Genomic DNA, 40,993 nt, shown 5'->3' with positions numbered 1-40,993 from the left:
GCCGTGACGTTCACGGCAGACAGCAGCAGCGGCGGCATCGGCAGCGGCGACTTGACGGTCGATAAAACCACGGTCGTCGCCAACAATACCGATGCAGCGACCTTCGCAGCCATCGTCAAGGATGCCAACGGCAACGTCGTGCCGAACATCAGCGTCAGCTGGGCCACCGACCGCGGCAACCTGTCCGCAGCCAGCAGCCCTACCGACGCCAACGGCCGCGCCACGGTCAGCCTCACCGGTGCTGCGCTTGGCGCCGCGCAAGTGACAGCGCAAGTCAATGCCGGCACAGCAGTGAATGCGCCTGTCGTCAACTTCATCGCCGACACAGCTACGGCAACTGTCACGGCGATTGTCTCGGCAAAAACCAAGATCACCGGAAACGGCGCTGAAACCAATACCGTGACGGCGACTGTAGCAGACGCTTTAGGTCATCCTGTTGCCGGCGCCACCGTCAACTGGACAACGACCCTGGGCAATTTGAGCGGAGCAACGTCGGTGACAGACGCCACCGGCAACGCAACAATCCAACTGACAGCCACGTCGACAGCAACAGCGAATCCAACCGCCAATGTCACCGCGGCCATCAACAGCAGCACCCGCAGCAGCTCGACTCAGGTGCGTGCGGTGATCCTGGCTGGCGGCCGTCATTATTGGACCATGCAGAGCGATCACAACACCGATGTGGAAGCGACCGCGGGGGCGAATTGCAGCATGTATGGCAACGGCGCTGTCGCGACACAGGCAAATCTGGCAGCATTCGCTACTGCGGGCGGCGACTTTGCCAGCATGGCAGTTGCTGGAGAGTATGCGAATATCTGGTGGAAGCTTGGCGGCACATGGGGAACACTCTCAGGCGATTTCAATTCTGTAGGAAGTCCGATCGGAACTACATTCGCTACTGCTGGAGTTGGTTATGTCTGCGTGAGGTAAGCCGCCACTCGCCTGGCTGATCTATCTTGCAAATCCCCCCGCCGCTTGTTCCGGCGAGGGGATTTTTTCATGCCAGATTGAAAACGCTCTTTAGCCCTCGCCCTCAAAGAATGATGGGCCGCTTCACGCGTGGGCACGCTGTGCCCATCCTACTGGCTTGTTCAAGGCTCGCCATCCCAATAATCCAGATCGTTTTCAGCGCGCTGGATCACATCGAAGACCCGTTCGCCGCCGGCGGACGCGGTCGCCAGGAACTTGCCGGAATCGGGGTATTCGCATACCTCGGGCTGTTCCCTGGTGCTCACCGAGAGATACTTCAAAGGCTGGTCCGAGGTATTCACGATCTGGTGCGGATATTCCGGGCCGGGCGGAATGAAGATGATGTCGCCGCTGACCAGCGGCAGCATTTCTCCCGCCACCCTGAGCGAACCGCTGCCTTCCAGGATGATGAACATTTCCTCTTGCGCGTAATGGAAGTGATACGGGCAGGAGATTTTTCCGGGCGCGACCGTATCTATGCTGGCGCCCAGCTTCTGCGCCGCCGTGCCGGTCGCCAGGCGCGCGCAGAGCGAATCGTATAAAGGTTCGCGCAGGTCGTGCACGGTAGGGACGGTATTGAAGTTGCGGATCAGGCGCTGACGCAAGCTTTCTACGTTTTCACTCATTCTCTTCTCCGAAATAAGGTGCGCTTAATGTGTACTTAATGTGCGCTCAACGTGCCCTATGAGGCATGTGGCAAGAAGAATACACGCAAGCAACCATCTCTGCGCTGTCATCGCCATGCCGCCCGCCAGCTGTCAACATTGCCTCTTTTCTTCTGCCGTTTCAAGGCGCACCATGACAGACAGGCGCGAGGCAAAAATGGTGCAAAGCCGCATTCCTGCAACACCCGCGAGCCGTCCCTGCACCACATGCGCACAGATTCGATGCCACAAAATACACATCTTAAAAAAGAAAATAAATTTCCTTTACTTGCATGGAAAATGAAAATATATTTACACAAATTATAAAAATCATTTACCGGGGATGGCTCATGCAACACGCCGCAGTCACAGCATGGCAACGCGAAAGCGCGGTTGCCGCACGTATAGGCAAAGCCTATCCGGAGCTCTCGAAAGCGCATCGCAAGGCGGCTGACTACGTCCTTGCGAACGTGTTTCGCGCCGCCACCATGACCATCGACGAACTGGCCGACGTGGTCGGCATTTCGCTGGCGACCGCCAACCGTTTCGCCCATGCGCTCTCGTTCGACGGCTACCCGGCATTTCGCGCCGCGCTGGTGCTGGACTTTGCTTCTTCGCTGGCGCCGGTGGAAAAACTGCGCGACCAGGTGCAGCGTGCCGCCAGCAGCGCCGAAATCATGGCCGCCGCGCTCAGCGGCGACATGCAAAACCTGGAAGCCACCCGCCGCGCCCTGGCGCCGGCCCAGTGCGACCAGGCAGTCAGCATGATCCTGAATGCCGAACGGATTTTCATACTGGGCTTCGGCGCCAGCGCTTTCCTGGCCGGCATCATGGCGCACGCGCTGGAACCGTATTGCCGCACGGTGCAGTCGGTGGCCGGCCCCGGCGGCCCTTCGCAAGCCAGCCGCCAGTTCTTCAAGCTGGACCAGCGCGACCTGGTGATCGCGCTGGCTTATCCGCGCTATGTCACCGATACCGTGACGCTGACCGCGCGCGCCAAGGAGCGCGCCGCGCAAGTGCTGGCATTTACCGACAGCCCGACCTCGCCGCTGGTGCCGCTGGCGGACGTCACGCTATATGCACAGACCGAACGCCAGCTGTCGCCGACCTCCGACGCCGCTGCCTTGTCCTTGATCCAGGCCGTGTGCGACGCGGTCGCGCATCGCGCCAACCGGTCAGTGCATGCCGCCTCGAAAATGACCGAGGCGGTGCTGCCCTGGCTCTATCACGCGGACGGCGTCAACGCAGCGAAGACAAAGAACAGCAAAACCGCAACCACCAAATCAGCAGCGAAAGCGAAATAACGTGACCACCTCAAACAACATCGCCACCATCGCCATCCACGGCGGCGCCGGCACCATTCTGCGCAGCGCCATGAACAGCGGACAGGAACAGGCTTATCACGACGCCCTGGCAGAAATCCTGAGCGCCGGCCAGAGCATCCTGGCGGCCGGCGGCAGTGCGCTGGACGCAGTCGCCAAGGCCGTCAGCATGCTGGAAGACTGTCCGCTGTTCAACGCCGGCAAGGGCGCGGTCTACACCCATGCCGGCACGCACGAACTGGACGCCGCGATCATGGACGGCGCCACGCTCGGCGCCGGCGCGATCGCCAATGTCGCCCACGTGCGCAACCCGATACTGGCCGCGCGCGCGGTGATGGAACACAGCGAACACATCCTGCTGGTCGGCGCCGGCGCCGAAGAGTTTGTCGCCCAGCATGGCGCCGAGCTGGTGGCGCCCGAATACTTTCATACCGAAGCGCGCCACGCCCAATGGCTGCGCGCGCGCAAGCAGGAAGGCATGCTGCTGCTCGACCACGACGCCGCCAGCCAGGCGGCCACCGAGATCGCCCCCATCGATCCGGACGACAAGTTCGGCACGGTCGGCGCGGTCGCCCTCGACATGCACGGCAACCTGGCCGCCGCCACCTCCACCGGCGGCATCACCAACAAGCGCGTAGGCCGCGTCGGCGATTCGCCGCTGATCGGCGCCGGCTGCTACGCCAACAACCGCACCGCCGCGATTTCGGCGACCGGCACCGGCGAGGCATTCATGCGCACGGTGGCGGCCTACGACATTTCGGCAAGAATGGAATACGCCGGCGCCTCGTTGCAGGATGCGGCGCAACAGGTAGTGATGGAACTGCTGCCGCGCTACCAGGGCCGCGGCGGCCTGATCGCCATCGACGCCAAGGGCAATGTGGCGCTGCCGTTCAATACCGAAGGCATGTACCGCGGCTACGCCAAGGTCGGCGCCGCCCCGGTGACGGCGATTTACAAATAACCATTCAAGAAATATGGCAACCCCAGGAAGCGATCATATGAATATGCAAACAGGCCGCCGGGTGCTGACGGTAGAGCAGATGAGCGTCGGCTTCACCACCTCCGAACGCAAGGTGGAGGCAGTGCGCAACCTGTCCTTCCATATCGATGCCGGTGAGACGCTGGCCATCGTCGGCGAATCGGGTTCCGGCAAGTCGGTGTCGTCGCAGGCCATCATGCGTCTGATCGACTACGGCGGCGGCCGGATCAGCGGCGCCGGCATGAACTTCCAGCGGCGCGACGGCAGCGTCATCGACCTCGCCACGGCCAGCCAGGGCACCATGCGGCACATCCGCGGTTCGGAAATCGCCATGATTTTCCAGGAGCCGATGACCTCGCTCAATCCCGTCTTCACGGTCGGCGAACAGATCGCCGAATCGATCCGCCTGCATCAAGGCAAGAGCATGGCCGAGGCGCGCGCCGAAGCCCTGCGCATGCTGGAAATCGTCCGCATCCCGGAAGCGCGCCGGCTGCTGGACCGCCATCCGCACCAGCTGTCCGGCGGCATGCGCCAGCGCGTGATGATCGCCATGGCGCTGTCCTGCAAGCCGTCGCTGCTGATCGCCGACGAACCGACCACCGCCCTCGATGTGACGATACAGGCACAGATCCTGCAGCTGATACGCGCGCTGCAGGATGAAATGCAGATGGCGGTGATCTTCATCACCCACGACATGGGCGTGGTGGCCGAGATCGCCGATCGCGTGGTGGTCATGTGCCGTGGCGAAAAGGTTGAAGAAAATAACGTCCACGCCATCTTCGAAGCACCGCAGCATCCTTACACCCAGACCTTGCTGGCGGCGGTGCCGCGGCTGGGCGCCATGCACGGCACCGACCAGCCGGAACGGATCGCCATCGCCGGCGCCGTCGTCACGCCGGAAATGGCGGCAGAAGCAAAAATCATCCGCAGCATCCCGGGCGCCGATCCGCAGCAGCAGCCCTTGCTGAAAGTGCGCAAGCTGACCACCCGCTTCGACGTCAAGAGCGGCGTCTTCAGCCGCGTCAAGCAACGCGTGCATGCGGTCGAGCAAATCAGTTTCGATCTCTATCCGGGCGAAACGCTGGCGCTGGTGGGCGAATCCGGCTGCGGCAAATCGACCACCGGCCGTTCGCTGCTGCGGCTGGTCGACATCACCAGCGGCAGCGTCGAGTTCGGCGGGCGCGACCTGGCCAAGCTGCCGCGTTCGGAGCTGCGCTCGCTGCGGCGCGAGATCCAGTTCATTTTCCAGGATCCGTTCGCTTCGCTGGATCCGCGCCTGACGGTCGGCTACTCCATCATGGAACCGCTGCTGGTGCACGGCATGGCCGAAGGCGCCCAGGAAAAAGTCGCCTCCTTGCTGGAACGGGTCGGCCTGCTGCCGGAACATGCGCAACGCTACCCGCACGAATTCTCCGGCGGCCAGCGCCAGCGCATCTGCATCGCCCGCGCGCTGGCATTGAATCCGAAGATCGTGATCGCAGATGAATCGGTATCGGCGCTGGACGTCTCGATCCAGGCGCAGATCGTCAACCTGATGCTGGACCTGCAGCGCGAGCTGGGGATTTCCTTCATCTTCATTTCACACGACATGGCGGTGGTGGAACGCATCAGCCACCGGGTCGCGGTCATGTACCTGGGACAGATCGTCGAGATCGGTCCGCGCCGCGCCATCTTTGAAAATCCGCAGCATCCGTACACCAGGAAGCTGATGGCGGCGGTGCCGGTGGCCGATCCCAACCAGCGCCATCGCCAGCGCGAGGTGCTGGCGGGTGAGATTCCGAGCCCGATCCGCGATGTCGGCGACCTGCCGGTCGTGGAGCCGCTGAAACAGGTCGGACCGGGGCATTTCGTGGCGACGCACCGGATTTCCAGCGCTTTCTGAACGGCTTTTTTGTTTTTCCGCTTTATCTGTTTGTTTGTCTTCAATGACTTTTTGATCCAGGGGAGTAACACATGCGCACTACTCAACACTTCGGCAATCACTTCAGCAAGATCGTCGCCAGCACCGCGGTGGCACTGACGGCCCAATTCGCCGCCGGTCACGCTTTCGCCGCCAAGGACGTCACGCTGGCGGTCGCTTCGACCTTCACTACGCTCGATCCTTACGACAGCAACGACACCTTGTCGCAGGCCGCGATCAAGTCGTTCTACCAGGGCTTGTTCGGTTTCGACAAAGACTTGAAACTGGTCAATGTGCTGGCGGACGGCTATGAAGTCAGCAAGGACGGCCTGGCATACACCATCCGCCTGCGCAAGGGCGTCAAATTCCAGGATGGCACCGACTTCAAGGCAGACGCCGTCAAGGTCAACCTGGAACGCGTCATCAATCCGGACAACAAGCTCAAGCGCTTCAATTTGTTCAACCGTATTTCAAAGATCGACGCGGTCAACGACTACGAAGTCAAGATCACCCTGAAAGAGCCGTTCTCGCCATTCATCAATACGCTGGCGCACTCTTCGGCCGCGATGATTTCACCGGCCGCGCTGAAGCAGTACGGCAACAAGGACATCGGCTTTCACCCGGTGGGCACCGGCCCGTTCAAGTTTGTCGAATGGAAGCAGACCGACTACATGAAGGTCGTCAAGTTCGACGGCTACTGGAAAAAAGGCTATCCGAAGGTCGACAGCATCACCTGGAAGCCGGTAGTCGACAACAATACCCGCAGCGCCGTCATGCAAACCGGCGAAGCGCAGTTCGCCTTCCCGCTGCCTTACGAGCAGGCCGAACTGCTGAAAAGCAAGCCCAACCTGGACCTGATCTCATCGCCATCCATCATCCAGCGCTACCTCTCGATGAATATGCTGCAGAAGCCTTTCGACAATCCGAAAGTGCGGCAAGCGATCAACTACGCGATCAACAAGGAAGCGCTGGTCAAGGTCGCCTTCAGCGGCTACGCCATGCCACAGGATGGCGTGCTGCCGCAGGGCGTCGACTACGCACTGAAGACCGGGCCATGGTCTTACGATCCGAAGAAGGCCAAGCAGTTGCTGACCGAGGCTGGCTATCCGAACGGTTTTGAAACTGAATTGTGGTCGGCCTATAACAATACCACCGCGCAGAAAGTCATCCAGTTCGTGCAGCAGCAGCTTGCGCAAGTCGGCATCAAGGCCAAGGTGACGGCGCTGGAAGCAGGCCAACGCGTGGAGAAGGTGGAAAGCGCGCCGGTTCCTGCCAATGCACCTGTACGCATCTACTACACCGGCTGGTCGTCCTCGACCGGTGAAGCCGACTGGGGCCTGCGTCCTCTGCTGGCGTCGGAATCGTTCCCGCCGAAGCTGTTCAACACGGCTTACTACAAGAACGAGAAAGTCGACGCCGACATCGCCAAGGCGCTGACCACGACCGACCGCGCGGAAAAGACCACGCTCTACAAGGATGCGCAGACTGAAATCTGGAAAGACGCGCCTTGGGCTTTCCTGGTCACGGAAAAACTGCTGTATGCGCGCAACAAGAACCTGAAGGGCGTGTATGTGATGCCGGACGGTTCGTTTAACTTCGATGAAATCGAGTTGAAATAATCATCCGTCAGTGCGTCATTCCCGCGTGCGCGGGAATGACGCCGCGGAGATGCCAGCAAACAGATTCTGTCGCCGCAATGTGGCCAACTATCCGAGTACCCCATGTTTCCTTACGTACTAAAACGCCTGACGGGCCTGATACCTACCCTGCTGATTGTCGCGGTAATGGTGTTCTTATTCGTCCATCTGCTGCCGGGCGATCCGGCCCGGCTGGTGGCCGGCCCCGAGGCCGACTCGCAAACGGTGGAACTGATCCGCAAGGACCTGGGCCTGGACCGGCCGCTGCCCGAACAGTTCGTCAACTATTTCAGCAAGGCCCTGCGCGGCGATTTCGGCATCTCCCTGCGCAGCAAGCGCCCGGTCAGCGCTGAAATTGCAGAACGCTTCTGGCCCACCTTCTGGCTCACCGTCACCAGCATGGCGTGGGCGGTGCTGTTCGGCCTGGTCATCGGCATTGCCTCCGCCGTCTGGCGCAACCGGTGGCCTGACCGGCTCGGCATGACGCTGGCGGTGTCCGGCATTTCCTTTCCTTCGTTTGCGCTGGGGATGCTGCTGATGGAACTGTTTTCGGTCCAGCTCGGCTGGCTGCCGACCATCGGCGCCGACAGCTGGCGCCACTACATCCTGCCGTCGCTGGCGCTGGGCGCCGCGGTGGCCGCCGTGATGGCGCGCTTTACCCGTTCTTCCTTCATTGAAATCCTGCATGAAGATTTCGTCCGCACCGCGCGCGCCAAAGGCTTGTCGGAAACCGTGGTGGTGCTCAAGCACTGCCTGCGCAATTCGCTGATCCCGGTGGTGACCATGATGGGCCTGCAGTTCGGCTTCCTGCTGGGCGGTTCCATCCTGGTGGAAAAGGTGTTCAACTGGCCCGGCATGGGCCGCTTGCTGATCGACGCTGTCGAAATGCGCGATTACCCGATCATCCAGGCCGAGATCCTGCTGTTCTCGCTGGAATTCATTTTCATCAACCTGGTGGTTGACGTGCTGTACGCCGTCATCAACCCTAGCATCCGTTACAAGTGAGGCCGCCCGTGTCGACGCCATCCAATCCTGTCGCAGCCACGCCTGCAGCAACCTCGGCCGCACCGCTGCCGAGCAGCGTACGCACTCCCTGGAGCGAATTCTGGCGCAAGTTCAAGAAGCAGCACCTGGCGGTCGCCGCCGGCTGCTTCGTGCTGTTCCTGATCGTGGTGGCGATCGCCGCGCCCTGGATAGTGCCTTACGACGCCGAGAACTATTTCGACTATGACGCCTTGAACGCAGGACCGTCGCTGGCGCACTGGTTCGGCGTCGACTCGCTCGGCCGCGACATTTTCAGCCGCATCCTGATGGGCACGCGGATTTCGCTGACCGCCGGCTTTCTCTCGGTGGCGGTAGGCGCCGTGGTCGGCACCCTGGCCGGCCTGATCGCCGGCTATTATGAAGGCTGGGCCGACCGCATCATCATGCGCATCTGCGATGTGCTGTTCGCCTTCCCCGGCATCTTGCTGGCGATCGGCATCGTGGCGATCCTCGGCAGCGGCATGAGCAACGTGATCTTTGCCGTGGCGATTTTCAGCATCCCGACTTTCGCCCGCCTGGTGCGCGGCAACACGCTGGCGCTGAAGCACCTGACCTTCATCGAAGCGGTGCGCAGCATAGGCGCGAACGATTTCACGATCATCCTGCGCCATATCTTCCCTGGCACGATATCGGGTGTGGTGGTGTATTTCACCATGCGCATCGGCACTTCCATCATCACTGCCGCCGGCCTGTCCTTCCTCGGCATGGGGGCGCAGCCGCCGATGCCGGAATGGGGCGCCATGCTGAATGAAGCAAGGTCCGACATGATGACGGCGCCGCATATCGCGATTTTCCCCAGCCTGGCGATTTTCCTGACGGTGCTGGCTTTCAACCTCCTCGGCGACGGCTTGCGCGACGCCCTGGATCCCAAGATCGACCGCCGCTGATGCTAGCCCTTCCTCACATCGGCAGATTGCCGCCCGGTCCGCTCAACGCCATCAGCGATGTCGCCGGCGTCACTGTCGGCCACGCTACGCTGGCGCAGGGCGCCATCCAGACCGGCGTGACGGTAATCAAGCCGCACGGCGGCGATCTCTTCCGCGACAAGCTGCCAGCCGCAGCGACTGTATTCAACGGCTTCGGCAAAAGCATCGGCCTGCTGCAGGTGCAGGAACTGGGCGTGCTTGAGACGCCGATCGCGCTCACCAACACGCTCTCGGTCGGCACCGTGGCGACAGCGCAGATCCGCTGCGCCATCGGCAGCAATCCCGAGATCGGCCGCAGCGATCCCACCGTTAACCCGCTGGTGTTCGAATGCAACGACGGCTACCTGAACGACATCCAGGCGATGGTCGTCGCACCAGAGCATTACCAGCAGGCGCTGGCCGCCGCCGCTGCCGAATTTGCGCAAGGCGCGGTCGGCGCCGGCCGCGGCATGTCCAGCTTCGATCTCAAAGGCGGCATCGGTTCTGCCTCGCGCTGCGTCAAGATCGGCGGCAGCCAATATTGCGTGGGCGCGCTGGTGCTGTCCAACTTCGGCAAGCTGCCGGCCCTGACCCTGGCCGGCCGACACCTTGGCGCGCAATTGCTGGCGCTGCGCACGGCCACCGGGGACGCGCCGGAAATGGGTTCCATCATCATGATCATCGCCACCGATGCGCCGCTGGACGCGCGCCAGCTGGGGCGGCTGGCGACCCGCTGCGGCATCGGCCTGGGCCGCACCGGCTCGATCTACGGCCATGGCAGCGGCGACCTGGCGCTGGCGTTTTCCACCGCCCAGACCGTGCCTTATCGCCCGCACGACGCCATCCGCGAGAGCGCATGCCTGCACGACAGCTTGCTCGATCCGCTGTTTGAAGCGGTAGCCGACAGCACCGAGCAAGCCATCGTCAATGCCCTGTTTGCCGCAGAAACCGTCAACGGCCGCGACGGCCATCAGCGTATTGCCCTCTCCGACCTGGCAGCCAGGCTGCCGACCTAAATAATGAAAAGACAATGAAGATACTGATTTCCGTTGATATCGAAGGCGTTGCAGGCGTTTTCAACATAGAACAAACCCGCGCCGGCAATCCCGAATACGAACGCGCACGGCACCTGATGACGGCCGAGGCCAACGCCGTGATCGAAGGCGCGCTGGCCGGCGGCGCCAGCGCGATCGTGGTGAACGATTCGCACGGCGGCTTCCGCAACCTGCTGCCCGACCTGCTGCATCCGGCCGCCAGCCAGATCCTCGGCAAGCCGCGCCTGCTGGGCATGATGAGCGGCGTCGACAGCGGCGTCGATGGCGTGATGATGGTCGGCTATCACGGCCGCGCCCAGAGCCGCGGCATCCTGGCGCACACCATCAACGGCTTTTCCTTTGCCCGCATCTGGCTCAACGGCCAGGAACTGGGCGAAGCCGGCATCTACGGCGCACTGGCAGGCGAATTCGGCGTACCGGTGATTTTCGGCAGCGGCGACAATGTCTTCGTGGCCGAAAACCAGCCACTGTTCCCGCAAGCCACCCTGGTCAGCGTGAAGACGGCGGACGGCGCCGGCAGCGGCACATCGCTATCACCGCAAAACGCCCTGGCGCTGCTGGGTGAAGCCGCCAAGGCCGCAGTCAGCAAGCTAGCCGACTGCCGTCCCTTTGTCCTGCAGCCGGCCATCACCTGCAAGTTGCAAACCACCAATCCGGCGCTAGCCGACCTGTTCTGCCTGCTGCCAATCGTGGAAAGAGTCGACGGCGTCAACCTGACATTTTCAGCGCCGTCCGTCCAGTATGCGGTGCGGGTGCTAAACAGCATGTCGGCCATGTCCTTCATGCTGCGCTGACTTTTGAAGTTGCGGTTGCTTTTGACGTTGCAGTTGCAGTTGTTTTTGAAGTTGCCGTTGCCGTTGCTTTTGACGTGCCCCGCATTGAGACGTTGCCAAATCCGGCGCATGTCAGCCGGGAATTGTGGGAGGACATGTTTGAGCCGAAGGCGAGTTGGTCCTCCCACCCGGCTGATACGCGCCGGATTTGGGGACCCGACCGAAGGGAGGGCAACGGCTTTGCGGTCGCCTTCTTTTTGGTTACTTTTTCTTGGCGAAGCAAGAAAAAGTGACTAGCTGCCGGGCTACCCCCGGCAAGCGTCCACGGAGTAGCTACAGTGTTATCAACCCGCAGGCCGTTCTTAGTATGCCAAGACCTGCACTCCGTAGAACGTCAAATGGGGTCAGAGTAATTTTCGCAAAAAACGCGAAAAAAAACTCTGACCCCATTTGACTGCGAATGTAGTTGATCGGGCAGAGATGTTAGGCAGGTTGGTTGGCAGCTCGTGCAACTGCAGTTCGCAACGGCCGGCAAAACCAGGCGCCGGCGGCCAGTTGCACCACCAAGGCAATCATCCACGACGCCCGATGCGCCACCACCGCATAACCCCCGCCATCATGCGGCCAAGCATTCAGCAACAAGCCGAACCCATACTGCACCACAAACGCCCCCGCAAAAATCGCCAAGGTCAAACCAGTACTCACCCGCCCCGCAAGATACCCAGGAAACTCCCGCACCAGCGCCGCATAAGACAACACCCCAGAAGTCCCGAACACCCCATACATCCCCCACAACAGCCAGCCCGGCGCCGGCGCATCAAGCAAAATCAGCAACTGCGCCAGCATGAACAAAAACATCCCCGCCCCCGCAGTGACATGCAAGGAAATCCCCCGCTGCTGCAAACGCCGCGCCAGCCAGCCCGAACCCACCGCCCCCAGCACCATCGCCAGCCCCGTCAGCGCCACGATATTCGCCGCCGCAGCAGCAGCCAAGCCACCCACATCCCGCAGATAAGGCCCCGCCCACAAACCCTGCACCCCAAGAAACACCCCCTGGCTAGCCATCACAAACGGCGCCGTACGCCAGAACACAGCACTGCGGAAAATCCCGCCGATATCGCGCAGCTGCGCACCCAGCGTACTTTCAGGATGCTGCTCATCCTTCTCCGGCACCAGCGTGAACAAGCCCAGCACAATCAGCAAGATCAACCCAGCCACCACCACAAACAGCACGCGCCAGGTAGTCACCCCAAGCGCCCAGGCAATCGGAGTGCCGGTAGCCACCGCCCCCAAGCCGCCAATCGCATAAATGGCGCCGTTCATCAAGGGCAGATGATCATGCGGAAACCACGCCACGATCGCCTTCAGGCCGGCCATCAGGCATGCAGATGTACCGATTCCCAGCAACAGGCGGCCGACCAGCAGACCGCTGAAGCCATGCGCGTCGGCGGACACCAACGCGCCGGTGGCGGCAACCAATAGCAAGCAGGCCAGCACCCGGCGCGGGCCGAAGCGGTCCAGCAACAACCCCAAAGGCAGCTGGCAGGCGGCGAAAGCAAAGAAATACAGGCTGGTCAGCAAGCCCAGCTGCGCAGGCGACAAGCCGAGCTCGCTGCTGAGCAGGGGCGCCAGCGGCAAATTGATGCCGCGCGCCAGGTAAGAGATGAAATAGCCTGAAGAAAATATCAGGAACACGCGGGTTGCAAGTTTCATGGCAGGTCACTCATCAGAACGGAATATGCCGATACTAGTGAGCAAGCCGTGCGAATGCCAACGAAGTGTTTTATCCTTATATGTGAATGAAATTAACCGATCAACCGAAAACCGCCGACCAGCTCCCCCGCCGCCATGTTTGAACGCCTGCCGCCCACCCAGACCCTGCGCGCCTTTGAAGCCGCCGCCCGGCTCGGCAACTACACCCGCGCCGGCGAGGAGCTGAACCTGACCCACAGCGCCATCAGCCACCAGATCCGCGCGCTGGAGCAGCGCACCGGGCGCAAGCTGTTTCAGCGCGCAGGCCGGCAGATGGTGCTGACCGACAGCGGCCGTCTGCTGGCGGGAGAAATACGGCAGGCGCTGACGACGCTTGACCGCGCCCTGCACATAGGCCGGTCTGAAACCGGGCGTGCAGCACAAGTCCTGCGCGTCAGCGTACCACCCTCGTTCGCCAGCGCCTGGCTGGTGCCGCGCCTGGCAGCGTTCCACCGGCAGCACCCGCATATCAACATCAGCCTGCGCAGCAGCCACGAGCTGAGCGAACTGGATTTCAGCGATGCCGACGTCGCCATCTGGTACGGCCGCGCCGGCCACAAGAATCATCGCTACGAGCGCCTGCTCAAGGAAGTGATTTTCCCGGTCTGCAGCCCGGTCTTCGCCGCCAGCCACCCGGACCTCATGCCGCAAGACCTGCCGCGCCATCCCTTGCTGCGCTTTGCTCACCATGGTGGCTGGGAACCCTGGTTTGCCGCCGCCGGCATCGAGCAAGGCGAACCGCAAAGCGGACCGGTCTACGACGATCCCATGCATTTGCTGGACGCCGCCGCGGCCGACCAGGGCATCGCCCTGGCGCGCGGCTGCCTGGTGCACAACCATCTCGCCAGCGGCCGTTTGGTGCGACTGTTCGACATCACGGCGCCGGCGCGCGGCAACTACTTCTCGGTTTCGCCATTCGATACCGTCAAGACAACTACAATTACGGAATTCCAGGACTGGCTCAGCGCCATCCTGGCGGAATCAAGCATAAAGGAATAACAAGCGATGCCAACCATTACCACGCTGACGCTGTACCCGATCAAATCCTGCGCCGGCATTGCCCTGCAGGCGGCGACAATTACCGCTGCCGGCCTTTGCCATCAGCAAGTGCACGACCGCGAATGGATGGTGGTCGACCACGCCGGTCAATTCCTGTCGCAACGCAGCCATCCGCGCATGGCGCTGATCGTGCCAGCCTTGCAGGCCGGCAGCATGACCCTGCAAGCGCCAGGCATGGCGCCGCTGGAGATCCCGACCGCGCCGCTGCCAACCGGGCTGGCGCCAGCCATCACGGTCACCATCTGGGACGAGCAGCTCGGCGCCCACGATTGCGGCGACCAGGCCGGCCGCTGGTTTTCGCAGCTGCTCGGCCAGCCTTGCCGGCTGGTGCGTTTCGACCCTGCCGTCAAACGGCTGGCGAGCGAAAAATGGACTGGCGGTGCGGACGTTCCGACCCACTTCCCCGACGGCTTTCCGATGCTGGTGATTTCACAGGGCTCGCTGGATGACTTGAACCAGAAGCTGCAGGCCCGCGGCCGCGCCGCGGTACCGATGAACCGCTACCGCCCGAACCTCGTGATCGATGGCGTGGAGGCGTTTGAAGAAGATTTTGCCGCGACTATCGAAGCCGGGCCGCTGCGCCTGCAGCTGGTCAAGCCGTGCACACGCTGCCCGATGCCCGCAGTCGACCAGGCTACCGGTGAATTCGGTCCGGATCCCATGGATATCCTGCAGACCTATCGCGGCAATCCGCGCGTCGATGGCGCGCCTACCTTTGGCGTCAACGCCATCGTGCAGGACGGCGCCGGTGAAACCCTGCGTGTCGGCCAGGAGATCGCGCTTGAACTGGATTTCTGAAGCTTATTTACCCAGCTGGCCGTCGCGCCGCTGCCAGATGGCCAGCGGATTGGCGTCCTGCAAAGCCGCCGGCAATAAATCCTGCGCCAGGTTCTGGTAGGACACTGGCCGCAGAAAACGGTAAATCGCGGCACTGCCGACCGAGGTGCTGCGGCTGTCCGAAGTCGCCGGGAACGGGCCGCCATGCACCATTGCATGCGACACCTCGACCCCGGTCGGAAAGCCATTGGCCAGGATGCGGCCAACTTTGCGCTCCAGCACGGGCAACAGACGGCGCGCCAGCGCCTTGTCGTCTTCATCCATCTGCAGGGTAGCGGTCAACTGTCCTTCCAGATGCTCGCTCACTTGCAGCAATTCGTTTTCATCCGCGCAAGCCACCAGCAAGGAGACCGGCCCGAACACTTCCGCGCTCAACAGCGGATTCGACAGAAAGGCCGCCGCGCTGGTGGCGAACAAAGCCGGTACCGCGCGGCAGCCGTCTTCAGCAGCTCCCCGCGCCAGCTGCCTGACATCATCCTGCGCCGCCAGCGTCGCCAGGCCTTGCTCATAAGCCGCATGAATGCCGGTGGTCAGCATGGCCGCAGCGCTGCGCTGCGCCAGTTCCTCGCCGGCACGTTGCGCAAAGCGCTCGAAATCAGCGCCCGCCAGGCCGAGCACCAATCCAGGATTGGTGCAAAATTGACCCGCGCCCAGCGTCACCGAATCGGCAAAACCTGTGGCGATGGCTTCGCCGCGCGCGGCCAGCGCCGCCGGCAGCAGATAAACCGGATTGATGCTGCTCATTTCGGCATACACCGGGATCGGCTGCGGCCGCGCCGCCGCCACTTGCATCAGGGCCAGTCCGCCCTGGCGCGAGCCGGTAAAGCCCACTGCCTGGATGTGCGGGTTCTGCACCAGCGCCGTTCCCAGCGCATTGCCGACGCCGGTCAGCAGCGAAAACACGCCCTCCGGCAAATTGCAGGCCGCAACCGCCTTCTGCACGGCGCGTCCGACCAGTTCCGAAGTGCCCGGATGCGCCGGATGCGCCTTGACCACCACCGGACAGCCCGCCGCCAGCGCGGCAGCGGTATCGCCGCCCGCCACTGAAAACGCCAAGGGGAAATTGCTGGCGCCGAACACCGCCACCGGACCGATGGCAATATTGCGCAAGCGCAGATCGGCACGCGGCAGCGGCGAGCGTTCCGGCAAGGCCGGATCGATGCAGGCATCGTTCCACGAGCCTTCGCGCAGCACTGCGGCAAACAGCCGCAGCTGTCCCACCGTACGGCCGCGTTCGCCTTCCAGGCGCGCGCGCGGCAGGCCGCTTTCCGCCATGGCGCGCAGGATCAGTTCATCGCCGATATCGAGGATCTGCTGGGCGATCGTTTCCAGAAATCCGGCGCGCGCTTCCTGGCCGGTTTCGCGATAGGCATCGAAAGCGGCTTGCGCCAGCGCGCAGGCGCGCTCGACATCCTGCGGCCCGGCGCTATGGAACGCGGGTCCTATCTGTTTGCCCTGCACTGTATCGAAAGCCTGGAATACGGCACCCTGGCTATGGCTCTGGCTGCTGCCGATGATGGATTGTCCGCTGATGGGCATGATTCCTCTTGCGTGATGTTTCTTAGTTGTCTATGACTTTGCGCGCAAACAGTTCCAGGTAGTCGATCAGGGCGCTGGCGCCTTTGACCGCTTCCTGCGGATCGCCGTCAGCCACCGAAACCGCCATCTGCATATGGCATTTGGCGCCTTCGGCGATGTCGCCCTCGTGCTGGAAGGCATACCAGAAACGCCGGCACTTGATGATCAGCGGCGTCACCGCCGCCACTGCCGACGGATTGCGGCAAGCCGCGTGCACCACGTGATCCAGTTCCTGGTCGGCTTGCATGTAGGCGCTCAGGTCGTCCTTCTTGGCCGCCGCCACCATGCGCTTGGCGCAAGCCAGCAAATCCTTGCGCTGCTGCGGCGTCGCCTTGCGCGCAGCGCTCTGCGCGATCAGCTGGTCCAGCACGCGCCGGGTCTCGATCAGGGTCAGGTGCCCGGCCGCTTCGATGTCGCTGACGATCAGGCCGCGCCGCGGCATCTGCTCGATCAGGCCGTTCGAGGTCATGCGCATCAAGGCTTCGCGCAAGGGCGTGCGGCCATGCCCCGTCATCTCCACCAGGTCGGCTTCGACGATGGGCGCGCCAGGCGCGATCTGCAAGGTGACGATCAGGTTTTCCAGCGTGTCGTAGGCGACATCCGCCGCCCGCAATTTGGGCGGCGGCAGGCTGCGTTCATTTTTTTTACTGCTGACCATGGTGTTTTAGCTATCCCTATTCTGCTTACCCCGTATTGCTTCCCTGCACGGGCAAGATCAAATGATAGCAGTCCGGCCGCCACCTGCAGCAGATCGCTGGCTCATCGGTCAAGCTTGAACTGGCTCAGGTCGGGTCGGGTATCGATGGCATGCTGGATAACGGCGGCGACGCGCGCGCGCTCTTCTCCCGCCAGCGGCTGGCGCGGACGGCGCACGTTTTCATTGCCGACGCCGGCCATGGCTTCGATCAGCTTGAGGTTTTGCACCAGCTTGGTCGAGACGTCCAGATGCAGCAGCGGCGTCATCCATTGATACAGCTTGAGCGCTTCTTCATAGCGCTTGGCTTTCATCAGCGTGTACAGCGCCACCGTTTCTTTCGGGAAGGCCACCACCACGCCGGCCAGCAAGCCATCGGCGCCGATGGCCAGCGCTTCGAACGCCAGGTCGTCCACGCCCATGAACAACTGATAGCGGTTGCCGACGGCATTGCGCAGGTCGGTGATGCGGCGGATGTTGTCGGTCGATTCCTTGATCGCCACCAGCCATTTGCAATCCGCCAGCTCGACAAAATCCTGCGGCGTCAGGTCGACCCGGTAGGCCACCGGATTGTTATAGACCATGACCGGCAGCTGCGCGGCGTTGGCGATGGTGCGCAGATTATCCTTGGCTTCGCGGGCGTCGGCCACGTATAGCACGGACGGCATCACCATCAGGCCCTGCACACCCATCTTCGCGGCTTGCTCGGCGAAATGCACGGCGTCCCGGGTGCGCAGCTCGGAGACGTTGGCCAGCACCGGTACGCGGCCGTTGGCCACCGACAAGGCGATTTTCGTGACTTCCAGTTTTTCATCCAGCGACAGCGTGCTGGCTTCGCCCAGCGATCCGCAGGTGACCAGGCCGTGCACGCCGCTGTCGACCTGGAAGGCGTAGTGCTTTTCCATTTCGGCATGGTCGAGGTCTTCGTTTTCCTTGAACTTGGTGGTGACGGCGGGGAATACGCCTTCCCATTTTGCTGACGACATGTGCGGCTCCTTGTAAAAAAAAAGAAACAGTCCGGTGCGGCGACCAGGGTGGAAAAAGATCGATGAAAGCGATACTAATATCTTGCAAATATATTTGCAATATATTTAAATGAAGCACCAGCACATGAAAAAGGGAGTAAAAACACGACTCGCAAAAGCCGGCGCCGGCAGCATCCGCCAGGGCCGCCAATACTGTGCAGAACTCTGCATGGATCTTGCACAGATCAGTACAAATCCAAGAAAACTATTCAGGAGCGAAGAAAATGAGCTTTACCGTCAAAGCAATTTGCCTGGCCTGCAGTGTTGTATTGAGCGCTGCGTCTGCGGCGCAGGAAGTCGTCAAGATCGGCCTGACGAGTCCACTGACCGGACCGCAGGCGCCGGCAGGCAAAGATAATGAAAGCGGCGCCAAGATGGCGATCGAACAACTCAACAAGAACAAGTTCACGGTCGCCGGCAAGGTGCTGAGCTTCCAGCTGCTGACCGAGGACGACCAGGGCGATCCGAAAGCCGGCGTTGCGGTGGCGCAGAAACTGGTGGACAGCAAGGTCAAGGCGGTGCTCGGCCCCTACAACTCGGGCGTGGCGATCCCGGCCTCCAAGGTGTATAACGACGCCGGCGTGGTGATGGCCACCGTCGGCACCAATCCGCGCATCACCCAGCAGGGCTACGAGCATGTGTTCCGGCTCGATCCCAACGACAGCCAGCTGGGCGGCAACATGGCGGTCTATGCAGCCAGGCAGCTGAAACTGAAAAAGGTGGCGGTCATCGATGACCGCACCGCTTACGGCCAGGGCGTCGCCGACGCCTTCCTGAAAGCGGCCAAGGCCAGCCAGATCGAGATCGTCAGCCGTGAATTCACCAACGACAAGGCGAGCGAATTCAGCGCCATCCTGACCTCGATCAAAGGCAAGCAGGTCGACGCCATCTTCTACGGCGGCTACTTCGCCCAGGCCGCCGCCATGAAGCGCCAGATGAAGCAGCTCGGCCTCGATGTGGCGCTGATGGGCGGCGACGCCATCTGCAATGCGGAAACCGGCAAGCTCGGCGGCGAGGCCGTCAACGACAAGGTGTATTGCGTACAGGGCGGCACCGTGCTGGGCGACAAGGCTGGCGAAAAAACCTTCCTGAGCGACTTCCAGAAAACCTACGGCAAGGCGCCGCTCACTTATGCGCCGTATTTCTACGACGGCATGCTGATGATTGCCGAAGCCATGAAAAAGGCCGGCTCCACCGAACCGGCCAGGTTCGGCCCGGTGCTGGCGGCCATGAAGTACGCAGGAGTGGTCGGCGAGTATGAATTCGACGCCAGCCACGACTTGAAGAATGCGCCGGTCACTATCTATCAGTTCAAGGGCGGCGAGCCGGTTGCGGTTCCCGCGCATTGAAGGCTGGTTGAACGTAACAGCCGGCGTCGCAGAGACGGCGCCGGCCACAAGGGTATGATGCAAACAACTTTCACTGCCGCGCAACCAGCATGAGCCACCCAGTCGTCCCGATCGAAACCGCCACCGACCGCAACCTACTGGCGGCGGCGCTGGACAATGTATTTTTCGCCGAAACGCTGTTCGACGCCTTGCCGGACGTGGTGTTTTTCGTCAAGGGCATGCAAGCCGAATACTTGGTGGTCAACCAGACGCTGGCGGCGCGCTGCGGCCTGGCCGACAAGGCCGCCTTGCTGGGGCGCACGGCGAGCGATATCTTCCCGCCCGAATTCGCCGCCAGCTACCGCCAGCAAGACCAGCGCGTGCTCAGCACCGGCGTCGACATCCATGACCAGCTGGAACTGCATCTTTATCCGAACCGCGCGCCGGGCTGGTGCGTCACCCACAAGATCGTGCTGCGCGACCGCGCCGGCGGCATCGCCGGCATGGCCGGCATTTCACGCGACCTGGCGATGCCGGACAAGAATCATCCCGTCTATAAACGCGTCGCCGCGGCGGCGCATTTCATCCATGACCACTACGACCAGCCCTTGCAGATCGCCGAACTGGCCAGGCTCGCCGCGCTGTCGGTGGCGCAGCTGGAACGCTATTTCCAAAGGATTTTTTCCCTGAACCCGCGGCAGATGATTATCAAGACCCGCCTGGATGCGGCGTCGGCGATGCTGGCCGGACAGCACAGCATCACCGAGATCGCCGCCGCCTGCGGCTATCACGACCACAGCGCTTTCACGCGCCAGTTCAAGGCGACAGTCGGCGTTACGCCGCGCGCCTACCGGCAGTTGCTGCACGCGGGATAAGCTATTCCGAGCGGAGATTTTCGTCAGCGGCAGCGTTGGCCAAAGCGATCAGACTGGAAACGCGCGCCGGCGATATCGGCAAGCGCACCGAATCCGGCTGCCAGCCGAACAGGAAGTCGGTGGCGCCGCCGCAGACCCGGCCCTGGCACGGCCCCATGCCGCAGCGCGTATGCAGTTTCGCGCTGCGCCAGCTGGCGTGCCCTTGCAAAGCGCTATAAGCCACATCTTCGCAGCGGCACACCAGGGTTTCCGGCGCGCACAGACGGCGCAATTCAGGACGCAAGGAAAATGCGCTCTCCAGGCGCCTGGCGAAAGCTTGCTGACTGCGCCGCTGCGCCAGCCAGCCGTGCCCGGCAACGCCTGAACCGGCGGCATGCAGGCCGGCGATATGCCCCTCTGCCAGCGCCAGATCGACGCCGCCGACACCAGTGCCCTCGCCGGCACAGTACACGTCTTGCACGCTGCTGCGCTGCTGCGCATCCACCTGCACCGCGCCGTCCGCGATGCGGCAGCCGAGCGCCTGCGCCAGCTCGGTATTGGGCAACAGGCCGTAGCCGCAAGCCAGGTAGTCGCACTCCACGCTCTGAGTCTTTCCGGCCACCATCATCTGCACCGCGCGCAGCTGTCCCTCGCCCTGCGCTTGCAGCACATAGCTGTCAGCGTGATACGGCACGCCGGCCAGCTGGCTGCGCAATTGCCAGGCCTGGCGCAATTTGGCGGGCGTGCGCGCCAGCTGCAGCGCAAACCCGGCCAGCTTGCGCCGGCTGCTTTGTTCCAGTATGTGCAGCACCTGCGCACCGTGCTGCCGCAAGGTCGCCGCCACCGCCAGCAGCAAGGGGCCGGAACCGGCCACGACGATGCGTTTGCCATGCACCGGATAAGCGCCTTTGACCAGCGCCTGCAAGCCGCCGGCGCCGGTCACGCCGGGCAGCGTCCAGCCGGGAAACGGCAGCAGCCGTTCACGCGCGCCGGTTGCCAGTATCAGCTTGCGGTAACTCAGCGTGAAAGTCTGCTGCGGGCTTTCCAGCAGCAATTGCATCGCTCCTGCCTGAGCAAGCACGCGGCTCTGCATGAACCACTGCACGTTCGCCATCTGCTGCAATTGATCCCATAATTCTTTAGCTTGCGGATGCGCGCTGTGCTGCGGGCCGCTGCGCCAGATCTGGCCGCCGGCGCGCGGGTTGTCATCGACCAGCGCTACCGCCGCGCCGGATTGCGCCGCACTTCTGGCCGCGGCCAGTCCGGCCGGCCCGGCGCCGACAATGACAATATCGTGCTTCATGCGACAACCTGCGCAGTAACTATCCGCATGCCGGCGACGCATTCAGTCTGGCAAGCCAGGCGATGTTCGCGGCCGTCTATGCTGACCCGGCATTCCTGGCAGACGCCCATGCCGCACAGCGGCGCCCGCGGCATGCCGCTGACCGAACGGCGCGTGATCGCCGGCACACCGGCCGTGGCCAGTGCGGCTGCCACGCTACAGCCGGCGGCCACCTTGACGCCGCTGCCGTTAATGAATATCTCTATGTTGTTTTCAGCCATGTTGCATTCCCAGTTGCCGGAAGCGTGCCGGCAGATAAGGCGTGATCGGGATCTGTGCCGGCCTGCCGGCAATCTGCGCCGCCAGCAACTGGGCGCTGGCCAGCGAGGTGGTGATGCCAAGGCCTTCATGGCCGGTCGCCAGCCAGACATTCGGCCGTGACGGATGCGGTCCGAGCAGCGGCAAGCCGTCGCTGCTGGCGGCGCGCATGCCGGTCCAGCAGCGCAGGGCATTCAAGCCGGCCAGCGCGGGAACAAAGCTGGCTGCGTGCGCCAGCATGCGCGCCAGGATCGCCGGCTCGACCGCCTTGTCGGCGACATCGAACTGGCGTGAAGAGCCGATCAGCAGTTGTCCGGTCGGACGCGGCTGCAGATTGAAGGCGACCGAATCGCCGCTGGCTGCGTGCGCGCTTTTGATATAGCCGAGTTCAACCAGCTGATGACGGATCAGGCCCGGATAGCGGTCGGTGATGACGATATGGCCTTTCTTCGGCCGGATCGGCAATTCAGGCAGCAGTTGCACCGATGCGCTGCCGTTCGCCACCAGCACGCTGTCGGCATGCAGCTCGCTGCCGTCGGCCAGCAGTACGCCGTGGCCGGTGATCGCCTGCACCTGTCCTGTACGCACTTGCGCGCCGCGGCGCTGCGCCCGCGCCAGCAGCAATGCGGCGCTTTTCGGCGGATAGACGATCGCATCGCCGCCGACGCGCAAGCCGCCGCTCAGGCCGGGCCGCAACTGCGGTTCGTGCGCGTACAAGGCGGCCGCGTCCAGCATCTCGCAGGCAATGCCGTGCGCCTGCAAGGTGGCTTGCTTGCCGCCCGCCGCCGCCATTTCTTCATCGTCGGCGGCGATCCATATCGTGCCGCAGCCGCTGTATTCATGCGCAGCGGGATCGGCGCCGGCGAGCTGCCGCCACAAAGCGAGCGAGTACGACGTCAGCGCCAGTTCCGCCAGATTGTCGTCCATGACCACCAGGTGCCCCATGCCGGCTGCCGTGGCGCCGCTGCCGGTCGCTTCGCGCTCCACCACCATCACCGCCAGACCCTCGGCCGCCAGCGCATCGGCGCAGGCGGCGCCGATGATGCCGGCGCCGACGATCAAGATATCGATGCTCAAACAATGCCCCAGGCGAAGGGATCGTCCTGCTGGAAAATAAAACTGCTCTCGGCGTTGACATGGGCAACGCCGCGGATGGCGGGCAGGATCTGTTCGCCGTGGCGCCGGTAGGACGCTTCGAAAACGCTGCCGATGATGCTTTCCTGGCGCCAGACAGCGCCCTCGGCCAGCTTGCCGTCAGCCGCCAGGCAGGCCAGCTTGGCGCTGGTGCCGGTGCCGCAGGGCGAACGGTCGTAGGCGTTGCCGGGGCACAGCACGAAATTGCGGCTGTGGTTGCCGGCTTGCCGGGCCGGGCCGAACAGTTCGACGTGATCGATCGCGGCCCCGGCGGCGCCCGTGATACCGGCCAGTTCGAGCGCGGCGCGCACTGCCTGGGCGAAAGCGCTGAGGGCGGCGATATTCTCTTGCTGCACATCCAGCCCGTGTTCACCGACCAGGAAAAACCAGTTGCCGCCCCAGGCGATGTCGCCGACCACCCGGCCATAGCCGGGCACTTGCAAGACCACGTCCTTGCACAAGCGATAGGCGGGGATATTGTGCACGGTCACGCTGGCGTCGGCATGCAGTTCGGTCTCGACCACGCCGACCGGCGTTTCGATCCGATGGCGGCCTGTGCCCAAGCGGCCCAGGTAGGCCAGCGAGGCGATCAAACCGATGGTGCCGTGCCCGCACATGCCGAGATAGCCGACGTTATTGAAAAAGATGACGCCGGCGGCGCAGGCCGGGTCTTGCGGCTGACACAGCAGCGCGCCGACCAGCACGTCGGAACCGCGCGGCTCGCACACGGTGGCGATGCGCAGGCGGTCGTGCTGCGCACGCAGCAGCTGCAGCCGTTCGGACAAAGGCCCGTTGCCAAGATCGGGGCCGCCAGCCAGCACCAGGCGGGTGGGTTCACCGCCGGTGTGGGAATCGAGAATCGAGATTTTTTCCATACCGACAGCGTAGTCGGCGCGGACGGCGCTGTCTTGCTGCCAAGCCTTGGAATAGATGACGAAATCGGCATAGTGCCGATTTGGCGCCTGCTGCGCGCGGCAGCAGGATGAATGGCGGATTAAGGTTGCTTGGCGGCGGCAGGAGCAGCCAGCTCAGCCTGCAGGCGCTCGTACTTGGCTTGCAGCTGTTCTTTGGATTCGTGCCAGGCGGGGTCCAGCGGGATGCAACTGACCGGGCAAACCTGCTGGCATTGCGGCTCATTGAAATGGCCGACGCACTCGGTGCACTTGTGCGGGTCGATTTCGTAAATCAGCGGCCCCATATAGATCGCACCGTTCGGGCACTCGGGCTCGCAAACGTCGCAATTGATGCAGTCATCGGTGATCAACAAAGCCATTGCACTACTCTTTTAAATCAAAATACGGCTGGGCCGGGGCACAACGGACAATCCCGTCCTGCTCCGGCCATTTTATTCTTTTTAGCGGCAAAGCGCTTAAGGCTGCTGGGCATCGAGCTTTTCCTTCAGCCATTTTTCAACGGAAGGAAAGACAAACTTGGAGACATCGCCGCCCAGGGTAGCGATTTCGCGCACGATGGTGCCGGAGATGAACTGGTACTGATCGGACGGCGTCAGGAACAGGGTTTCGACGTCCGGCAGCAGATAGCGGTTCATGCCGGCCATCTGGAACTCGAATTCGAAGTCGGACACCGCGCGCAAGCCGCGCACGATCACATTGGCGTCGTGCTGGCGGACGAAATCCTTGAGCAGGCCGGAAAAGCTCTCCACCTGCACATTGGGGTAGTGGCCAAGCACCTCGTTGGCGATCGACAAACGCTCTTCCAGAGAGAAAAACGGTTTTTTGTTCTTGCTGTCGGCGACGCCGACCACCAGCTTGTCGAACAGCCCGGACGCGCGCCGTACCAAATCTTCATGACCACGCGTGAGCGGATCGAACGTTCCCGGATAAACTGCTGTGACCATCTTGTTCCCCCTCCCAATCAGATCGCGCATTATGCCTGAATTTGCCTCAGGCCAAAGTAACTTGCCTTTTTAGCAAATGATAGAACACCATGCCTGCCTTGTCCGCCCGCAACAGCTGCCAGCCGCTTAGCCAGTCCGGCAAGGCATCCTCCGCCAGCGCAAACTCCGCTTCCAGATACAGCAGACCATGCTCGGCCAGCAAACCCTGGCACAGCGGCAGCACCTTTTCCAGCCAGCCCTGCTGGTAGGGCGGATCCAGGAAAATCAGGTCGTAGCGCCCGGCCTCGGTGCTCGCCTTGCCTAGCCACGTCGCCGCATCGCTGCGCAGGACCCGCACCTGGCCGGCGTCCAGCTTGGCCTTGGTCGCCTCCAGCTGGCGCGCTGCCGGGGTGTTGTGCTCGATCATGGTCACTTCCAGCGCGCCGCGGCTGGCCGCCTCGAAACCGAGGGCGCCGGTGCCCGCGAACAGGTCCAGGCAGCGCACCGCAGCCCAGTTGCCGTCCAACAAGTGATTCAGCCAGTTGAACAGAGTTTCGCGCACCCGGTCCGGCGTCGGCCGCAAGCCTTCGCATTCCAGCACCGCCAGCGGCGTGCGCTTCCAGGCGCCGCCGATGATCCTGACCTGGCGCGCCAACGGCGGCCTGATGGCGTGTACCGGCGTTTTCGCTGGTTTTTTGCTGCTTGGTTTTTTCATTAAGTTTAATAAAGATGGGAAAAATTGCCCGGATTTCGTCGCTTCGGCCTCGATTTTGCGTCGATTTCGGCGCCTACGGCAGTCAAATTAGAGGCCGGCGGGCAAGACTATCCGTAAATCGATAGCCGGTGCTCTGATAGAATGCCGGTGATTGTACCTCTTGTGCGGCAGGCTCCGACAGCCCGCCGCCGCACCCTTTTTCACCGCCCGACAGACCAGGCCTCAGATGTTTAGTTTCTTCAAGAAAAAACCAAAACCCGAAGTTGCGCCTTTGCCGGCAGCAGAACTGCCGCAGGTAGAAGCATCAGAAATTGCTCCGGCGGCCGGGATCGCACCGGCGCTTGCGCCAGCCCCTGCCGCCATAGTTGATGCGGCTGTTGCGCCGAGCGAGCCGCCGCCCGCCCTGGCTGCCGAAGCGGAAACCGAGATCGTCTCGGCGCCGGTGGCCGCGGAGCAAAAGCGCTCCTGGCTGTCGCGCCTGAAAAGCGGGCTGTCCAAGACTTCCTCCAACCTGAGCACCCTGTTCGTCGGCGCCAAGATCGACGACGACTTGTACGAGGAACTGGAATCAGCCCTGCTGGTGTCGGATGCCGGCGTCGACGCCACCCATTTCCTGCTCAATGCCCTGAAAAAGAAGGTCAAGGAAGAAAAGCTGACGGAAGCGGCCCAGGTCAAGGCGGCGCTGCGCACCTTGCTGATCGATTTGCTGTCGCCCTTGCAAAAGCCGCTGGTGCTGGACCAGCATCAGCCGCTGGTGATGATGATCGCCGGCGTCAACGGCGCCGGCAAGACCACCACCATCGGCAAGCTGGCCAAGCATCTGCAAGCCCACAAGCAATCGGTGCTGCTGGCGGCCGGCGATACTTTCCGTGCCGCCGCGCGTGAACAATTGACGATCTGGGGCGAGCGCAACAACGTCACCGTGATCGCTCAGGAATCCGGCGATCCGGCGGCGGTGGCTTTCGACGCCGTGCATTCGGCGCAGGCGCGCGGCACCAATGTCGTCATGGTGGACACTGCCGGCCGCCTGCCGACCCAGCTGCACCTGATGGACGAATTGAAAAAAATCAAGCGCGTCATCGGCAAAGGCATGGCCACCGCGCCGCATGAAATCCTGCTGGTCATCGACGGCAACACCGGCCAGAATGCGCTGGCGCAGGTCAAGGCTTTCGACGATGCGCTGGGCCTGACCGGGCTGGTGATCACCAAGCTGGACGGCACCGCCAAGGGCGGCGTGCTGGCGGCCATCGCCACCACCCGCGCCATTCCGGTGTACTTCATCGGCGTCGGCGAGCAGATCGAAGACTTGCAGCCCTTCAATGCCGCCGATTTTGTGGATGCATTGCTCAGTTAAAGACGTTGTCCCGGGTTTCCTTCAAGCTGTATTGCCATCGCTACTAGCCAACATTTGCAATGATTGAATTCAACCAGGTATCCAAGAAATATGCGCGCGACGTGTTCGCGCTGCGCGATATCACACTGACAGTCAACAAGGGCGACCTGATTTTCCTGGCCGGCCCGTCCGGCGCCGGCAAAACCACCTTGCTCAACCTGATTGCGGCGATCGAACGTCCCAGCAGCGGCGCCCTGACGGTCAGCGGCGCCAATGTCGGCAAGCTGAAGTCGTCCGGCCTGCCCTACCTGCGGCGCAACCTCGGGCTGATCCTGCAACAGCAGAAACTGCTGCAGGACCGCAGCGTGCTGGCCAATGTCATGCTGCCTTTGCTGGTCACCGGCGCCACCCGGGCCGAAGCCGAGAAGCGCGCGCAAGCGGCGCTGGACCGGGTCGGCCTGCTGGACAAGGCGGCCACCGATCCGCTCGCGCTCTCGGGCGGCGAACAGCAGCGGGTATCGATCGCCCGCGCCATCGTCAACCGGCCGCAGATCATCCTGGCCGACGAACCGACCGCCAATCTCGACCGCGACAACGCCAACAAGGTGCTCGATGCGCTCAAGTCCTTCCATGCGGTCGGCGTGACCTGCCTGATTTCCACCCATGACGAGCAGTTCCTCAACAGCGCCAACCGCGTGGTGTTCCTGGACCAGGGGCAGATCGTCGACCACTGGCAAAACTCTGCCGTGCGCAACACCGGAGGTGCGGCATGAAGAGCTGGCTGCGACAACATGCGTTCGCCATCAGCGACGCCTTCATCCATATGTTCAAGGCCCCTGGCGGCTTTGCCCTCAATGTGCTGGTGGTGGCGATCGCGCTGGCCTTGCCGTTCGGCGGCCTGACCCTGATCGAAAACATCCGGCCGGTATCGGAACAGCTGGCGGTGGAGCCGGAAATCAGTATTTTCATGACGCTGGATGCGGCGCGCGACAAGACCACGGCGCTGGCCAAGCCTATCGACGCCATCCTGCAGCAGCATCACAGCGCGGCCAAGGTGTTGTTCATTCCGCGCGAAGACGCTCTGGTCAGCCTGAAAAACAAGACCGGCATGGACGATGCCCTGACCACTCTCGGCCAGAATCCTCTGCCGGACGCGTATGTGCTGAAGCTGACCGGTTTCCATGATGCCCCCGACGCCGCCCGCATCGATGTCATCGCGGCCGACCTCAAGGCGCTGCCCGGCGTCGATACCGTGCAGGTCGATTCGGAATGGGTCAAGCGGCTGGCCGCCTTGCTCGGCATCCTGCGCCTGGTGCTGCTGTTCCTGGCGGCGACGCTGGCGGTAGTGGTGGTGGCAGTGGTGTTCAATACCGTGCGCCTGCAGGTGCTGACGCAACGCGAGGAAATCGCCGTGGCCAAGCTGGTCGGCGCTACCGACAGCTTTATCCACCGGCCTTTCTATTACACCGGCGCGTTGCTCGGCCTGTGCGCCGGCGGCCTGGCGCTGGCGGCGGTGGCGCTCGGCTTGCAGCCCCTGAACCAGGCGATCTCTGAATTCGCCCGTTTGTACGCCTCCGAATTCCGCCTGCTGCCGCTCAACTGGCTGGCCAGCATCGTGCTGCTGGCGATCAGCGCCGGGCTCGGCCTGGTTGGCGCGCTACTGTCGGTGCGGCGCCACCTGGCGCGGCTCGCCTGAGCAACCATCGTGTTCGATCATCCCTCCGAATTCGTCACCTTCAAGACCAGCCCGCATCTGCCGGGCGTGGAATTGTATTCGGCGCGGCTGGTGGATCACGAATTCGCTCCGCATGTGCATGACGCCTATTCGCTGGGCGCGATCGAAAGCGGGGTTGAGCGCTTCCGCTACAAGGGCGGCCAGCACCTGGCGCCGGCCGGCACGCTGGTCCTGCTCAATCCGGACGAGTTGCATGACGGCCACGCCGAAGTTGCAGCCGGCTGGACTTACCAGATGCTGTATATCGAGCCGCAGATATTGCACGAAATGACCGGCAGCGAAGCCTACTTCACCGGTGCCACCGAACACGATCCGGCGCTGGCCGACAGCTTCCGCCTGGCCTTCCGGCGCATGTGGCAGGCGCCGGACGACACCGCCTTCGTTTCGCATTTCACGCAGCTGATCGACGCCGTGACGCAGCGCTACGGCAAGAACCTCCGGCCACTGGCGACCACCACGGCGCACCATCCGCAGCGCATGCTGGCCATGCGGCGCGTACTCGACTGCATCGAGGCCAATCTGGACCAGACCCTGCACATCGATACCCTGGCGGCGGAAGCCGGCATGTCGGTGTTTCATTTCGTGCGCACCTTCGCCGCCGAATTCCACGCCACCCCGCACCAGTACCTGCAAGCGCGCCGCGCCGCCCGCGCCAAGATCCTGCTGGCCCGGCGCAGCACGCCGACCGACGCCGCCGCCGCGGTCGGCCTGGCCGACCAGAGCCACCTGACGCGCTGGTTCAAGCGCGCCTACGGCGTCACGCCCGCGCAGTACCAACAGCAAATTGGTACAAGACCGCTGGCTTGAATCTAGGCATGATGAGTACAGTCGCTACTCACCCTTGATCTCCCTATGACCTCAGCTCGTTTTACCGTCACCACCCGCTTGCGCCGTTCGCCATGCTGACCGGACTCTTGTGCGCGCTCGGCGCCGGCCTGATGTGGGGACTGGTCTTCATTGCCCCGCTGTTGCTGCCGGACTACCCGGGGCTGATGCTGTCGTTCGGCCGCTATGTGGCGTTCGGCCTGATCGCGCTGGTGCCGGCCATGCTGCATCGCAAGCGCATCGCCGCCTTGAGCAAGGCTGACTGGCGCGCCGCCCTGAAACTTTCACTGGTCGGCAACCTGCTGTATTACGCCGCGCTGGCGACGGCGATCCAGCTGGCCGACGCGCCGCTGCCGACCATGCTGATCGGCACCTTGCCGGTGGTGATCTCGGTATTTTCCAACTGGTCGCCGGGCCATGCGGCCGAAAGCGTGGCCTGGCGCCGGCTGGCGCCTTCGCTGGTGATCATCTTCATCGGCATCCTGTGCGTGAACGCCGCCGAACTGACGCATATGCGGCAGGCCGGCAGCAGCAACACGCGCTCGATGAGCGACTATCTGCTGGGCTGCCTGATTGCGCTCGGCGGCGTCGCCGCCTGGACCTGGTACCCGATCGTCAATGCCCGCTACCTGCGCGCCAATCCGCACATCAGCCCGTCCACCTGGGCCACCGCCCAAGGCCTGGCAGTGTTGCCGCTGGCATTGGCCGGGATGTGCGCCTACGGCGCTTACCAGAAACTGAGCGGCGGCGCCTATGCCTTCCCGTTCGGCCCGCGGCCGCTGCAGTTCGTCGGCCTGATGCTGGTTATCGGCCTGTCCGCTTCCTGGATCGGCACCCTGCTCTGGAACAAGGCCAGCCAGCACCTGCCGACAGCGCTGCTGGCGCAACTGATCGTCTTCGAAACCTTGTCGGCCCTGCTGTACGCCTTCATTTTCCGTGGCGCGGTGCCTGGCGTGCAGGTGATGGCGGGGATCGTCCTGTTGTGCATAGGCATCGTTTTTGGTGTGCGCACCTTCCAGCATCAGATACCATAGAGGCCGTTTCCTCTTTGCAGCCTGCTGCATAATTTCGTGAAAACTCGCCCGTGAAAACTGCCTCTCATCCAGCCGTCCGCGCATTGCTGCTGTGCGCCGGCGCCATGCTCTTGCTGTCGGCCTGTTCGCCCAAGTTCAACTGGCGCGAAGTACGCAGCAAGGATGCGCCTTACAGCGTCTTGCTGCCGACCAAACCCTCGACCTTTGCGCGCCCGGTCGACCTCGACGGCACCGTGCTCACCATGACCATGACCGCTTCCAAGGTCGACGACACGGTGTTCGCCGTAGGCAGCGCCAGCGTGCCCGATGCCGCCAAGGCGCAGGCCGCCCTGCTTGCAATGAAAACCGCACTGGTGAAAAATATCAGCGGCACGGTCCGTTCGGAGAAATCGACCGCGGCCGCCAGCGGCGCGCAAGGGCTGTCGTCCAGCATCGACATCGAAGCAGTCGGCAAGACCCCCGCCGGCAAGGAAGAAATACTGTTCGGGCATTTTGTCAGCAAGGACAAGGAAATCTACCAAGTCATCGTGATGGGTCCTGAAAAACAGGTTTCCCGGGAAAATGTTGATACTTTCATCAGTTCGTTCAAACATAATTAATATTGCTGCCATTTGCCGGCTCTGTAACCGGCGGTGACAAACCTGGCGTCCACCGGGACAAACAACTATTCTGTACAATGTCTTTTTTATCAAAAACATTTTTTGAGGTTTTATGTTAGTTACGTTCAAATCCAAGGCATCGTCCGACGTCATCATGTTCGAACACGACGCCAAGCGTATCCTCGATCTGCTGCATAAAGATGTAAAGATCGGCGTGATCACGGCTGCGGAAGGCGCGGCAGCGATTGCCAAGCTGGAAGCGGAAACCTCGGAAAGCCGTGCCCATCCCGCATCCGACAGCGTGCAGCATGACATCGCGGCCCATCACAACGACCAGGGCGACGACACCGGCCATGAGCCGGTGCAGACAGTAAATTTCGCCAGCCGCATCCATCCTTTGCTGGAAATGCTGCGCGAAGCCCACAAGCACAACAACGACATCATCTGGGGCGTCTGATGCCGCTGGAGCAGCAGCTTACGGCCGACGACGGCGCCTCGCTGTTCGTTACCGACTGGCCGCTGGCTCCCGGCGAGCCGGTCGCCGGCAGTATCCTGTTGATGCACGGACTGGGCGAGCATTCCGGCCGCTACGCTCATGTCATACGTTTTTTCAATCGTTGTGGCTTGCTGGTGCGCAGCTACGATCATCGCGGCCACGGCCGTTCCGGCGGCCGCAAAGGCGATGTCGCGGACGACAGCACCCTGTTGCGCGACGCCAAGCTGGTGCTGAACGATTTCAGCCGGCAGCAAGGGCTGATCCATCCCGAGCTGGAAAACACTACCCCTATATTATTCGGCCACAGCATGGGCGGCCTGTTCGCGGCCCGCTTTGCCGTGGCGCAGATGGCTTCCCTGCGCGGCCTGATCCTGTCTTCGCCGGCGCTGGCGCTGCGCATGAGCGGCTTCCAGCACGGCCTGCTCAAGCTGATGTCGGCCATCGCCCCCGGCCTGGCGGCGCCCAACGGCCTGGACGTCAACCATCTGTCGCACGACCTCACGGTGGCCAGGGCCTACCGCCTCGATCCGCTGGTGCACAACAAGATCAGCCCGCGCCTGCTGAACAGCATGCTGCATGCCGGCGCCTTCGCCATCAGCCAGGCGCCGACGCTGGCGCTGCCGACCCTGATGGTGATAGCCGGCGACGACCGCATCATCGATCCGGCAGGCAGCCGCCGCTTTTTCGCCGCCCTGCGTCCCGAGATCCGCACCATGCGTGACTACGAAGGCATGTATCACGAGATTTTCAACGAAATCGGCGCTGAGCGCGTATTCGCCGATGTGCGCCGCTGGCTGGACGCGCAGCAGATGCTGCAGCCGCTGCCTGTCGCCAGCGCGGCATTGGCAAGTTAATATTTTCCATCAAGAAAATTATTGCAATGACATTGTGCCGCCGGTGGCTCCCTCCGGTAAGGCATGCCATGGCTGCTGTCAAGCCATCCGGTAATTTCCGCATTTTTCCTGCCACAATCGCGACCTAACCGTAGGTTCACGAGCATATCCCCGCTACAATCGCATTGTTACCATCCTGTCTAGCGCCGCCATGATTTCGTTCGGCATTACCGATTTTGGCCTGTTCCTGATGGCCGTCCTGTTACTGAACGCCACTCCCGGCCCGGATACCGCCTATATAGTTGGCCGCAGCGTGGCGCAAGGACGCCGCGCCGGCTTGCTGTCGGCGCTGGGCATCACGGCCGGCTGCTGCATCCACGCCACCTTGTCGGCGTTTGGCCTGACCGCGCTGCTGGCGGCTTCGGCCACCGCGTTCATGGCGGTCAAGCTGGCAGGCGGCGCTTATCTGGTGTATCTCGGCCTGAAGATGCTGTTCAGCAAAATGCAAGCTGCCAGCGCCAGCCGGCCGCAGCCGGACCTGCGCTCGCACAAGACGATTTTCGTGCAAGCCTTGATCACCAATGTGCTCAATCCCAAGGTGATCTTGTTTTTCCTGTCGTTTTTCCCGCAATTCGTGCAGCACGATTCGCCGCACAAGATCGCCGCCTTTTTATTGCTGGGCGCGGTGTTTTCCGTAGTGACGCTATGCTGGAACAGCGGCACGGCCATGCTGGCCGGAACGCTCAGCCGGCATGCCAGCAGCAATCCCCACGTCAAGCATTGGCTGGAGCGCAGCGTCGGCGCCGCCTTTGTCGCGCTGGGAATGAAACTGGCGCTGACCCGAAATTGAGCCAACTAAGTAAGCCCCTTGATCTTGCCAGACTGATCTTTTGAAAACCATAACCGTAGCGTAGCCCTGAACAACTTGTGACTTATTCAACCCTCAAAAAAGATTCTCTCGCGTTTAGCCTGCTGGGCGCCGCCCAGGCGATTGCACTGGTGCGCGACGGTGCGGCGCTGCCGCAGGCGCTGACCCAGGTATTTGCGCAATCGGCAGCGCCGGCGCCGACCCGCGGCGCCATCCAGGACATCGCCTACCGCACCATGCGCGGCATCGGCCGCGCGGAAACCTTGCTGGGCAACCTGGCCAGCCGGCCGCCGGAACCGACCCTGCTGCACTGCCTGCTGTGCGCCGCCCTGTGCCTGCTGGCCGATGTCGACGATCCTGCCTATGAAAATTTCACCGTGGTTAACCAGGCCGTCACCGCGGTGGCCTCCGACCCGCAGATGGCGCACGCCAAGGGCATGGCGAATGCGGTGCTGCGCCGCTTCCTGCGCGAGCGCGAAGCCTTGGTGGCGATCGCCGTCAAGACCCCGTTCGGCTTGTGGAATTATCCAGTCTGGTGGATAGACCGCATGAAAGCCGCCTATCCCGAACAATGGCAAGCCATCCTGACCGCCGGCAACACGGCGCCGCCGCTGACCTTGCGCGTCAACCGCCGCAAGACCTCGGTAGCGGCCTATCTGGAAACCCTGGCCAGCCACGATATCGGCGCGCGCCAGATCGGCGCCGACGCCATCCGCCTGGACGTCGCCATGCCTGTGACGCAGATTCCCGGCTTTGAAGACGGCCTCGCCTCAGTGCAGGACGCGGCAGCGCAACTGGCGGCGCCATTGCTGGATGTGCAAGACGGCATGCGGGTGCTGGATGCCTGCGCCGCGCCCGGCGGCAAAACCTGTCACATCCTGGAAACCGCCGAGGTCGAGCTGACCGCGCTGGACAACAATCCCAAGCGCTTGCAACGCATCACCCAGAACCTGCAGCGCCTGCAGCTGCAGGCCAGCCTGCAGCTGGGCGACGCCAGCCTCGGCAGCGACGGCAAGGACTGGTGGGACGGCAAGCTGTTCGACCGCATCCTGGCCGACGTGCCTTGCACCGCTTCCGGCATCGTGCGGCGCCATCCGGATATCCGCTGGCTGCGGCGCAAGACCGATACCGAACAGCTGGCAACACTTTCGGCAAAGATTCTGGACAATCTGTGGCAGATGCTACGGCCGGATGGTAAATTGCTGCTGGTAACATGTTCCGTCTGGCCGCAGGAATCCGAGGCCCAGGCCGCGGCGTTCGCCCAGCGTAACAATGCCCGCAGGCTGCCGGCGCCAGGCCAGCTGTTGCCGCGCGCTGACAATGAGCAGGACCATGACGGGCTGTTTTATGCCTTGTTCCAAAAATGATGAAATAGAAAAACTGTCTGACAGCCGCGACCAGAGCGGCTCAGCTACTCCTTGTTAATGCACTATTTTTTAGCGGATTTGCTCCGTAACAGATACCAGTGACACGACCATTGCCTCAATTCATAAAATACTGGCTGCTGGCCCTGATGCTAGCTCTGTCTTTTAGCCACGCCTCCAGCTTTGCATCTGAAGGCGTTGAATTGAGCCAGGCCCATATCGAAGCGGACGACAACGGCTACCGGCTGTCAGCGACTTTTTCCTTCGACCTCAACCGCGGCCTTGAAGATGTGATCAATCGCGGCGTCGCCCTGTATTTCACGACCGATGTCGAACTGACCCGGCCGCGCTGGTACTGGTTCGACGAGAAGGCGATCACGGCCACCCAGACCATCCGCCTGCAATACAACGTCATCACGCGCCGCTATAACGTCGCTACCAACGGCAGCCTGCAGCAAAGCTTCAACACCCTCGACGACGCCCTGTCCCTGATCCGCCGTCCCAGCCGCTGGCTGATCGCCGACAAAACCGCACTCAAGAGCGGCGAGGTGTACCGGGTGGCGGTGCGCATGGGGCTGGATCTGGGGCTATTGTCGAAGCCGTTCCAGGTCAATGCGCTGAACAATAGCGACTGGCGTTTTTCTTCCGACTGGAAGAGTTTCAACTACAAGGCAGAATAGCCGTGTCGCGCGCGCTACGTTATTTGCTGGTGGTCGGCGGCGCCATCGTCAGCATCCTGCTGTTCCTGCTGTCCTCCGCTTCTTCCAATTCCGATTTCTTCGACAAGCACTACTCCTGGCTGCTGGGCTTGAACGCGTTGATGGCAGTGGCGCTGTTCGTGCTGGTTTGCCTGCTGCTGGGCCGCCTCTACAGCCGCTACAAGCACGGCAAGTTCGGCTCCCGCCTGACCGCCAAGCTGGTCTTCATGTTCGCCCTGATCGGCATCTTGCCGGGCGTGGTGATCTATCTGGTGTCGGTGCAGTTTGTTTCGCGCTCGATCGAATCCTGGTTTGACGTGCACGTGGAGTCGGCATTGCAGTCGGGCCTGAACCTCAGCCACGCCGCGCTGGAGTCGTCGCTCAGCGATCTCAGTTCCAGGGCCCGCATCCTGGCGGCGGACTGGTCGGAGCTGTCGAATTCGGCGCAGGCCACCCAGCTGGGCCGCCTCAACGAGAAAAACCTGGAGGCCTCGATCGTCACCGCCAACGGCCAGGTGATTGCGTCGGTCGGCGGCCATCTGGGAACCCTGAGGCCGACTCAGCCGACGCCCGCCATGCTGCAGCAGGCCCGCCTGCCGCACGGCTATGCCGCTACCGAGAGCGCTCTCGACAATCCCGACGCCGGCGCCGCGGAAGGCGGCGACAACGACCTGCGCCAGCACGTGGTGGTGGCGATCCCGCCGCCGCTGCGCAGTTCATCCTTGCAGGACGACACCCATTTCCTGCAGATGATCCAGCCGGTGCCGGCCTATCTGGCGACCAACGCCGAGGCGCTCGGCTCGGCCTACAGCGAATACCAGGAGCGTTCGCTCGGCCGTTCCGGCCTGCGCAAGATCTATCTGGTGACCCTGACCCTGACCCTGCTGCTGGCGGTGTTCGGCGCCATCGCCAGCGCCTTCCTGATCGCCACCGACCTGGCCAAGCCCTTGCTGCTGCTGGCGGAGGGCACCAAGGCGGTGGCCGAAGGCAATCTGTCGCCGCGCCCCATCGTCGCCACCTCGGATGAGCTGGGCACCCTGACCCAGTCGTTCAACCTGATGACGCGCCAGCTGTTCGATGCCCGCGCCGCGGTCGAGAAAAACCGCAGCGAGCTGGAAAACGCCAAGGCCTACCTGGAATCGGTGCTGGCCAACATGTCGGCCGGCGTGATGGTGCTGGACGGCGATTTCCGCCTGGTCACCAGCAACCAGTCGGTGGCGCGCATCCTGCAATACGATTTTTCCCCGCACATCGGCCAGCCGCTCAACATCATCGACGGCCTGGCGCACTTTGCGGAAGTCATCACCAATGCCTTTTCCGAACAGAACGCGCAATTCGCCACCGGCAAGATCGGCCCCGAGCTGCTGCACTGGCAACAGCAGATCGAGATTCCGCGGCGGGTCGACAGCGGCGCGGACAACGACAGCGACGACATCACCCTGCTGGCGCGCGGCTCGCGCCTGCCGGTCGAGAACCGCACCGGCTATGTGGTGGTGTTCGACGATATTTCCGACGTCATCTCCGGCCAGCGCTCGATTGCCTGGGGCGAAGTAGCGCGCCGCCTGGCGCATGAAATCAAGAATCCTCTGACGCCGATCCAGCTGTCGGCGGAGCGGTTGCAGATGAAGCTGGAAGACAAGCTGATGACCCAGGACGCGGCGATCCTGAAAAAAAGCACCGACACCATCGTCAACCAGGTGGCGGCAATGAAGCGCATGGTGGACGATTTCCGCGACTACGCCAAGACGCCGCCGGCGGTCTTGGGCGAGCTCGACCTGAACGTGCTGGTGGCGGAAATCCTGCACCTGTATCTGGCGGGCGACGAACGCGACATGATCCACGCCTCGCTGGCGCCGGACCTGCCGCTGATCATGGGCGACGCCACCCAGCTGCGGCAAGTGATACACAACCTGCTGCAGAATGCCCAGGACGCCGTCATGGACCGCAGCGGCGATCCGCAGCCGCCGCGCATCGACCTGGTCACAGAGCGCGTCAGCTATCAAAGTTCGGACGGCCTGTCGCGCACCGCGGTACGACTCTCGATCACCGATAACGGCGCCGGATTCTCGCCTAAAATACTGGCCAGGGCGTTTGAACCCTACGTCACATCGAAGCCGCGCGGCACCGGCCTGGGCCTGCCCATGGTGAAAAAAATCATCGACGAACACGGCGGCCGCATCGATCTGCAGAATCGAAGCGATACAAAGGGCGCAAAAATCCTGATTTTGCTGTTAAAGTTAGCCTCAAGTCATGATTCAGCGTTAATCGATTCATGATTCGGCCAGAATTTGATGCCGAACCCCTGCAAATTGGCAGTTGAGTGATATAGCATGTATCCGGACGCGGAAATAAAACAACGAGACATCAACAATTTAACTGGGCTATCTGAACGGTCCATACAGTGGGATTTGATGCAACAGGAAATGGGAAGGCAACCGCATGGCTAACATCCTAGTCGTTGACGACGAAATGGGAATTCGGGAATTGCTCTCGGAAATTTTAGGTGACGAGGGGCATGTAGTAACCGCCGCGGAAAATGCACAACAGGCTCGCGAGTTTCGTCAGGGCGGCGTGCCCGATCTGGTGCTGCTCGACATCTGGATGCCGGACACCGACGGCGTGACGCTGCTCAAGGAATGGCAGCGCGACGGCTTGCTGACCATGCCGGTCATCATGATGTCCGGCCACGCCACCATCGACACCGCGGTAGAAGCGACGCGCATCGGCGCCCTGAATTTCCTGGAAAAACCGATTGCCTTGCAAAAACTGCTGAAAGCGGTCCAGCAGGGCTTGTCGCAAGGACCGAAGACCGCCCGCGCGCCAACCCTCTATCCGCAGCCGGTCGCCGCAACCAGCGAATTGGGCGACGTGGTCGCCGCCGCGGGCGCCTTTAACAACCCCATATCATCCGACAGCGGACACGCCGCAGCCATGCCGTCGGTGGCCGCAGCCTCGGAAAACCTGTTCTCGACATCGTTCGGCCTGCCCTTGCGTGAAGCGCGCGATGCTTTCGAGCGCGCTTATTTCGAATACCATCTGATCCGCGAAAGCGGCAGCATGACCAGAGTGGCCGAAAAAACCGGACTGGAGCGGACCCATCTGTACCGGAAACTGAAGCAACTCGGCGTCGATCCGGGAAAGCTGTCGAAAAAGGGCGGATGACCCTCACAACGCTAGTCAGCGGCAGAACGGCGAGCGCGCGCGAAGCCGCGATCTGGTCTGCACTGCAGCAAGAACTGGCGCGCAATGGCGCCCATCAAGCTACCGCACTGATTCTGGAAGGCCTCGCCGACGGCAAGCTGGCGACCGCCGAGCTGCCGCCTGAACTGGAAATCAAACGCATTGCTCCCGGCTGCTTTTGCTGCATTGGCAATCTGACGCTGCGGGTTACCCTGAACCGGCTGCTGCGCAAAGCCCCGGCGCGGCTGTTCATCAGCATTGCCGACGATACGCATTTGCAGCAGATCCACGATTTCCTGAGCCAGCCGCCCTACGACGCTTACCTCTCCCTGACCCCTGACCTTGTAGCCTGAACCATTGCCAGCCGCAGGAATTGTCCTGCGGCTATGCAGCATTTTCCTGCCGCCGGTACGCAACTTTCCTCGGCTTTCCCCCTCTAAGTTGTTGCGTATGACAATCATAAGAATAATTCCAATAGCAGCACGCTATGTACATTCACTAACAAATCCTATTAGCACTCTGAATTAGAGAGTGCTAATATATTCCCGTCATACGTCTGATCGTTGATCAACCGGCAGCCTGAGCTGGCCGGACAGCAAGGAGAAAGAATGAAGAATCCATCAGTCAGCACCGCATTAATGCCTACCGAGAGCAACGCCCTGGCGCTCGGCTTTTCCGGCACGCTGGGGAATATTGACGCGTATATCTCGGCCGTGAACCGCCTGCCGATGTTGACACATGATGAAGAAATTTCCCTGGCACAACAACTGCGCGACAAAAACGACCTTGGCGCCGCACAAAAGCTGGTGCTTTCACATTTGCGCCTGGTCGTCTCGATCGCCCGCGGCTACCTCGGGTATGGCCTGCCGCACGCCGACCTGATCCAGGAAGGCAATATCGGCCTGATGAAAGCAGTCAAGCGCTTCGACCCGGACCAGGGCGTACGGCTGGTGTCGTATGCCATGCACTGGATCAAGGCGGAAATGCATGAATACATCCTGAAAAACTGGCGCCTGGTGAAAGTAGCCACCACCAAGGCGCAGCGTAAGCTGTTTTTCAATCTGCGCAGCCACAAGGAAGGCCTGGACGCGATGACGCCGTCGCAGGTCGACGCCCTGGCCAAGACCCTCAACGTCAAGCGCGAAGAAGTGATCGAGATGGAAACGCGCCTGACCGGCCGCGATATCGCGCTGGATGCGCCGACCGATGACGACGATGACAAATTTGCACCGATCGCCTATCTGTCGTCGGAATCGCAGGAACCGACCAAGGTGCTGGAAGCCCAGCGCTACGACCGCCTGCAATCGGAAGGCCTCGAATCTGCCCTGGGCAAGCTGGATGAACGCTCACGGCGCATCGTTGAAGCCCGCTGGCTGGCCAACGACGACGGATCCGGCGCCACCTTGCATGAGCTGGCCGACGAATTCGGCGTCTCAGCGGAACGCATACGACAGATTGAAGCGGTTGCCTTGAAGAAAATGAAAGGTTCGCTGGCCGCATTTGCCTGATCATCGATCTTTTCCCTATAAAGCCTCCTGCAGCCTTATGGTCCAGGGGGCTTTGTTTTGCGTCCCGGTGTTATAATGTTGCCTTTACGCAAACACAACCGGGACGCAAAACGCATGAATTCTCCCGACTCTCTCTACCGCCAGGTCATGGCGGACAATTTCAACGCGCTGGCGCCGGAGCTGCAGCAATTCCATAGCCTGGCCGGAAGGGTCGCGCTGCCAGGAAGATGTACCGTCAAAGGACCGCATACCCTGCTCGGCCGCTGCTTCGGCCTGCTGTTCTCGCTACCCAAAGCGACCAGCGAAACCGCCTTCCTGTTTGAACTGGACGCCGACAGCCGGCAAGAAACCTGGCGCCGCCATTTTCCCGGCCGGACCATGGCCTCGCGCATGCAGGTCAGCGCCGGCACGCTGGTGGAACGCCTGGGCCCGGTAGACTTGCACTTTACCCTCAGCGTCGCCGAGGGACGCTTGAGCATGACGCTGCAGCGCATCACCTGCTGCGGCATTGCCTGCCCCAAATTCCTGATTCCCGCCGTGCTGGCGGAGGAAACCGGCGCCGGCGGCAGGTTGCATTTCAACGTCGCCGCGAGACTGCCGCTGGTCGGCGTGCTGGCGCAATATCACGGTTATTTAGATCTGGCGCAGGCGAGGATCGCGGCATGATTATCGTATTCGACGCCAACTGCCTGCTGTGTTCGGCCTGGGTGCAATTCCTGCTGAAACACGATCGCCGCCGGGTGTTTCGTTTTGCTTCGATGCAATCCGAAGCCGGCGCCGCCTTGTTGGCCCAAGCCGGCTTGAACATCACCAGATTGGAGACATTATTGCTGGTCGACGGCGCACGCAGCTATCAGCATACAGCGGCGATTTTCAGGG

At 62.3% G+C, this 40,993-nt stretch carries 42 protein-coding genes (1 of these 42 only partly in view); 30 read left to right on the top strand and 12 right to left on the bottom strand.

All coding sequences use genetic code 11. The features are described 5' to 3' along the window. Nucleotides 1–930: Ig-like domain-containing protein (locus AC07V8_RS13675; RefSeq protein WP_494678506.1), on the top strand; the 930-nt coding region annotated here is incomplete at its 5' end. Nucleotides 931–1,091: 161 nt separating this feature from the next. Here AC07V8_RS13675 and AC07V8_RS13670 read toward each other — a convergent pair. Then, complete coding sequence (locus tag AC07V8_RS13670) at nucleotides 1,092–1,595, bottom strand: cupin domain-containing protein (RefSeq protein ID WP_494678507.1); 504 nt, start codon at nucleotides 1,593–1,595, stop codon at nucleotides 1,092–1,094. A gap of 368 nt (nucleotides 1,596–1,963) precedes the next feature. On the opposite strand from AC07V8_RS13670, the gene AC07V8_RS13665 reads away from it, so the two are divergent. The 8 genes from AC07V8_RS13665 to AC07V8_RS13630 all read left to right on the top strand — a co-directional run bounded on the left by AC07V8_RS13665 (nucleotide 1,964) and on the right by AC07V8_RS13630 (nucleotide 11,249). Next, the gene (locus AC07V8_RS13665) at nucleotides 1,964–2,917 is read left to right on the top strand and encodes a MurR/RpiR family transcriptional regulator (RefSeq protein ID WP_494678508.1); all 954 of its coding nucleotides are present in this window, start codon (nucleotides 1,964–1,966) and stop codon (nucleotides 2,915–2,917) included. 70 nt (nucleotides 2,918–2,987) lie between these two features. Then, the gene (locus AC07V8_RS13660; protein WP_494678688.1) at nucleotides 2,988–3,896 is read left to right on the top strand and encodes an isoaspartyl peptidase/L-asparaginase family protein; all 909 of its coding nucleotides are present in this window, start codon (nucleotides 2,988–2,990) and stop codon (nucleotides 3,894–3,896) included. 43 nt (nucleotides 3,897–3,939) lie between these two features. After that, on the top strand, nucleotides 3,940–5,796 hold the full coding sequence (locus tag AC07V8_RS13655) for a dipeptide ABC transporter ATP-binding protein (RefSeq protein WP_494678689.1): 1,857 nt from the start codon (nucleotides 3,940–3,942) through the stop codon (nucleotides 5,794–5,796). A 71-nt stretch (nucleotides 5,797–5,867) separates the two neighbouring features. Beyond that, nucleotides 5,868–7,433 (top strand): glutathione ABC transporter substrate-binding protein GsiB, encoded by a 1,566-nt coding sequence (gene gsiB / locus AC07V8_RS13650; protein ID WP_494678509.1) that lies wholly within the window; start codon nucleotides 5,868–5,870, stop codon nucleotides 7,431–7,433. 102 nt (nucleotides 7,434–7,535) lie between these two features. Beyond that, nucleotides 7,536–8,456, top strand: a complete 921-nt coding sequence (gsiC, locus tag AC07V8_RS13645; protein ID WP_494678510.1) for a glutathione ABC transporter permease GsiC — start codon at nucleotides 7,536–7,538, stop codon at nucleotides 8,454–8,456. Between the two features lie 65 nt (nucleotides 8,457–8,521). Then, nucleotides 8,522–9,382, top strand: coding sequence for a glutathione ABC transporter permease GsiD (gene gsiD / locus AC07V8_RS13640; RefSeq protein ID WP_230427503.1), 861 nt, complete (start codon nucleotides 8,522–8,524; stop codon nucleotides 9,380–9,382). Further along, nucleotides 9,382–10,416 carry a DmpA family aminopeptidase gene (locus AC07V8_RS13635; protein WP_494678511.1) on the top strand — a complete coding sequence of 345 codons (1,035 nt, stop codon included), beginning with the start codon at nucleotides 9,382–9,384 and terminating at the stop codon, nucleotides 10,414–10,416. The genes gsiD and AC07V8_RS13635 overlap by 1 nt, the downstream gene beginning before the upstream one ends. A gap of 14 nt (nucleotides 10,417–10,430) precedes the next feature. Beyond that, complete coding sequence (locus AC07V8_RS13630) at nucleotides 10,431–11,249, top strand: M55 family metallopeptidase (RefSeq protein WP_494678512.1); 819 nt, start codon at nucleotides 10,431–10,433, stop codon at nucleotides 11,247–11,249. Between the two features lie 462 nt (nucleotides 11,250–11,711). Here the strand turns inward: AC07V8_RS13630 and AC07V8_RS13625 are convergent, their stop codons facing one another. Next, nucleotides 11,712–12,941 (bottom strand): MFS transporter, encoded by a 1,230-nt coding sequence (locus AC07V8_RS13625; protein ID WP_494678513.1) that lies wholly within the window; start codon nucleotides 12,939–12,941, stop codon nucleotides 11,712–11,714. A gap of 135 nt (nucleotides 12,942–13,076) precedes the next feature. On the opposite strand from AC07V8_RS13625, the gene gcvA reads away from it, so the two are divergent. Continuing rightward, on the top strand, nucleotides 13,077–13,979 hold the full coding sequence (gcvA, locus tag AC07V8_RS13620; RefSeq protein WP_494678514.1) for a transcriptional regulator GcvA: 903 nt from the start codon (nucleotides 13,077–13,079) through the stop codon (nucleotides 13,977–13,979). Between the two features lie 6 nt (nucleotides 13,980–13,985). Next, on the top strand, nucleotides 13,986–14,837 hold the full coding sequence (locus tag AC07V8_RS13615) for an MOSC domain-containing protein (protein ID WP_494678515.1): 852 nt from the start codon (nucleotides 13,986–13,988) through the stop codon (nucleotides 14,835–14,837). A gap of 3 nt (nucleotides 14,838–14,840) precedes the next feature. On the opposite strand, the gene AC07V8_RS13610 is transcribed toward AC07V8_RS13615, so the two are convergent. From AC07V8_RS13610 to AC07V8_RS13600, 3 genes are all read right to left on the bottom strand, one after another. Next, a complete protein-coding gene (locus AC07V8_RS13610; RefSeq protein ID WP_494678516.1) occupies nucleotides 14,841–16,415 on the bottom strand; it encodes an aldehyde dehydrogenase (NADP(+)) in 1,575 nt (524 codons plus the stop codon). A 22-nt stretch (nucleotides 16,416–16,437) separates the two neighbouring features. Further along, nucleotides 16,438–17,112 carry a GntR family transcriptional regulator gene (locus AC07V8_RS13605; protein ID WP_494678517.1) on the bottom strand — a complete coding sequence of 225 codons (675 nt, stop codon included), beginning with the start codon at nucleotides 17,110–17,112 and terminating at the stop codon, nucleotides 16,438–16,440. Between the two features lie 101 nt (nucleotides 17,113–17,213). Continuing rightward, on the bottom strand, nucleotides 17,214–18,134 hold the full coding sequence (locus AC07V8_RS13600) for a dihydrodipicolinate synthase family protein (RefSeq protein WP_494678518.1): 921 nt from the start codon (nucleotides 18,132–18,134) through the stop codon (nucleotides 17,214–17,216). 263 nt (nucleotides 18,135–18,397) lie between these two features. Here AC07V8_RS13600 and AC07V8_RS13595 point away from each other — a divergent pair, with 263 nt between their 5' ends. Both AC07V8_RS13595 and AC07V8_RS13590 read left to right on the top strand, forming a co-directional pair. After that, nucleotides 18,398–19,522: a branched-chain amino acid ABC transporter substrate-binding protein gene (locus tag AC07V8_RS13595; protein ID WP_494678519.1), complete on the top strand. Its 1,125-nt coding sequence runs from the start codon at nucleotides 18,398–18,400 to the stop codon at nucleotides 19,520–19,522. 89 nt (nucleotides 19,523–19,611) lie between these two features. Then, entirely contained in the window at nucleotides 19,612–20,376 is a 765-nt protein-coding gene (locus AC07V8_RS13590) for a PAS domain-containing protein (protein WP_494678520.1), read from the top strand. A gap of 1 nt (nucleotide 20,377) precedes the next feature. On the opposite strand, the gene AC07V8_RS13585 is transcribed toward AC07V8_RS13590, so the two are convergent. From AC07V8_RS13585 to rsmD, 7 genes are all read right to left on the bottom strand, one after another. Then, entirely contained in the window at nucleotides 20,378–21,658 is a 1,281-nt protein-coding gene (locus AC07V8_RS13585) for an FAD-dependent oxidoreductase (RefSeq protein WP_494678521.1), read from the bottom strand. Then, entirely contained in the window at nucleotides 21,655–21,918 is a 264-nt protein-coding gene (locus AC07V8_RS13580) for a (2Fe-2S)-binding protein (protein ID WP_494678522.1), read from the bottom strand. The genes AC07V8_RS13585 and AC07V8_RS13580 overlap by 4 nt, the downstream gene beginning before the upstream one ends. After that, nucleotides 21,911–23,032: an NAD(P)/FAD-dependent oxidoreductase gene (locus AC07V8_RS13575; RefSeq protein WP_494678523.1), complete on the bottom strand. Its 1,122-nt coding sequence runs from the start codon at nucleotides 23,030–23,032 to the stop codon at nucleotides 21,911–21,913. The genes AC07V8_RS13580 and AC07V8_RS13575 overlap by 8 nt, the downstream gene beginning before the upstream one ends. Continuing rightward, on the bottom strand, nucleotides 23,029–23,964 hold the full coding sequence (locus AC07V8_RS13570) for a 4-hydroxyproline epimerase (protein ID WP_494678524.1): 936 nt from the start codon (nucleotides 23,962–23,964) through the stop codon (nucleotides 23,029–23,031). The genes AC07V8_RS13575 and AC07V8_RS13570 overlap by 4 nt, the downstream gene beginning before the upstream one ends. 119 nt (nucleotides 23,965–24,083) lie before the next feature. Beyond that, complete coding sequence (locus AC07V8_RS13565) at nucleotides 24,084–24,362, bottom strand: YfhL family 4Fe-4S dicluster ferredoxin (RefSeq protein ID WP_061936807.1); 279 nt, start codon at nucleotides 24,360–24,362, stop codon at nucleotides 24,084–24,086. A gap of 96 nt (nucleotides 24,363–24,458) precedes the next feature. Beyond that, complete coding sequence (gene coaD / locus AC07V8_RS13560) at nucleotides 24,459–24,947, bottom strand: pantetheine-phosphate adenylyltransferase (RefSeq protein ID WP_038485166.1); 489 nt, start codon at nucleotides 24,945–24,947, stop codon at nucleotides 24,459–24,461. A 46-nt stretch (nucleotides 24,948–24,993) separates the two neighbouring features. Next, the gene (gene rsmD / locus AC07V8_RS13555) at nucleotides 24,994–25,641 is read right to left on the bottom strand and encodes a 16S rRNA (guanine(966)-N(2))-methyltransferase RsmD (RefSeq protein ID WP_494678525.1); all 648 of its coding nucleotides are present in this window, start codon (nucleotides 25,639–25,641) and stop codon (nucleotides 24,994–24,996) included. Nucleotides 25,642–25,867: 226 nt separating this feature from the next. Here rsmD and ftsY point away from each other — a divergent pair, with 226 nt between their 5' ends. The 17 genes from ftsY to AC07V8_RS13470 form a co-directional block, all read left to right on the top strand. Continuing rightward, entirely contained in the window at nucleotides 25,868–26,995 is a 1,128-nt protein-coding gene (ftsY, locus tag AC07V8_RS13550; RefSeq protein WP_494678526.1) for a signal recognition particle-docking protein FtsY, read from the top strand. Nucleotides 26,996–27,054: 59 nt separating this feature from the next. Beyond that, complete coding sequence (locus AC07V8_RS13545) at nucleotides 27,055–27,747, top strand: cell division ATP-binding protein FtsE (protein ID WP_494678527.1); 693 nt, start codon at nucleotides 27,055–27,057, stop codon at nucleotides 27,745–27,747. After that, nucleotides 27,744–28,670 carry a permease-like cell division protein FtsX gene (ftsX, locus tag AC07V8_RS13540; RefSeq protein ID WP_494678528.1) on the top strand — a complete coding sequence of 309 codons (927 nt, stop codon included), beginning with the start codon at nucleotides 27,744–27,746 and terminating at the stop codon, nucleotides 28,668–28,670. Before AC07V8_RS13545 ends, ftsX begins: the two co-directional genes overlap by 4 nt. Before the next feature lie 9 nt (nucleotides 28,671–28,679). Beyond that, a complete protein-coding gene (locus AC07V8_RS13535) occupies nucleotides 28,680–29,516 on the top strand; it encodes an AraC family transcriptional regulator (RefSeq protein ID WP_494678529.1) in 837 nt (278 codons plus the stop codon). A 92-nt stretch (nucleotides 29,517–29,608) separates the two neighbouring features. Further along, complete coding sequence (locus AC07V8_RS13530; RefSeq protein ID WP_494678530.1) at nucleotides 29,609–30,568, top strand: DMT family transporter; 960 nt, start codon at nucleotides 29,609–29,611, stop codon at nucleotides 30,566–30,568. A 50-nt stretch (nucleotides 30,569–30,618) separates the two neighbouring features. After that, nucleotides 30,619–31,167, top strand: coding sequence for a hypothetical protein (locus tag AC07V8_RS13525; RefSeq protein WP_494678531.1), 549 nt, complete (start codon nucleotides 30,619–30,621; stop codon nucleotides 31,165–31,167). 112 nt (nucleotides 31,168–31,279) lie between these two features. After that, complete coding sequence (locus AC07V8_RS13520; protein ID WP_494678532.1) at nucleotides 31,280–31,624, top strand: DUF1840 domain-containing protein; 345 nt, start codon at nucleotides 31,280–31,282, stop codon at nucleotides 31,622–31,624. Further along, complete coding sequence (locus tag AC07V8_RS13515) at nucleotides 31,624–32,517, top strand: alpha/beta hydrolase (protein WP_494678533.1); 894 nt, start codon at nucleotides 31,624–31,626, stop codon at nucleotides 32,515–32,517. Before AC07V8_RS13520 ends, AC07V8_RS13515 begins: the two co-directional genes overlap by 1 nt. Nucleotides 32,518–32,707: 190 nt before the next feature. Beyond that, nucleotides 32,708–33,346, top strand: a complete 639-nt coding sequence (locus tag AC07V8_RS13510; protein WP_494678534.1) for a LysE family translocator — start codon at nucleotides 32,708–32,710, stop codon at nucleotides 33,344–33,346. A 77-nt stretch (nucleotides 33,347–33,423) separates the two neighbouring features. Then, nucleotides 33,424–34,731: a 16S rRNA (cytosine(967)-C(5))-methyltransferase RsmB gene (gene rsmB, locus AC07V8_RS13505; protein WP_494678535.1), complete on the top strand. Its 1,308-nt coding sequence runs from the start codon at nucleotides 33,424–33,426 to the stop codon at nucleotides 34,729–34,731. Between the two features lie 146 nt (nucleotides 34,732–34,877). Then, nucleotides 34,878–35,408, top strand: coding sequence for a DUF4390 domain-containing protein (locus AC07V8_RS13500; protein ID WP_230411534.1), 531 nt, complete (start codon nucleotides 34,878–34,880; stop codon nucleotides 35,406–35,408). 2 nt (nucleotides 35,409–35,410) lie between these two features. Next, nucleotides 35,411–37,702, top strand: coding sequence for a sensor histidine kinase (locus AC07V8_RS13495; RefSeq protein ID WP_494678536.1), 2,292 nt, complete (start codon nucleotides 35,411–35,413; stop codon nucleotides 37,700–37,702). A gap of 163 nt (nucleotides 37,703–37,865) precedes the next feature. Next, nucleotides 37,866–38,588 (top strand): response regulator, encoded by a 723-nt coding sequence (locus AC07V8_RS13490; protein ID WP_494678537.1) that lies wholly within the window; start codon nucleotides 37,866–37,868, stop codon nucleotides 38,586–38,588. Next, nucleotides 38,585–38,959, top strand: a complete 375-nt coding sequence (locus tag AC07V8_RS13485; protein WP_494678538.1) for a GTPase — start codon at nucleotides 38,585–38,587, stop codon at nucleotides 38,957–38,959. Before AC07V8_RS13490 ends, AC07V8_RS13485 begins: the two co-directional genes overlap by 4 nt. Nucleotides 38,960–39,214: 255 nt before the next feature. Beyond that, entirely contained in the window at nucleotides 39,215–40,114 is a 900-nt protein-coding gene (gene rpoH / locus AC07V8_RS13480; RefSeq protein ID WP_098495266.1) for an RNA polymerase sigma factor RpoH, read from the top strand. Between the two features lie 114 nt (nucleotides 40,115–40,228). Further along, nucleotides 40,229–40,780 (top strand): DUF4166 domain-containing protein, encoded by a 552-nt coding sequence (locus AC07V8_RS13475; protein WP_494678539.1) that lies wholly within the window; start codon nucleotides 40,229–40,231, stop codon nucleotides 40,778–40,780. Further along, a protein-coding gene (locus AC07V8_RS13470) for a thiol-disulfide oxidoreductase DCC family protein (RefSeq protein ID WP_494678540.1) crosses the window boundary here: on the top strand, nucleotides 40,777–40,993 show its 5' portion. 197 nt of this gene lie beyond the right edge of the window; only the first 217 of its 414 coding nucleotides appear in the window; the start codon lies at nucleotides 40,777–40,779; the stop codon falls past the right edge of the window. The genes AC07V8_RS13475 and AC07V8_RS13470 overlap by 4 nt, the downstream gene beginning before the upstream one ends.

The organism is Collimonas sp. GW821-FHT02H07 (genome assembly GCF_059421505.1).
This window is presented reverse-complemented; position numbering and strand designations above follow the sequence as displayed.

What these genes read in the sequence shown, in the direction of transcription:
- AC07V8_RS13670 (WP_494678507.1), bottom strand. Translation starts at nt 1,595, where the DNA reads ATGAGTGAAAACGTAGAAAGCTTGCGTCAGCGCCTGATCCGCAACTTC.
- AC07V8_RS13665 (WP_494678508.1), top strand. Translation starts at nt 1,964, where the DNA reads ATGCAACACGCCGCAGTCACAGCATGGCAACGCGAAAGCGCGGTTGCC.
- AC07V8_RS13660 (WP_494678688.1), top strand. Translation starts at nt 2,988, where the DNA reads ATGAACAGCGGACAGGAACAGGCTTATCACGACGCCCTGGCAGAAATC.
- AC07V8_RS13655 (WP_494678689.1), top strand. Translation starts at nt 3,940, where the DNA reads ATGCAAACAGGCCGCCGGGTGCTGACGGTAGAGCAGATGAGCGTCGGC.
- gsiB (WP_494678509.1), top strand. Translation starts at nt 5,868, where the DNA reads ATGCGCACTACTCAACACTTCGGCAATCACTTCAGCAAGATCGTCGCC.
- gsiC (WP_494678510.1), top strand. Translation starts at nt 7,536, where the DNA reads ATGTTTCCTTACGTACTAAAACGCCTGACGGGCCTGATACCTACCCTG.
- AC07V8_RS13635 (WP_494678511.1), top strand. Translation starts at nt 9,382, where the DNA reads ATGCTAGCCCTTCCTCACATCGGCAGATTGCCGCCCGGTCCGCTCAAC.
- AC07V8_RS13630 (WP_494678512.1), top strand. Translation starts at nt 10,431, where the DNA reads ATGAAGATACTGATTTCCGTTGATATCGAAGGCGTTGCAGGCGTTTTC.
- AC07V8_RS13625 (WP_494678513.1), bottom strand. Translation starts at nt 12,941, where the DNA reads ATGAAACTTGCAACCCGCGTGTTCCTGATATTTTCTTCAGGCTATTTC.
- gcvA (WP_494678514.1), top strand. Translation starts at nt 13,077, where the DNA reads ATGTTTGAACGCCTGCCGCCCACCCAGACCCTGCGCGCCTTTGAAGCC.
- AC07V8_RS13615 (WP_494678515.1), top strand. Translation starts at nt 13,986, where the DNA reads ATGCCAACCATTACCACGCTGACGCTGTACCCGATCAAATCCTGCGCC.
- AC07V8_RS13610 (WP_494678516.1), bottom strand. Translation starts at nt 16,415, where the DNA reads ATGCCCATCAGCGGACAATCCATCATCGGCAGCAGCCAGAGCCATAGC.
- AC07V8_RS13605 (WP_494678517.1), bottom strand. Translation starts at nt 17,112, where the DNA reads ATGGTCAGCAGTAAAAAAAATGAACGCAGCCTGCCGCCGCCCAAATTG.
- AC07V8_RS13600 (WP_494678518.1), bottom strand. Translation starts at nt 18,134, where the DNA reads ATGTCGTCAGCAAAATGGGAAGGCGTATTCCCCGCCGTCACCACCAAG.
- AC07V8_RS13595 (WP_494678519.1), top strand. Translation starts at nt 18,398, where the DNA reads ATGAGCTTTACCGTCAAAGCAATTTGCCTGGCCTGCAGTGTTGTATTG.
- AC07V8_RS13590 (WP_494678520.1), top strand. Translation starts at nt 19,612, where the DNA reads ATGAGCCACCCAGTCGTCCCGATCGAAACCGCCACCGACCGCAACCTA.
- AC07V8_RS13585 (WP_494678521.1), bottom strand. Translation starts at nt 21,658, where the DNA reads ATGAAGCACGATATTGTCATTGTCGGCGCCGGGCCGGCCGGACTGGCC.
- AC07V8_RS13580 (WP_494678522.1), bottom strand. Translation starts at nt 21,918, where the DNA reads ATGGCTGAAAACAACATAGAGATATTCATTAACGGCAGCGGCGTCAAG.
- AC07V8_RS13570 (WP_494678524.1), bottom strand. Translation starts at nt 23,964, where the DNA reads ATGGAAAAAATCTCGATTCTCGATTCCCACACCGGCGGTGAACCCACC.
- AC07V8_RS13565 (WP_061936807.1), bottom strand. Translation starts at nt 24,362, where the DNA reads ATGGCTTTGTTGATCACCGATGACTGCATCAATTGCGACGTTTGCGAG.
- coaD (WP_038485166.1), bottom strand. Translation starts at nt 24,947, where the DNA reads ATGGTCACAGCAGTTTATCCGGGAACGTTCGATCCGCTCACGCGTGGT.
- rsmD (WP_494678525.1), bottom strand. Translation starts at nt 25,641, where the DNA reads ATGAAAAAACCAAGCAGCAAAAAACCAGCGAAAACGCCGGTACACGCC.
- ftsY (WP_494678526.1), top strand. Translation starts at nt 25,868, where the DNA reads ATGTTTAGTTTCTTCAAGAAAAAACCAAAACCCGAAGTTGCGCCTTTG.
- AC07V8_RS13545 (WP_494678527.1), top strand. Translation starts at nt 27,055, where the DNA reads ATGATTGAATTCAACCAGGTATCCAAGAAATATGCGCGCGACGTGTTC.
- ftsX (WP_494678528.1), top strand. Translation starts at nt 27,744, where the DNA reads ATGAAGAGCTGGCTGCGACAACATGCGTTCGCCATCAGCGACGCCTTC.
- AC07V8_RS13530 (WP_494678530.1), top strand. Translation starts at nt 29,609, where the DNA reads ATGCTGACCGGACTCTTGTGCGCGCTCGGCGCCGGCCTGATGTGGGGA.
- AC07V8_RS13520 (WP_494678532.1), top strand. Translation starts at nt 31,280, where the DNA reads ATGTTAGTTACGTTCAAATCCAAGGCATCGTCCGACGTCATCATGTTC.
- AC07V8_RS13515 (WP_494678533.1), top strand. Translation starts at nt 31,624, where the DNA reads ATGCCGCTGGAGCAGCAGCTTACGGCCGACGACGGCGCCTCGCTGTTC.
- AC07V8_RS13510 (WP_494678534.1), top strand. Translation starts at nt 32,708, where the DNA reads ATGATTTCGTTCGGCATTACCGATTTTGGCCTGTTCCTGATGGCCGTC.
- AC07V8_RS13500 (WP_230411534.1), top strand. Translation starts at nt 34,878, where the DNA reads ATGCTAGCTCTGTCTTTTAGCCACGCCTCCAGCTTTGCATCTGAAGGC.
- AC07V8_RS13490 (WP_494678537.1), top strand. Translation starts at nt 37,866, where the DNA reads ATGGCTAACATCCTAGTCGTTGACGACGAAATGGGAATTCGGGAATTG.
- AC07V8_RS13485 (WP_494678538.1), top strand. Translation starts at nt 38,585, where the DNA reads ATGACCCTCACAACGCTAGTCAGCGGCAGAACGGCGAGCGCGCGCGAA.
- rpoH (WP_098495266.1), top strand. Translation starts at nt 39,215, where the DNA reads ATGAAGAATCCATCAGTCAGCACCGCATTAATGCCTACCGAGAGCAAC.
- AC07V8_RS13475 (WP_494678539.1), top strand. Translation starts at nt 40,229, where the DNA reads ATGAATTCTCCCGACTCTCTCTACCGCCAGGTCATGGCGGACAATTTC.